This window comes from Streptococcus sp. HF-100 (assembly GCF_015594635.1).
Lineage (GTDB): Bacteria > Bacillota > Bacilli > Lactobacillales > Streptococcaceae > Streptococcus > Streptococcus vaginalis.
Window position 1 is genome coordinate 115344 of the sequence record NZ_JADNQV010000005.1, and the last position, 57671, is coordinate 173014.

At 35.5% G+C, this 57671-nt stretch carries 54 protein-coding genes, 3 tRNA genes and 1 pseudogene (2 of these 58 cut by a window edge); 21 read left to right on the forward strand and 37 right to left on the reverse strand.

The window, feature by feature from the left end; translation table 11 throughout:
- The 3 genes in view from dltB to IYQ23_RS06220 are tightly spaced (at most 33 nt apart) and all read right to left on the reverse strand, a layout consistent with a single transcriptional unit that may run on beyond the window.
- Positions 1-696: the 5' portion of a D-alanyl-lipoteichoic acid biosynthesis protein DltB gene (gene dltB, locus IYQ23_RS06210; protein ID WP_195674394.1), read on the reverse strand. It extends 549 nt beyond the left edge of the window; only the first 696 of its 1245 coding nucleotides appear in the window; it begins with the start codon at positions 694-696; the stop codon falls past the left edge of the window.
- Positions 693-2219, reverse strand: a complete 1527-nt coding sequence (dltA, locus tag IYQ23_RS06215) for a D-alanine--poly(phosphoribitol) ligase subunit DltA (protein WP_229311955.1) — start codon at positions 2217-2219, stop codon at positions 693-695. Before dltA ends, dltB begins: the two co-directional genes overlap by 4 nt.
- A gap of 33 nt (positions 2220-2252) precedes the next feature.
- Positions 2253-2384: a teichoic acid D-Ala incorporation-associated protein DltX gene (locus IYQ23_RS06220; protein WP_021002226.1), complete on the reverse strand. Its 132-nt coding sequence runs from the start codon at positions 2382-2384 to the stop codon at positions 2253-2255.
- A gap of 303 nt (positions 2385-2687) precedes the next feature.
- Here IYQ23_RS06220 and IYQ23_RS06225 point away from each other — a divergent pair, with 303 nt between their 5' ends.
- The 3 genes from IYQ23_RS06225 to IYQ23_RS06235 are packed head-to-tail and all read left to right on the forward strand — an operon-like array spanning position 2688 to position 4623.
- Positions 2688-3014, forward strand: coding sequence for a PadR family transcriptional regulator (locus IYQ23_RS06225; protein WP_195674396.1), 327 nt, complete (start codon positions 2688-2690; stop codon positions 3012-3014).
- Positions 3001-3996: a DUF4097 family beta strand repeat-containing protein gene (locus IYQ23_RS06230; protein WP_195674397.1), complete on the forward strand. Its 996-nt coding sequence runs from the start codon at positions 3001-3003 to the stop codon at positions 3994-3996. Before IYQ23_RS06225 ends, IYQ23_RS06230 begins: the two co-directional genes overlap by 14 nt.
- 9 nt (positions 3997-4005) lie before the next feature.
- Positions 4006-4623, forward strand: coding sequence for an HAD family hydrolase (locus IYQ23_RS06235; protein WP_195674398.1), 618 nt, complete (start codon positions 4006-4008; stop codon positions 4621-4623).
- Between the two features lie 410 nt (positions 4624-5033).
- On the opposite strand, the pseudogene IYQ23_RS06240 reads toward IYQ23_RS06235, so the two are convergent.
- The 3 genes and pseudogenes from IYQ23_RS06240 to IYQ23_RS06250 form a co-directional block, all read right to left on the reverse strand.
- A pseudogene (locus IYQ23_RS06240) lies at positions 5034-5315 on the reverse strand (VTC domain-containing protein); the annotation flags it as partial.
- Between the two features lie 158 nt (positions 5316-5473).
- The gene (locus tag IYQ23_RS06245; RefSeq protein WP_195674399.1) at positions 5474-5866 is read right to left on the reverse strand and encodes a hypothetical protein; all 393 of its coding nucleotides are present in this window, start codon (positions 5864-5866) and stop codon (positions 5474-5476) included.
- Positions 5867-5957: 91 nt separating this feature from the next.
- Positions 5958-6716 (reverse strand): DUF6261 family protein, encoded by a 759-nt coding sequence (locus IYQ23_RS06250; RefSeq protein ID WP_195674400.1) that lies wholly within the window; start codon positions 6714-6716, stop codon positions 5958-5960.
- A gap of 535 nt (positions 6717-7251) precedes the next feature.
- Here IYQ23_RS06250 and IYQ23_RS06255 point away from each other — a divergent pair.
- Together IYQ23_RS06255 and IYQ23_RS06260 are read left to right on the forward strand one after the other, a co-directional pair.
- Positions 7252-8133, forward strand: a complete 882-nt coding sequence (locus IYQ23_RS06255) for a helix-turn-helix domain-containing protein (RefSeq protein WP_195674401.1) — start codon at positions 7252-7254, stop codon at positions 8131-8133.
- A gap of 17 nt (positions 8134-8150) precedes the next feature.
- Entirely contained in the window at positions 8151-8924 is a 774-nt protein-coding gene (locus tag IYQ23_RS06260) for a Cof-type HAD-IIB family hydrolase (RefSeq protein ID WP_195674402.1), read from the forward strand.
- 168 nt (positions 8925-9092) lie between these two features.
- On the opposite strand, the gene IYQ23_RS06265 is transcribed toward IYQ23_RS06260, so the two are convergent.
- Entirely contained in the window at positions 9093-11828 is a 2736-nt protein-coding gene (locus IYQ23_RS06265; protein WP_195674403.1) for a YhgE/Pip domain-containing protein, read from the reverse strand.
- A 174-nt stretch (positions 11829-12002) separates the two neighbouring features.
- Between IYQ23_RS06265 and IYQ23_RS06270 the strand changes: the two genes are divergently transcribed.
- Complete coding sequence (locus IYQ23_RS06270; RefSeq protein ID WP_003037114.1) at positions 12003-12536, forward strand: TetR/AcrR family transcriptional regulator; 534 nt, start codon at positions 12003-12005, stop codon at positions 12534-12536.
- A 113-nt stretch (positions 12537-12649) separates the two neighbouring features.
- Here the strand turns inward: IYQ23_RS06270 and rpsD are convergent, their stop codons facing one another.
- The 9 genes from rpsD to IYQ23_RS06315 form a co-directional block, all read right to left on the reverse strand.
- Entirely contained in the window at positions 12650-13261 is a 612-nt protein-coding gene (gene rpsD / locus IYQ23_RS06275; protein WP_049508343.1) for a 30S ribosomal protein S4, read from the reverse strand.
- Between the two features lie 205 nt (positions 13262-13466).
- The gene (locus IYQ23_RS06280) at positions 13467-14096 is read right to left on the reverse strand and encodes an HAD family hydrolase (protein ID WP_195674404.1); all 630 of its coding nucleotides are present in this window, start codon (positions 14094-14096) and stop codon (positions 13467-13469) included.
- Positions 14097-14153: 57 nt separating this feature from the next.
- Entirely contained in the window at positions 14154-14426 is a 273-nt protein-coding gene (locus tag IYQ23_RS06285; protein WP_003026751.1) for a Veg family protein, read from the reverse strand.
- A 3-nt stretch (positions 14427-14429) separates the two neighbouring features.
- A complete protein-coding gene (dnaB, locus tag IYQ23_RS06290; RefSeq protein ID WP_195674405.1) occupies positions 14430-15782 on the reverse strand; it encodes a replicative DNA helicase in 1353 nt (450 codons plus the stop codon).
- Between the two features lie 31 nt (positions 15783-15813).
- On the reverse strand, positions 15814-16266 hold the full coding sequence (rplI, locus tag IYQ23_RS06295; protein WP_003071606.1) for a 50S ribosomal protein L9: 453 nt from the start codon (positions 16264-16266) through the stop codon (positions 15814-15816).
- The gene (locus tag IYQ23_RS06300) at positions 16263-18239 is read right to left on the reverse strand and encodes a DHH family phosphoesterase (RefSeq protein ID WP_195674406.1); all 1977 of its coding nucleotides are present in this window, start codon (positions 18237-18239) and stop codon (positions 16263-16265) included. The genes rplI and IYQ23_RS06300 overlap by 4 nt, the downstream gene beginning before the upstream one ends.
- Positions 18240-18491: 252 nt before the next feature.
- A complete protein-coding gene (gene mnmG / locus IYQ23_RS06305) occupies positions 18492-20408 on the reverse strand; it encodes a tRNA uridine-5-carboxymethylaminomethyl(34) synthesis enzyme MnmG (RefSeq protein WP_195674407.1) in 1917 nt (638 codons plus the stop codon).
- Positions 20409-20543: 135 nt separating this feature from the next.
- Positions 20544-21665, reverse strand: a complete 1122-nt coding sequence (gene mnmA / locus IYQ23_RS06310) for a tRNA 2-thiouridine(34) synthase MnmA (protein ID WP_195674408.1) — start codon at positions 21663-21665, stop codon at positions 20544-20546.
- 355 nt (positions 21666-22020) lie between these two features.
- The gene (locus IYQ23_RS06315; protein WP_195674409.1) at positions 22021-22548 is read right to left on the reverse strand and encodes a M23 family metallopeptidase; all 528 of its coding nucleotides are present in this window, start codon (positions 22546-22548) and stop codon (positions 22021-22023) included.
- A gap of 258 nt (positions 22549-22806) precedes the next feature.
- On the opposite strand from IYQ23_RS06315, the gene sdaAB reads away from it, so the two are divergent.
- From sdaAB to IYQ23_RS06330, 3 genes are read left to right on the forward strand one after another with little or no spacing between them, the layout of a single operon-like run.
- A complete protein-coding gene (gene sdaAB, locus IYQ23_RS06320) occupies positions 22807-23478 on the forward strand; it encodes an L-serine ammonia-lyase, iron-sulfur-dependent subunit beta (RefSeq protein ID WP_022526738.1) in 672 nt (223 codons plus the stop codon).
- 8 nt (positions 23479-23486) lie between these two features.
- Entirely contained in the window at positions 23487-24359 is an 873-nt protein-coding gene (sdaAA, locus tag IYQ23_RS06325; RefSeq protein ID WP_003031553.1) for an L-serine ammonia-lyase, iron-sulfur-dependent, subunit alpha, read from the forward strand.
- Between the two features lie 52 nt (positions 24360-24411).
- Complete coding sequence (locus IYQ23_RS06330) at positions 24412-25068, forward strand: HAD hydrolase-like protein (RefSeq protein WP_022526737.1); 657 nt, start codon at positions 24412-24414, stop codon at positions 25066-25068.
- A 137-nt stretch (positions 25069-25205) separates the two neighbouring features.
- On the opposite strand, the gene IYQ23_RS06335 is transcribed toward IYQ23_RS06330, so the two are convergent.
- The 8 genes from IYQ23_RS06335 to yfmF form a co-directional block, all read right to left on the reverse strand.
- A complete protein-coding gene (locus IYQ23_RS06335) occupies positions 25206-25826 on the reverse strand; it encodes a LysM peptidoglycan-binding domain-containing protein (RefSeq protein WP_195674410.1) in 621 nt (206 codons plus the stop codon).
- Positions 25827-25982: 156 nt separating this feature from the next.
- Positions 25983-26777, reverse strand: a complete 795-nt coding sequence (locus tag IYQ23_RS06340; RefSeq protein ID WP_126467985.1) for an energy-coupling factor transporter transmembrane component T family protein — start codon at positions 26775-26777, stop codon at positions 25983-25985.
- A complete protein-coding gene (locus IYQ23_RS06345) occupies positions 26770-27609 on the reverse strand; it encodes an energy-coupling factor transporter ATPase (protein ID WP_003026778.1) in 840 nt (279 codons plus the stop codon). The genes IYQ23_RS06340 and IYQ23_RS06345 overlap by 8 nt, the downstream gene beginning before the upstream one ends.
- Positions 27594-28421 carry an energy-coupling factor ABC transporter ATP-binding protein gene (locus IYQ23_RS06350; protein ID WP_003026783.1) on the reverse strand — a complete coding sequence of 276 codons (828 nt, stop codon included), beginning with the start codon at positions 28419-28421 and terminating at the stop codon, positions 27594-27596. The genes IYQ23_RS06345 and IYQ23_RS06350 overlap by 16 nt, the downstream gene beginning before the upstream one ends.
- Before the next feature lies 1 nt (position 28422).
- Positions 28423-28962 carry a CDP-diacylglycerol--glycerol-3-phosphate 3-phosphatidyltransferase gene (pgsA, locus tag IYQ23_RS06355; RefSeq protein WP_003026786.1) on the reverse strand — a complete coding sequence of 180 codons (540 nt, stop codon included), beginning with the start codon at positions 28960-28962 and terminating at the stop codon, positions 28423-28425.
- A 10-nt stretch (positions 28963-28972) separates the two neighbouring features.
- Entirely contained in the window at positions 28973-29794 is an 822-nt protein-coding gene (gene rodZ / locus IYQ23_RS06360; RefSeq protein WP_195673611.1) for a cytoskeleton protein RodZ, read from the reverse strand.
- A 58-nt stretch (positions 29795-29852) separates the two neighbouring features.
- Entirely contained in the window at positions 29853-31148 is a 1296-nt protein-coding gene (yfmH, locus tag IYQ23_RS06365; protein ID WP_195674411.1) for an EF-P 5-aminopentanol modification-associated protein YfmH, read from the reverse strand.
- The gene (yfmF, locus tag IYQ23_RS06370) at positions 31148-32395 is read right to left on the reverse strand and encodes an EF-P 5-aminopentanol modification-associated protein YfmF (RefSeq protein WP_324253124.1); all 1248 of its coding nucleotides are present in this window, start codon (positions 32393-32395) and stop codon (positions 31148-31150) included. Before yfmF ends, yfmH begins: the two co-directional genes overlap by 1 nt.
- A 175-nt stretch (positions 32396-32570) precedes the next feature.
- Here yfmF and yaaA point away from each other — a divergent pair, with 175 nt between their 5' ends.
- On the forward strand, positions 32571-32951 hold the full coding sequence (gene yaaA, locus IYQ23_RS06375; protein WP_106100824.1) for a S4 domain-containing protein YaaA: 381 nt from the start codon (positions 32571-32573) through the stop codon (positions 32949-32951).
- A gap of 1 nt (position 32952) precedes the next feature.
- Positions 32953-34050: a DNA replication/repair protein RecF gene (recF, locus tag IYQ23_RS06380; RefSeq protein WP_106384229.1), complete on the forward strand. Its 1098-nt coding sequence runs from the start codon at positions 32953-32955 to the stop codon at positions 34048-34050.
- Positions 34051-34138: 88 nt separating this feature from the next.
- Here recF and guaB read toward each other — a convergent pair whose 3' ends face one another.
- From guaB to IYQ23_RS06405, 5 genes are all read right to left on the reverse strand, one after another.
- Positions 34139-35620, reverse strand: coding sequence for an IMP dehydrogenase (gene guaB / locus IYQ23_RS06385; RefSeq protein ID WP_195674413.1), 1482 nt, complete (start codon positions 35618-35620; stop codon positions 34139-34141).
- 129 nt (positions 35621-35749) lie between these two features.
- Positions 35750-36775, reverse strand: a complete 1026-nt coding sequence (gene trpS, locus IYQ23_RS06390) for a tryptophan--tRNA ligase (protein WP_106100826.1) — start codon at positions 36773-36775, stop codon at positions 35750-35752.
- 81 nt (positions 36776-36856) lie between these two features.
- The gene (gene galE / locus IYQ23_RS06395) at positions 36857-37852 is read right to left on the reverse strand and encodes a UDP-glucose 4-epimerase GalE (RefSeq protein WP_022526726.1); all 996 of its coding nucleotides are present in this window, start codon (positions 37850-37852) and stop codon (positions 36857-36859) included.
- Between the two features lie 20 nt (positions 37853-37872).
- Positions 37873-38562 (reverse strand): triose-phosphate isomerase, encoded by a 690-nt coding sequence (locus IYQ23_RS06400; protein WP_195674414.1) that lies wholly within the window; start codon positions 38560-38562, stop codon positions 37873-37875.
- Positions 38563-38584: 22 nt separating this feature from the next.
- The gene (locus IYQ23_RS06405; RefSeq protein WP_022526724.1) at positions 38585-39124 is read right to left on the reverse strand and encodes an NAD(P)H-dependent oxidoreductase; all 540 of its coding nucleotides are present in this window, start codon (positions 39122-39124) and stop codon (positions 38585-38587) included.
- A gap of 155 nt (positions 39125-39279) precedes the next feature.
- Between IYQ23_RS06405 and IYQ23_RS06410 the strand changes: the two genes are divergently transcribed.
- Both IYQ23_RS06410 and IYQ23_RS06415 read left to right on the forward strand, forming a co-directional pair.
- On the forward strand, positions 39280-40902 hold the full coding sequence (locus tag IYQ23_RS06410) for an ABC-F family ATP-binding cassette domain-containing protein (protein ID WP_195674415.1): 1623 nt from the start codon (positions 39280-39282) through the stop codon (positions 40900-40902).
- Between the two features lie 66 nt (positions 40903-40968).
- On the forward strand, positions 40969-43545 hold the full coding sequence (locus IYQ23_RS06415; protein ID WP_195674416.1) for a YfhO family protein: 2577 nt from the start codon (positions 40969-40971) through the stop codon (positions 43543-43545).
- Positions 43546-43633: 88 nt separating this feature from the next.
- Here the strand turns inward: IYQ23_RS06415 and IYQ23_RS06420 are convergent.
- From IYQ23_RS06420 to rlmH, 7 genes are all read right to left on the reverse strand, one after another.
- A tRNA-Asn gene (locus IYQ23_RS06420) sits at positions 43634-43707 on the reverse strand.
- A 5-nt stretch (positions 43708-43712) separates the two neighbouring features.
- Positions 43713-43784: transfer RNA gene (locus IYQ23_RS06425), tRNA-Glu, on the reverse strand.
- A gap of 108 nt (positions 43785-43892) precedes the next feature.
- Complete coding sequence (comE, locus tag IYQ23_RS06430) at positions 43893-44642, reverse strand: competence system response regulator transcription factor ComE (RefSeq protein WP_022526721.1); 750 nt, start codon at positions 44640-44642, stop codon at positions 43893-43895.
- Entirely contained in the window at positions 44642-45964 is a 1323-nt protein-coding gene (locus tag IYQ23_RS06435) for a sensor histidine kinase (protein WP_024052477.1), read from the reverse strand. The genes comE and IYQ23_RS06435 overlap by 1 nt, the downstream gene beginning before the upstream one ends.
- A gap of 20 nt (positions 45965-45984) precedes the next feature.
- Positions 45985-46131, reverse strand: a complete 147-nt coding sequence (locus IYQ23_RS06440; RefSeq protein ID WP_003029519.1) for a bacteriocin — start codon at positions 46129-46131, stop codon at positions 45985-45987.
- A gap of 165 nt (positions 46132-46296) precedes the next feature.
- A tRNA-Arg gene (locus tag IYQ23_RS06445) sits at positions 46297-46370 on the reverse strand.
- 42 nt (positions 46371-46412) lie between these two features.
- A complete protein-coding gene (gene rlmH, locus IYQ23_RS06450) occupies positions 46413-46892 on the reverse strand; it encodes a 23S rRNA (pseudouridine(1915)-N(3))-methyltransferase RlmH (protein ID WP_106384236.1) in 480 nt (159 codons plus the stop codon).
- 193 nt (positions 46893-47085) lie between these two features.
- On the opposite strand from rlmH, the gene IYQ23_RS06455 reads away from it, so the two are divergent.
- The 5 genes from IYQ23_RS06455 to IYQ23_RS06475 all read left to right on the forward strand — a co-directional run bounded on the left by IYQ23_RS06455 (position 47086) and on the right by IYQ23_RS06475 (position 52160).
- Positions 47086-48276 (forward strand): S1C family serine protease, encoded by a 1191-nt coding sequence (locus IYQ23_RS06455; RefSeq protein ID WP_003032033.1) that lies wholly within the window; start codon positions 47086-47088, stop codon positions 48274-48276.
- A gap of 54 nt (positions 48277-48330) precedes the next feature.
- Positions 48331-49098, forward strand: a complete 768-nt coding sequence (locus IYQ23_RS06460; RefSeq protein ID WP_037593803.1) for a ParB/RepB/Spo0J family partition protein — start codon at positions 48331-48333, stop codon at positions 49096-49098.
- Positions 49099-49326: 228 nt separating this feature from the next.
- Positions 49327-50670 (forward strand): chromosomal replication initiator protein DnaA, encoded by a 1344-nt coding sequence (dnaA, locus tag IYQ23_RS06465; RefSeq protein ID WP_195674417.1) that lies wholly within the window; start codon positions 49327-49329, stop codon positions 50668-50670.
- Positions 50671-50826: 156 nt separating this feature from the next.
- The gene (gene dnaN, locus IYQ23_RS06470) at positions 50827-51963 is read left to right on the forward strand and encodes a DNA polymerase III subunit beta (protein WP_024052472.1); all 1137 of its coding nucleotides are present in this window, start codon (positions 50827-50829) and stop codon (positions 51961-51963) included.
- The gene (locus tag IYQ23_RS06475) at positions 51963-52160 is read left to right on the forward strand and encodes a DUF951 domain-containing protein (protein ID WP_070812014.1); all 198 of its coding nucleotides are present in this window, start codon (positions 51963-51965) and stop codon (positions 52158-52160) included. Before dnaN ends, IYQ23_RS06475 begins: the two co-directional genes overlap by 1 nt.
- Before the next feature lie 23 nt (positions 52161-52183).
- Here the strand turns inward: IYQ23_RS06475 and IYQ23_RS06480 are convergent, their stop codons facing one another.
- Entirely contained in the window at positions 52184-52684 is a 501-nt protein-coding gene (locus IYQ23_RS06480; RefSeq protein ID WP_195674418.1) for a YehR family lipoprotein, read from the reverse strand.
- Positions 52685-52829: 145 nt separating this feature from the next.
- On the opposite strand from IYQ23_RS06480, the gene ychF reads away from it, so the two are divergent.
- The 3 genes from ychF to mfd all read left to right on the forward strand — a co-directional run.
- Positions 52830-53945, forward strand: a complete 1116-nt coding sequence (ychF, locus tag IYQ23_RS06485; RefSeq protein ID WP_106100836.1) for a redox-regulated ATPase YchF — start codon at positions 52830-52832, stop codon at positions 53943-53945.
- Positions 53946-54017: 72 nt separating this feature from the next.
- A complete protein-coding gene (pth, locus tag IYQ23_RS06490; RefSeq protein ID WP_106100837.1) occupies positions 54018-54587 on the forward strand; it encodes an aminoacyl-tRNA hydrolase in 570 nt (189 codons plus the stop codon).
- On the forward strand, positions 54580-57671 hold the 5' portion of the coding sequence (mfd, locus tag IYQ23_RS06495) for a transcription-repair coupling factor (protein WP_195674419.1). It continues 415 nt past the right edge of the window; 3092 of the gene's 3507 nt are visible here — the first part of the coding sequence; it begins with the start codon at positions 54580-54582; the stop codon falls past the right edge of the window. The genes pth and mfd overlap by 8 nt, the downstream gene beginning before the upstream one ends.

Consider the following 57671-nt stretch of genomic DNA (forward strand, 5'->3'; position numbering starts at 1 on the left):
GTTGAAGATACCACCCATTTGCACTGCATATTGCTTGAGAGGAGGCAAAATCATTGAGCCTAAAATATGTGCAAGAATAAACTTGTATAAGAAACCAAGCATTATGTATTGAACGGATTGCTCCAACATATCTAGCAGTTCATCACGCTCAGGGATATTTTCATAATCTTGATTGAACCGCTTAAAACGATCAATCGGCCCACTTGAAAAAGTTGGCATAAAGAGCATGAAACGTAGAAATTCCCATAAGCTAAAGTCTTTTAGAACACCATCCCGCAGCTCAATAATCATTCCTACTGAACGGAAAGTTAAGTAGGAAATTCCTAAAAAGCCCAAGAGTGATTGATGACCATAAATAGCTGGCGTTACCTTTACAAAGAAAAGCGGTAGGATAGACAAAGCAATGTGCAAATAGAAAATCCATTTGCTATCTCCCGTTTTTCGATAAATTTTATAAGTCCAAACCCAAAGCATTTGCCAAAGAACATAAAACAGTAGCGCATAAATTTGCGTTAACTTTGGTCCAGTCAGCATAAAAATGATAAAAGCAAAGCTGACCAGAGCTTCGTAAATGGGAAATCTTTTTTTGAAGAATAAACCAACAAAGATTGGCAAAACGGCTAAAATGATATAAACAAAATACTGCGGATCCCCGTACGGTTCCAAGTGAGGAAGCTGTCTTATGAAATCCATCATCGGTTGTTGACCTCGCTAATCAAACCTTTAATATCAATCTTACCATTTGGTGTCAATGGCAAGGAATCCCGATAAAGGAATTTGGAAGGCATCATATAAGACATCATAATATCTTGCAAATCTTCCTTGATAGCTTTGGTGATGTCAATCTCACGCTCAAATTGTTCCTTAACTCCGTCCTTCAAGATGACATAGGCTAGAAGGTTTTGTACTTTATGGTCTTTATTGTAACGCGGTACAGCCACAGCTGAGTCAATGTATTTAGACTTATTCAGGTTTTGGGAAACATCTTCTAGTTCAATACGAAAACCGTTGAACTTGATTTGGAAATCCATACGACCGCCATAAAGCAGTAAACCTTCATCTGTCATAGTACCAACATCACCTGTATGATAAGCTGGTAACCCTTCAAACTCAAAAAATGCTTCGGCTGTTTTCTCTGGATTGTTCATATAGCCTTTTGATACAGCTGGTCCAGATATAATGATTTCTCCTTGCTCATCATTCGGCAGTTTGTTTCCGTCTTCATCAATCACAAAAGTTGGAGAATCCGCTTTGGTATAGCCAATCGGCAAGCGTTTCATATTTGTCAGCATGTCATCCGTTATAGCAACAGCAGATAGAGCCACAGTTGCTTCTGTCGGACCGTAAGCATTAATAATACGTGCATTTGGAAAACGATCACGCAATTTTTGAGCTGTTTTAACCGTCAATTCTTCTCCGTCAAAGTAGAAATGCGTAATGCCTGGCATTTTTTCAGCATTGAAATCCTCAGACAGCATCGCCATATCTGCAAAAGACGGTGTTGATGTCCAAATAGCGATTGGCAAGTTCAAAATAGTCTCAAACAGCTGCTTGAAATCTTGCGTAATGGCAGACGGAACTGCAAAAAGTGTTCCTCCAAGTGCCAAGGTTGGCGCCCAGTACATAACCGATAAGTCAAAAGAATAAGGTGGCTGCGCCAACATTTGCGGACGAATTGGAGTCGCAAATTCCTTATCTGTAATCATCCAGTTGGTAAAACTGAGCAAATTATCGTGCGAGATTTGTACTCCTTTCGGCTTTCCAGTCGTTCCTGAGGTGAAAATGATATAGTAATTATCATCGCCTTTAACAGGGTGTACAATTTCGTAAGGATGTTTGGCTGCAAAAGCAGTTTGAACTGCTGCCAAGTCAAAAATTGGTATGTTCACATCTTTCAGCGGAAAGTCATTGATTGCAATGATGAGACTAGGTTGTGCCACTTCCACAATTGCTGTCACACGTTCAAGGGCGGAATGACTATCAATCGGGATATAGGCATGCCCTGACTTCGTTAAGGCTACAAAAGTCGCCAACATGTCGTATTCTTGTCCACCAAAAACTACTACTGGTGATTTCTCAGGAAGCGCAAGGCTGTCAATCTTTGCAGCGAGCGAATCCGAGTTCACTTTCAAATCATGATAAGTATGAACTTCTCCGAGAACATTGTAAACTGGAAAATCTGGTTGAGACTGAGCAAAATACTCAATCGTTTCAATCATGTCGTTAATTACTGAATTGGTCACAGTCTGCTCCTAAAATTCATTATAGATAAAACCACCTTGGCCTTGACCAAGATAATTAAAGAAATAAAGCAACGCTAGAAATATCACAAAATAAAGCAGCGTCTGTCCAAGAAATTTAAAAATTATTTTATGTTTTTTCATCATATTCATCACTTTTGTCTTACTTCTAGATAAGACTTAATATATTTTACCATTTTCTAACGCTATTTTTCAATACAAAACATTCTTTAATTGAGGAATTAAGCTAGAATTAAGGTTTATTTACAACAAACCTAGGGAAATCACAGATGTGCTGTCTCAAAAAACTAGAAAAGAAAATAGTTTTAGACTTACATTTTAAAAATATATAAAAATTTTATATATTTTCTTGACTTTGAAAGTGAAAAGCACTATACTATGTATAGAAAAATTATATATAAAAATATTATACATAGGAGGTGGCTCATGTATTTTCCAACATCTTCTACCCTAATTGAATTTCTCATTCTAGCGATTTTGGAAAGTGAAGATTCCTATGGCTATGAGATTAGCCAAACGATTAAATTGATTGCCAATATCAAGGAATCAACCTTATATCCTATTTTAAAAAAGTTAGAAAAGAATCGTTACTTAACAACTTACTCGCAAGAATATCAAGGTCGAAAACGGAAGTATTACTCCCTTACTCCAGAGGGACGAAAGCAGTTAAACACCCTTAAAAGGGAGTGGGAGTTATATACAGCGACAGTCAACGGTATCATAGAAGGGAGCATTCGCCATGACAAAAACTGACTATTTAGCCGCATTAGAGAACTACTTAAAAACATTGCCAGAAGCAGATTATAAAGAAGCAATGGATTATTTTACGGAATACTTTGAAGAAGCCGGATCTGAAAATGAAGCACAAGTCATTGAGGAGTTGGGAGATCCCAAAGACGCAGCAGAAGAGATTATTCGCTCACTTTCAGCAAATCAAGCAGAAGAAACGTCAACTCGTCCTCAACACCAGTCATCTGCACACAATCACCAATCATATACCGACAATGCTTATATCTTTGAAGACTATGCAACAATCTCTGAATTGCATATTGATGTCACCACGCAAGATATTCTGATTGAGCCTTCACCTGATGATTTTTTCCACATCAAATACTATAATGGAAAAGGCAACAATCAAATCATTTCTACTGTTCAAAACGAAAAGTGGCACATTACAGAAAAAGGCAACACGCATTACAGCGGTTTGGACTGGATTATTAACGTCATGAAAAACGGTTTTGATAATCATCCCATTTGCATTCAAATCCCGAATGGCAAGATTCTTCAATCATTCTCACTTCAAGCAACTTCTGGCGATGTAGCTGTCTCTCATCTTCAAACACAAAAAGGAACGATTGAGCTTTCAAGTGGCGATCTGACTATGCGGCATTGTCATTTGCAACAGACTAATGTTACCCTTATCAGTGGCGATATTCATCTAGCGCATGTCAAATTGACGGATTGTAAGCTGTCTCTTGTGTCAGGGGATTTCGATACGCATTCTTTAGAAATTGCTGGTAAGACTTTCATTCAAACAACTAGCGGAGATGTTACGCTTCATTTGTTGCACCATGATTTTAGCTATGATATTGAAACGGTGCACGGAGACATTTCTATTTCTGATCAGCTCCAGCCAAGCCACCAAATCATTGGCAACACAATCCGTCATAAAGTATCAACTTCTACAAATTCTCTTGCTATCCAAGCTGTCAGTGGAGACATCAATCTTTATTAGAGGTTCAGCATGAAACAGATTGATTGGTTATTCTTTGATGTTGGATCAACTTTGGTAAATGAAGAAAAAGCCTACCAAGATCGGATTGAACAGGCTATTGCAGATACTAATATTTCTTATGTAGCATTTTATCAAACTATGATGCACTATTTTAAGGAAAATAAAAAGGGCGATGCGGAAGCGCTGAAGCATTATGGTCTGAAGCGTCCGTCTTGGAGGTCTGATTTAGAGGTGCTGTATCCTGACTGCAAGCAAGCGCTGAAAACTCTCCACCAACACTACAAGATTGGGATTATTGCTAATCAATTGCCGAATTTACTGGCAAGATTGAGAACATTTGGTATTGATTCTTGGATTAATCTGGTGATTTCCTCTGCCGATGTTGGCTTGGCAAAACCCGATTTCGCTATTTTTGAGTTAGCTTTCCAACAAGCGAACTGTTTGGCTGAACACGCTGTGATGATTGGCGACCGTTTGGACAATGATATTCTTCCGGCTAAACAACTTGGAATGCAAACCATTTGGATCCGACAGGGATTTAGCCACTTGAACCACATAACGAATCCAGCAGAAACACCAGATTGGACTATTGATAATTTGACAGAGATTCTAGAGATTTTAGGCTGAGCATGCAAAAAACTAGAGTTGTTTCGCTCTAGTTTTTTTAACGTTATCAACTTTATTATATCATAAATTTTCCTTTAAAATAGACTTGTTTTTTCTTATTTTTGTGATACATTTAGGTTGAAAAAGGAAAAAGTGAGGTTACTAAACATGAAAAAAAGATTGTTATTTTTCAAGCTATTTGGTTTGTTTGTTCCCCTTTCATTTCTTTATTTATTTGTAGAAATATGCCAATTATACGTGATTTATTATTTCATATATTTTTCTTAGTTTTAATCCTATCACAATGGTTAGCGATTAAAACACTATCACACCTTGACGATTAAGCAAAGGTCAAACGAAAGAGGTTGGGTTCTCCCAGCCTCTTTTGTCTATCATCACCGTCCACCAGAATTGCTACCTTTGCCATTACACACTTTTTTCTTGATTTCTAAAAAGACTTGGCTATCAGCCTGAGGACTGGCATCATAGGTGCGCACGCGCAATTTTTCCTTGAAATAAGGTTTCTCCAAAGACTCCCGAATCATCTGATAGGTTGACGTATCATAGTAGAGGTTGCCAATCGTTGAATAGGCATGCTCATCTTCTGCCATATACGCTTCAAACTCCTGTAGCAAATCTGCCAACGTTTCCTTTGAGATGACGTACTTAGTTTCTATCCGTTGAAATTTATCTTTAAATGTTTTTTTAGCCATGAGATTGCTCTCCTTTGTCGTTCTTTATCTACGTAGTTTACGGGTAAATCCTTAAAAGAAAGCTAAAGAAAACTTAAAGAAAACAAAACACCCCTATTTTATGGAGGTGTTTAATAGATGTCTGTAGAATGAAATAGAAAACAGAAGCTAGCGCAATCTTATTCTTCACTCTTCTCTTCTTTTTCTTTTTTGATAAGAAAACTGAAAATAATCAGAATAGCTGCTACCAGAAAAATCCAGTACAACACATCATGGCTGCTTCTCGGACCAGAGTAGAGGGAACGCGAAAAATAAATCATCAGATACAAGGAAGTTTCATTATAAAATTCCCAGTTAAAGTGATAGCTGTCTACTGGATAGGACCGCTTATGCGAACACTCTGGCACAAAGATCTGCAAGAGCAAAAATGTTCCCAACACAGCAAAATAAATCACATTGAACACGTCTAATTTCGGATAAGGTTCAACAACCAAGGAAAAGAATATCATCATGCTCAACAGATAAAACCGCCACCGAAACCAAAATTCGTTATTAAAATGAAATCTTATCATCCCATCACACTTTCTAATTTTCTGCTCGTTCCTCTTCGCCTTTATCCTACCACTCTGATAGACAAACTTCAAGTAAGATGAAGGAGAAATGTTAGTTGATTTCTGCTACTTTTCCTGCTTCTGCTTTAGGCTCTTTGCCCTTGCGACGGGCAAGGACATCCGCATAGTGCTTGCGGCTGTTGTTGAGCACGGAAAGGAAGGTCGCATAAAAGCTATCGTCTTTGACTTGGTGCAAAATCACTACATAGTCCGCCAACTGTTGGTAAGGCGTCGCCACTTCTTTGCGCAATCGCTTGACATCATAGCTCACTTTTTGCAATTTCTCTTGGGAGCGAGAAGCAAAAAGTTGTTCAAAAGTCGAGTGGCTTTCGGTCAGATTTTCAACGAATTTCCCAAGCGCTAAAGTCCCCACTTGCTCCTTATATGGGGCTGTTTTTAGCTTGTCCAGTAAGCTGACAATGAGGGCTGTTTCTTCCTCGTAATGCTTCTGATGAGCGTCTTTGTATTGGTCAAACAAGCGTTTCAAGCTGGCATAAGCTGCCTTTTCCTCTTCCCGCTTGGCTGCCCGATAAGGTTTCAGCGCATCGCGAAGAGCTTGCAAATCAGCGTCGCGCAATTCGTCAGCCGCACTAATCGAAGCTGACTTTTCACTCGCCCGAATCTGACCGAGAGAGGCTTGATAAGCAGGCAAGGCTGCTTTTATCTTCTTGACGAGAGCGGTAATGACATCCTCATTTTTAAAGTCGAGCGCTTCTTTCTCCACATCGTCTAAAAAACGAGTGATAAACTGCGTGAATTCCGCATGACGGAGACTGCTCACCTGAACATTAACTAACTTTCCTTTTGGCATAAAATCCTTTCCTTATTAAAAAATATTTTTTCTTATCTGACCCTCAGATAAGATGAATGACTTTTCTTTATCCTGTCCGAGGCTCGGACGAAGCAAACTTGTTTCAAGGCAAACCGTCTGACCCTCGGACGAAGCAAACCTGTTTCAAGGCAAGCCGTCTGACCCTCGGACGAAGCAAACCTGTTTCAAGGCAAGCCGTCTGACCCTCGGACGAAGCAAACCTGTTTCAAGGCAAGCCGTCCGACCCTCGGACAAAGCAAACCTGTTTTAAGGCAAGTCGTCCGACCCTCGGACGAATGAAAAATCATCTCATTTAGTATAACATGAATGGGAAATTATAGGAAATTTTCTGAAAAAGAGGATTAACCACTTTCGAAACAGTTTGAACACACAGTCCTTAATGGAACGCAGAAGCAGAAAAGGTATTTTTCTTCATCACTTTTTCTCCTTTCATCTATATGATATAATATGATGAAAAGGCATTCACAAAATGCCCACTATTTTCACATTTCATATTTTACACAAGGAGTCGCCTATGCGTTGGGATATTGGCACAGTTTACAAGACGATTCGAAAAGCAAAGGGAATCACCCAGCAAGAGATTTGCGGAGATTGGATTTCTCGCTCCAATCTTTCCAAGTTTGAAAGCAACCAATCCGTTCCCAGCTATGAAACCATGGAATTTCTGCTCCACCAGATTGACATGAGCTTTGGGGAATTTGAATATATTTGTGATTATTATCATTCAAATCACAGAATGAAGATCATCTTACAATTTAAAAATTATTTGTCTGTCGTTGAAACAGAACAATTATTGGATTTAACCAAACAGTGTGAAGACTACTTGAAAGCTCATCATGATATTCCCATTAGCAATATTTTGCGTATGGCAAATATACTAATTGAAATTAGAAAAAATAAAATCAGTAGTCAAGCACAAGTTTTAGCCCAACAGTTATGGACAGATTTAGAAAAACGAGATACTTTTTATGAAAGTGACTTAAATTTACTAAGTGTTATTCTTTACTTCTTCCCACTAGAAACCATTCAAAATATAACGGAAAAAATCTTAGCCAGTCTCAACAAGTATAAGCATTACAAAGAAATTCACAGTACGCAATTCTCCATTTTAGCCAACCTTTCGACCATCTACCTTTACAATAACCGCCTTGACGATTGCCAGCGTATCACCGAGATGATCTTACCGCTCGCCAAGCAAACAAAACGATACGACAAGCTCGGCTTTGCTCAGGTTCGCCTGGGTATTTGCCAAGGAGACGACGCCCTTATCCAGAAGGGGCTCCAGTTGCTTGAGCTGACAGAAGAAATGACCTTGCTCGAAAACTTGAAAGAAGAAGTCAAACAGCATCGTACTTCCCCTTTCTCTCATGTTTCACGTGGAACTTCAGCACCTTAAAGGAGACAGAGAAGCAAATGACTTACAACGGATTTGTATTTTTTGATATTGACGGCACCTTGGTTGATAGCCAAGGACAAGTCCCAGCAGACAACAAAACAGCCATTGCTCAACTACGAGCCAACGGCTTTCTGCCTATTATCTGTACGGGGCGCGGGCGCGGAGAAATGGGGACAGTTCTGGAAGACGCTGGGATTCATTCTGCCATTTTGCTAAACGGAATGGAAATTCTCCATGAGAGGCAATTCCTGTTTGAAGGACGGATTGCACAAACCAGCATTCTCAAACTCCTGCAATTGGCAAAAGAAAATAAGCACGGCCTCGGTTTTTATTCACAAGGAGAAATGCGTGTGACAGCACTCAGTTCAACTGTTCAGCAGAATTTCCGTTATTTCCATCAAGACCTGCCCCAAGTTGGACCGACCATTTACCAAAACCAGCCTTGTCAGATGTTGCTCATTTTTAGTGAAGATCCCGAAAAAGACACTCAGTACCAAACAGAAGTCCCTGAACTGCACTTTTTCCGTAACAGCCCTTACTCGATAGACATCACGCCGAACGGTTGTAATAAAGGCTCTGGAATTCAGCACCTACTGACCTTATTAGCAGACGAAGCACCAACTTACGCATTCGGAGACGGACTCAATGACCTATCAATGTTTGAAAGAGTGGATTATTCAATTGCAATGGGCAATAGCCAAACAGCCGTCAAAGAAGCAGCCACTTTCATCACGCGCTCTAATGATGAAAATGGCATTCCACATGCCCTTGCCCATTTCGGTTTGATTTAAAAAGGGTGGGACAAACATCGATATTTCGTAAAAAAACGATGTTGTCATCCACCCCGCAGGTTGAATTTCATTCTAGAAATAAACGAGTCTGGAACACTGTTTATACATCATCTTCCCCGATTTCATTTTCCTGTGGGTGATTATGTTAGTGTCCCAGCCTCTTTTTGATTAAACTAATTCTCTTTTATTTGGATTGTAAACCAAGAAACCAAGACCAACAAAGAGCAGCAGAACGATTGTCATGAAGGCAACTTGTCCGCCGACTTGCCCTGTCATCGAAATCGTTTGACGCAAAGCCGAAACAGAATAGCTCATTGGCAACCAAGGATTGACATCTTGGAAAATCTTATCCGTCAATGGCAGTGGGTAAGTACCCGCACTAGAGGCGAGTTGTAGCAACAACAAGATTAAGGAAATGAAAGCACCAAGCTTGGTGTCCCACGTTACCAGAGCCGTCACCACAGCCATGAAGCACATGCTGGTCAAAAGAATGATACCAAGCGTTGTCCATTCGTGGTTGGCGGTTAAGCCAATCATATGTACCGCACCATACACCAACAAACCTGCTAAGAGAGAAATAACGCCATTGACTTGAATACGTGCTTTCAGCCATTCCATACGTGTCTCAGGTTTCTTACCAGAGGGCAACGTGTTAAAAATGATATTGGTTGAAATAGCCGCTACAAAGAGTGCCACAGAAATCATGTATGGTGCCATCCCGATACCATTTTTACCAACGTGGTCTTTATCTATTTTCTTCGTTGTTAATGGATTTGCGAGAGCTTTAGCATTGGCTTTATTGGTTGTCACCATAGATAATTGATTTTTGGCATCTGTCAAACCTGCTGTCAAGCTGTCCGCACCCGACACAAGTGTCCCCAGATTAGACGTGATAGTTGAGCTGCCGTCTGCCAGCTTCGTAGAACCATCTGCTATTTTACCAGCACCATCAGACAGTTTGTCTGCCCCTGACACGAGTGTAGCAGAATTGTTCACTAATTGACTAGCTCCGTCTGCTAATTTTGCCAAGCCGGCATCAATTTGACCATTATTAGCCGCCAATTGATTAGCTCCGGAATTGATTTTTGCCATACCAGATGTCAATTGACTGTTTTTACCAGCCAAGGTCTTAGAACCTGAACTGATTTTCGCCATACCAGATGTCAATTGGTCGCTATTGCCAGATAAGGTATTAGCTCCTGCTGTTATCTGCGCAACCCCATTGGTGTAGTCGGTTACACCTTTTGCCAATTGACCAGCACCTGCTGCTAAGCTCGTTTGCAATTGATCAATACCTGCTGCTACTTGATTAGCACCCGCAGTTGATTGTTGCAAAGCTGCAAGGATTTTTGCTTGGGATTGTTGTGCGCTCGTTTGAAGCTCTGAAAGCGCACCTTTCGCTTGTCCGATGACAGCGATGTTTTGTTGATTAGAAGATTGCTCTGGCAAGTTCGCCACTTGTGCCTTGAGCGCTTGAATATTTGTCAACATGTTTGCCGCAGCTGTAGCGGTTTGACTTGGAGCTTGTGAAATCGCAGCATTGATTTCTGATTGCTCACTAGCACTTAACTTTTGATAAGCAGCTGTAGCAGCCACGTTAGTTGCAATCGTAGTCTTGTCTGTCGTCGCACTATTGGCAAGCGTGTTCGCAGCCGTTTCCATATCGCTTAAAGCAGTCGTCATGCTTGCTTTAGCGGCTGACAAGTCTGATCCAGTTGAAAGAGCGGTTTGCACAGCAGTTAAACCTGCTTGCAAATCCTGTAGCTTTTGAACTTGTTCAGCAGTCATGCCAGATTGTTGAACAGTTGTCATTAACGTATTCAGACCCGTAGCTAATTGATGCGCGCCGCTTGATAATTTTTGAATTTCTCCATTAGAAGCGGTCAATTGATTGACTCCAGCCAATAAATTTTGCGATTGAGCATTTAACTGATTCGCACCGCCTGCAAGATTTGCTACACCATTGGCATACGCATTTAAACCATCTGATAATTCTCCTGAACCGTCAGCCAATTGACCAACAGCACTTGTGTACCCCATCAGACCTTTTGACAACGTATCTGAACCAGAAGCCAATTGACCGACAGCATTTGTATAGTCCGTCAGACCTTTTGATAACGTATCTGAACCAGAAGCTAATTGACCAACACCTGAGGTATAAGCTGAAAGACGTGTTGATAGCGTACCAATTCCGTCTGACAGCTGACGCACCCCAAGCGTATAGGTTCCCAAACCTGTCGTCAATGTATTAGCGCCGTCTGCAAACGTTATGCTAGAGCTAGATAAAGTATTCAAATTATCTGTCAAAGTTTGACTACCGTCTTTTAATTGTTGAGCACCAGAAGCGAGTTGCCCACTACCAGAAGCAGCTGTTGTCATGCCTTTCCTCAAGCTATTCATACTCTTGAAGAGAGACGTCGTGTATGTATTTGTCACATTGTTAGCGACAGTTTGTTGAAGCCGCGTCATAGCCGAATCACTCATCTTGCTGGCAATAAAGCTGTGCCCGCTAGACGTTTGATAATCAATCTGCATCTTTTGTGGTTTATTATCCAGAATACTAGCAGCCTTTTGAGATAAATCACTTGGAAGCGTGATAATCATATAATAATCACCTTTCTCCAAGCCCTTCTTAGCCTTTCCTTCAGATACAAAATGAAAGTCCAAAGCATCATTCTTTTTAAGACTTTTCACCATATCATCACCAACGGATAAGGTGTTGTTGTTAAATGTCGCACGTTGGTCTTTATTCACAACCGCTACTGGCAATTCTGAAACTTTACCATAAGGATTCCACATGGAGCTCAAAAAGATCACATTATAAAGAGCAGGAATCAAGGAAACACCAATCATGACAATAATGAAGAGTGGTTTTTTAAAAATTGCTTTCCATTCGTTGAACATTTTTTCTCCTCTATCTTAGACACTCTGTATAAAAATTTTATTTTTTGAAATATTTTTATACAGAGTGTCTAAATATTTGATATAATAGATTATACAGTTTCTGAAATTTTTCACAAGAGAAAAAATTAAATTTTAGACACGTTGTATAAATTTGTTCAAAAGAGGAAAGACAATATGGCAGAAAGTAACAAGCGCCAAAAAACAAAAATGATTATTGAAAATGCGATGGTAGAGCTACTGGAACACGAATCATTCGACCAGATTAGTACTGTCAAGTTGACCAAGACTGCCGGCATTAGTCGCAGTAGTTTTTACACGCATTATAAAGATAAATATGACATGATTGAGCATTATCAGCAAAAACTTTTTCATAAATTAGAATACATTTTTGATAAGTATGCCCAAGATAAGCGCAATGCCATTATAGAAGTTTTTGATTTTCTCACACGCGAATCTCTCCTTTCTGCCTTATTGACAGAAAACGGAACCAAAGAAATCCAAACTTTTTTACGCCATAAATTCCAAATTATGCTAGCCGAAGACCTACAAGATCGCTTCAGTAGCAAATTGCTGAGTCAAGTAGAAAAAGAGTACAGCTATGTTTATCTCACAAATGCCTTTTTCGGTGTCTGTCAAATGTGGATTTCCAGAGGAAAAAAAGAAAGCCCCGAACAAATGGCAGATTTCCTTTTAAAAATGCTGTATTAGAATATTTCTTATACCTTGCCCTAGTAGCACCCACAAGCTCTCTAGGGCTTTTCTTCGTAATCTTTACAACAAAAAAGAAGCTGGGGAAATCCCAACTTCTGATAATCCATCAATTAAAGTTGTTTGTTATAGTATTCAACGACAAGCGCTTCGTTGATTTCTGGGTTGATTTCATCGCGTTCTGGAAGGCGAGTCAATGAACCTTCTAATTTTTCAGCATCAAATGATACAAATGCTGGACGTCCAAGAGTTGCTTCAACCGCTTCAAGAATTGCAGATACTTTAAGTGATTTTTCACGAACTGAAATCACTTGACCAACAGATACACGGTAGCTAGGAATATCTACACGTTTTCCGTCAACAAGGATATGACCGTGGTTTACGAATTGACGAGCTTGACGACGAGTAGTTGCAAGTCCAAGACGATAAACAACGTTATCCAAACGACGTTCCAAAAGAAGCATGAAGTTAAAACCAAGGATTCCGCCTTTGATTTTAGTTGCTTGTACGAACAAGTTACGGAATTGTTTTTCACCTACACCGTAAGTAAAACGAAGTTTTTGTTTTTCAGCCAATTGCAAACCGTATTCTGACAATTTGCTACGGTTGTTTGGTCCATGTTGACCTGGTACGTAGTTACGACGTGCCAATTCTTTCCCTGTACCTGTAAGTGAAAGGCCCAAACGACGAGCTTGTTTCCAAGATGGTCCTGTATAACGTGACATAAACATGTCCTCCTGTAAAAATAATAATTTGAGGAAATAGTCACTTAGAAAGCCCTGATTCGTGCAGAACATTTTCGCCTAAACAGCCAAGGCTACTTTTATAGCTAATATTCTGTTGACGAGCTTCATGCCCTCCTGCTGCTATTTCACACAAAAGCCATTATATCAAAAAAAATCCTATCTGTAAAGACGGATTTTTACCAGATTATTTCTTTCTATGAAAATAACCTTTCTTCTTCAACAATTCCTCTATCGCAATTATATTTTGCTGTTCAGATGTTGCTAAAATAGTTTCAAATCCTAGACTTTTAGCAGCATCTAAATTTATCTGTAAATCATCTATAAATACACATTGATTAGCGTGCAATGCATATTGAGTTAGTAACTTTTGATAGATGCTTTTATCTGGCTTTGCAAACCCTACTTCGTAAGAAAGGATTTTCCCAGTCAAAACTTTCGTCATCGGTAATAAACCTGCATTTTCAACTGCATAAAATATCTCACTTGTAGTAGACAAAATATAAATGCCATATCCCAGCTGAGCCCATTCAAAAATTTTCTCTTGTAGCTGATGATAAACATCCACTGTCTCATACCAATGAGTAAAAATGGCTTCAACAGTAGCAGAGTAAGAACTATCTAGCAATGTTTGAGCCGCCTGAATGGCTGATTTCAAAGTTAATTGTCCAGTATCTGTCTGAGCCCAAAGTCCCGAATCAAAAATAGCAGCCTCGACGCGCTTACGGTCTTCTTCTTTTACAAAAGCAGCTAAAATCTTAGCAGGGTTCCATTCAATTAAAACATTGCCAAAATCAAAAACTAGATTTTTAATCATTTTTCACTCCAGCCACATCAATCAAAGCAGTTTTTCGCCATTAAAACCTATTTATTCTTAATCCAAATAACGAATGAGATTTTTCTCTGTTAAAATATCTGAATAAGTATAAGATTCGACATAAGTGTTTTCAATCTCACCTGGTTGACCTCCATTACTTGTATATTCAACGATAAACAAAGAAGGATAAACTTCAATCAAGCGCCCTTGCTTATTTTTTTGACGTTTACGGCCATTTTCAAGAGTCATTTCTACCATTTTGCCCTCATGGGCTTTGATTTCTTCTTTAATTTTTCTCATTTTTGCAACATCTGTAAATGCATCACTCATTGTTTATTCCTCTCTCCTAGAAATACTTGAAAACTTATTGTATTCTTTTTGGAAAATCAATTCTACCGTACCACGTGCACCGCTACGGTTCTTTTCGATAATCACTTCGACTTTGTTGTTTGGAATCCCTTCAGTTTCTTCACCGCCCCGTTCATAATAGTCATCACGGTAAAGAAAAGCTACAATATCTGCATCCTGCTCAATTGAACCAGACTCACGAATATCTGACAGAATAGGCCGTTTATCCTGACGTTGTTCCACACTACGCGAAAGCTGGCTCAACGCAATGACTGGTACTTTCAGCTCTTTTGCTAAAATCTTTAATTGACGAGAAATTTCAGAAACTTCCTGCTGACGATTTTCTCGACCAGTCCCCGTAATCAACTGCAAATAGTCAATTAAAATCAAGCCCAGATTTCCTGTTTCTTGTGCTAATTTTCGAGCACGTGAACGAATCTCTGTAATCCGAATTCCTGGTGTATCGTCAATATAAATACTAGCTTCTGCTAGATTTCCTTGTGCAATTGCATACTTCCTCCATTCCTCCTCCGTCAATTGCCCTGTACGGATTGAATGCGATTCAATTAACCCCTCTGCTGCCAGCATTCGGTCTACTAGGCTTTCTGCCCCCATTTCTAAAGAAAAGATAGCGACTGTTTTATCTAGCTTTGTTCCAATATTTTGAGCAATATTGAGAGCAAAAGCTGTTTTACCAACCGCTGGACGAGCTGCCACGATGATTAACTCTTCTTCATGCAAACCCGTAGTCATGTGATCTAAGTCTTGATAACCTGTCGCAATCCCTGTAATATCAGAAGTTTGCTGAGACCGCGTTTCCAAGCTGCCAAAGTTAAGATTCAAAATCTCTTTAATATTTTTAAAGCCGCTTCGACTAGCATTTTCACTAACATCAATCAACGCTTTTTCAGCCCCAGCAATGATTTCATCTGCAGGACTAGAGCCATCATAAGCTAGATTGATAGAGTCTGTCAGCCGCGCAATCAACCGGCGCAAAACAGCTTTTTCTGCTACAATCTTAGCATAATATTCAGCATTGGCAGAAGTCGGTACTGAGTTGACCACTTCAACCAAGTAAGACAAGCCACCGATATTTTGCAAATCACCCTGACTGTCTAAAATATTACGAACAGTTGTCGCATCAATGGCATCGCCTCGATCTGCCAAGTCAATCATCGCTTTAAAAATTAACCGATTGGCATATTTAAAGAAGTCAGTTGGCTCGATATATTCACGAACAAACACCAGCTTACTTTCATCAATAAAAATCGCACCTAAAACAGATTGCTCTGCTAAAATATCCTGCGGTTGTGCTCGCAATTCATCAATATCTGCCATAAGACCTCCTCTCTCAAAAAATATTCTTCAATTAACCTTCTTTTACACGTAAGTTAATCACACTAGTCACATCTTGATAAATTTTCACTGGCACATCAATCAAGCCAACAGAACGAATAGGATTCTTGACTTGAATCAATCGTTTATCAATCTTAATTCCAAATTGCTTTTGTAATTCTTCAGCAATTTTTTTATTGGTAATAGAACCAAAAGTACGTCCATCTGGTCCTACTTTTTCAGTAAATTCAACAATTGTATTTTCTGCTTCCAGCTTTTCCTTAATGGCTTGCGCTTCAGCTAGCATTTCAGCGTGTGCTTTTTCTTCTGATTTTTGTTTTCCGCGAAGTTCGCCGATAGCTGCTGCAGTCGCCTCTTTGGCAAGATTTTTCTTAATCAGAAAATTCTGTGCATAGCCAGTAGGCACTTCTTTAATTTCACCTTTTTTTCCTTTACCTTTTACATCTGCTAAAAAGATTACTTTCATTCTTCTAACTCCTTATCTTTTAGTACTTCACGAACAATAATTTCATTTAAGCTATGAACCACCTGAGCAATTGTCTGGTCAGGAATTTGCGCTGCTGCTAAATTGAAATGACCGCCTCCACCCAGTTCTTCCATGATACGTTGGACATTGATTTTACTACGACTACGAGCAGATATCGAAATACTGTTTTGCTTATTTTTACTAACGACAAAGCTAGCTTCAATCCCTGACATAGCTAACATAGCATCTGCTGCTTTACTGATAACAACTGTATCATAGCATTTTTCTTCTACACCTGTCGCAACGAGTACATTCGGCAAAATTTTCTTACCATTCAAAATCAGCTCATTCACTTCACGGTACTCATCAAAGTCTGTGGCAGAAATATCTTGAATGGCTACGCTATCACTTCCACGCGTGCGCAAATAGCTCGCTACATCAAACGTTCGACTGGTTACACGAGAAGAAAACTTCTTCGTATCCAGCATAATCCCAGCCATCAACACACTAGCCTGCATTTTACTCAAGCGTTTTGTCTTAGAATTTTGGAATTGAATCAACTCTGTTACCAATTCACAGGCACTACTTGCTCCACTTTCGATATAAGTGATAACAGCATTTTCCGGAAAATCTTGATCTCTTCTGTGGTGATCAATGACAATAATTTGGTTAAACAAATTATAAAACTCTTTTGATAAGGTCAGAGCTGTTTTTGAATGATCCACCATAATCAACAGAGAACGATTGGTCACCATTGTCATCGCATCAGCGACCGAAAGAAGGTTGGTCTCCCCTTCATCCTGCAGCCTGCGAACTGCTCGCTCAATATCCGCAGCCATTTGATGAGGATCATAAACAGCATAGGTCTGATCAATAATATTACTAGCAAATACTTGCATTCCCACAGCAGAACCAAGCGCATCCATATCCAAATTTTTGTGTCCAACTACAAAAACTTGGTCCACACTTTTAATCTTATCCGAAACAGCGGTCATCATAGCTCGCGTGCGAGTACGTGTCCGTTTCACCGATGCAGCTGAGCCACCACCAAAGTAAACAGGATTCTTTGACTCATCATTTTCTTTGACAACAGCCTGATCACCACCACGAACTTCAGCAAGATTCAAGTTTAAGAGAGCCACTTTACCAATCTGCTCATGATTACTATCACCATAAGAGAAGCCCATACTCAATGTGAGAGGAATTTCCCGCTTTTTAGCTTCTTCCCTAAACTGATCAATAACTGCAAACTTATTTTGCATTAACCGATCTAGCACCGTGTAATCCGTAAAAATATAGAAACGATCCATTCCCACACGACGAGAAAACATGGCATATTTTTCTGCAAATTCAGAGACAAAATTTGCGATAAAGCTATTAATGTGGCTAATATCTGAATCTGAGACAACATCCTCTAAATCATCATAATTATCGACTGAAATAATACCAATAACTGGCCTTGTCGTTACTAATTCTGAAGTAGCCTCATACTCACTAGAAGCATCAAAAAAGTAAAACACACTTGAAGCATGATCTAAGTAGACCGAATATTTTGTATCCCCAATTGTTGCATACGATCCAGCACCCTCAGATGGTGTTTTGGTAATTTTTTGCAACAAGTCCACATCAAATTCACCGTCTTCATTGGTAAGAATCAACTCTGCGTAAGGATTAAACCATTCTACATTTCCAGATGTTTGATCAACTTTTACAACACCAACCGGCATTCTTTCAAGCAATGATGCCAAACTATTTTCTGCTTGATCATTCACATACTGGATTTGTTCCACTTCATCAATTTCATAACTTTTTTGTTGGTAAATCAATAGAAAAATCAAAAGAGCAAGCACCAAAAAAAGCGCAGATAACATCAGAATGCTGCTACCAAAAACTCGTAATAAAATAGCTAAAATTCCAAAGGAAATAACGCCCATAATTACAAAATGAATTGGAATAAAACGAAATTTTTTCATCACAAACCTCTTAACCGCCATTTTACCACAAAAGCTCTAAAAAAGCGAGTTTTCCCTTATTAAAACAAGCCAAATAATACTGTCAAACATTAGAAAAAATTAAATCTTCCTGCATCTCTTTGCTCACTTTACAAAACAGAATATCTGATTTTCCCATTAAATTAGCTTTATTTCTCTGGTAGTTTACAGCTTTGTCAAGTATTATTGACGAAAAAACACTTGCTCAGAAATGTGAACAAGCATCTTCATCATTTATTTTTTTGCTTTTTCTTGATTTTTTGAGATACTTCGTGATTTACCTTCCAAATAAACCATCAAAATCGAAATATCCGCTGGATTGACACCTGAAATCCGACTAGCTTGACCAATTGTTTCTGGGTTTATTTTCTTGAATTTCTGACGAGCTTCTGTCGCAATTGAATCAATATCATCCCAGTCAATGTTTTCTGGTATCCGTTTTTCTTCCATTCGTTTCATCTTCTCAACCTGATCCAACGCCTTAGAAATATAGCCTTCATATTTGACTTCAGTCTCAATCAATTCGATTATCTTTTCATCTAAATCTTCAGCTGCTGAACCGACAAACTTGACAACATCTTGATATGAAACTTCTGGCCGACGCAAAAATTCTTTCGCTGTAACTGCGTCTGTCAATGGTTTAAAGCCTAATTTTTCAACCATTTCATTCGTTTCTTTAATTGGCTTTAATTTAATAGTGCTCAAGCGCTTCATTTCAGTTTCATATTGATTCTTCTTAATTTCAAAACGCAGCCAGCGCTCATCATCAACCAATCCTACCCTGCGTCCAATTTCAGTCAATCGCATATCTGCATTGTCGTGTCGTAAAATGAGACGATATTCAGCACGGCTTGTCAAAAGACGATACGGCTCCACCGTTCCCTTGGTGACCAAGTCATCAATCATGACCCCAATGTAACCATCACTGCGTTTCAAAATCAGTTCTGGCTTTCCTTGAACTTTCAGAGCTGCATTGATTCCTGCGATAATGCCCTGTCCCGCTGCTTCTTCATAACCAGATGTCCCATTCGTTTGCCCAGCTGTAAACAAACCTGAGATTTTCTTAGTTTCTAGAGTAGCGCGCAGCTGATGTGGCATAATCATATCATATTCAATCGCATAGCCAGTTCGCATCAATTCAGCATTTTCAAGTCCCTTAATAGAATGCACTAAGTCTTTTTGAACATCTTCTGGCAAACTCGTTGACAATCCCTGAATATAAACTTCTTCCGTATCTCGACCTTCTGGCTCCAAGAAAAGTTGGTGGCGCTCTTTATCTGCAAAACGAACAATTTTGTCTTCAATTGACGGGCAGTAACGTGGTCCTACACCTTTCACCATTCCTGAAAACATTGGTGCACGGTAAAGGTTGTTTTGAATAATTTCATGACTTCTTCCATTAGTATAAGTTAGCCAGCAAGGAATCTGATCTTTGAGATAATCCTCATCATGAGAAGTATAGGAAAAGTGGTTCGCTTTTTCGTCTCCAGGCTGAATATCCGTCTCTTCATAATTAATAGAAGAAGCTTTCACACGCGGAGGAGTTCCTGTTTTAAAACGCCCAATTTCAAACCCTAAATCACGTAAATTGTCTGCTAAATTAATTGCAGCTAAACTATGATTAGGACCAGAAGAATACTTCAAATCTCCAATAATAATTTCTCCACGCAGAGCTGTACCGGTTGTTACGACAACTGCCTTTGCCGCAAACTCTTGGTGCGTGGCTGTTTTCACACCAACGACTTTCCCGTTCTCAACTAGAATCTCATCTATAATAGTTTGACGCAAAGTGAGATTCTCTTGATGTTGAACCGTCTTGCGCATTTCTTTAGAATAAAGTTCCTTATCTGCTTGCGCACGAAGAGCACGAACTGCTGGACCTTTCCCAGTATTGAGCATCTTCATTTGAATATAAGTTTTATCTATATTCTTAGCCATCTCTCCACCTAGAGCATCCACTTCACGTACAACGATTCCCTTGGCAGATCCTCCAATAGAAGGATTACAAGGCATAAAAGCTAGCATTTCAATATTGATTGTCGCAAGTAGGACTTTACAGCCCATTCGACTGGCTGCTAACGAAGCCTCAACACCTGCATGCCCAGCACCAATTACGACAATATCATAACTTTCAGTAAAATTGTGTGTCATCTTTTCTTTCCTTATTTTTTCACCAAAAAAGTCAAACCTCTAGAAGTGCAGGACAAAAAGCCTGCAACATCCATGAGCTTTGACCATCATAGTTATTGCTATATCCATTTTAGCAGATTGCTAAAAAATGTCAATCTAAATATACTGTTGAAGCTTACCATCTTTATAGGCATTGTCAATCAAGCCACCACCAAGACACTCTTCTTCATCATAAAATACAACGGCTTGTCCAGGTGTAATAGCACGTTGAGGTTCTGCAAAGTTGACAATTGCCTTGTCAACCTTTACAGTTACTGTAACCTTAGAATCTGGCTGACGATAACGAAACTTAGCTGTACATTCCATAGTAAACTCAGCTGGCATTTCTCTTGTAAAATGTACTTGGCTAGCGTCAAGACTCGTTGACATCAAGTTGTCATGGTAAAAACCTTGACCAACATAAAGAATATTTTGACTAAGATCCTTACCCACTACAAACCAAGGTTCATTATCTCCTCCATGCTGACCACCAATGCCAAGGCCACCACGCTGACCAATTGTATAATACATCAAACCAGCATGCTCACCCATATCTCGACCATCAACTGTCATCATGCGACCAGGTTGAGCTGGTAAATAATTTCCCAAAAATTCTTTAAAGTTTTTCTCACCAATAAAGCAGATGCCGGTTGAATCTTTTTTCTTAGCAGTAGCCAATCCTGCTTTCTCTGCAATAGCTCGAACTTCAGACTTTTCTAAATGTCCCAACGGAAACATCGTTTTTTGCAGCTGCTCTTGTGATAACTGACTAAGGAAATAAGTCTGATCTTTGCCATTATCCACTCCTCGCAGCATATGAACAATTCCGTCTTCATCGCGCTTTACACGCGCATAGTGACCTGTTGCCACATAGTCCGCTCCCAATGTCATAGCATAGTCCAAAAAAGCTTTAAACTTAATTTCTTTGTTGCACATGACATCTGGATTCGGGGTTCTACCAGCTCGATATTCAGCTAAGAAATATTCAAAAACGCGATCCCAATACTCTTTTTCAAAGTTGACAGAGTAGTAAGGAATTCCAATCTGATCGGCCACAGCTGCTACGTCTTTATAGTCCTCTGTAGCTGTACAGACCCCATTTTCGTCTGTGTCGTCCCAATTTTTCATGAAAATGCCGATCACGTCATAGCCCTGCTCCTTTAACAAAAGAGCCGTAACTGACGAATCCACACCCCCGCTCATACCAACAACGACACGAATCTTAGATTTATCACTCATCGTGTTCTCCCATCTTTTCGTTATTTCACGATTGAAGGTCGTGTTTTGCTTTCAACGATTGAAGGTCGCTTAGAGCAAGGTTTATTATAACACGAAATAACCTTAAGAACAAATTTCAATAACCAGATAGCAATAACTTTACACTGCTGTAAACTAAAAATTCAGTGGATGAACTATTAAATCAGTGAATGAAACAATAGAGATCCTATCAAAAGGCCGAATCTAGTGAACGACTTTGTAGCTTCTATCTATAATCTGAAAATGGTACTTTTAGCTGTAAACTACTATATTAAAGCCTTACTCTCATAAAAAGGTTGAGACATTTTGTCCCAACCTCAATCATTTTTTGTATTCATCAATACCAGCCATTTGCTAACCAGAAAATCTTAGCAGCTGACCAAGAACCATAACGACCTGCTACATAAGCGTCTGCTACTTTTTCTTGATTCTCTGCTGACAAGTCACCATTTAAATATGATAAACTCAATTGGTAACGACCATAATATTGTCCATTTTGGGCTGTATAACTGCCACTTGATTCTTTTTGCGCAATCCATTCTTTTGCAGCTGCATCTTCAGCACTCAGACCAGATGTGGTAGTTGCAGAATTACTTGACTCCGCAGTTGTAGTGCTTGTAGCAGTATCATCTAACTCCAATACCTGCCCAACACTAATCAGATGAATATTGCTAATTTTATTCTTCTGAGCAATTTTATCAACTGTTGTATTATGTGATGCAGCAATAGCTGAAAGTGTATCTCCAGATTTTACTGTATAACTATCTGCGTTTGCAAGTGTAGGAAGAAAGAACAGCGCTGTTGCTGCTAAGCTCATTAAACCTACTTTTGTTTTTTTATTTGTGTTATTTAAATTCAATATCATTTAAATTCTCCTTTTCTGTGATAAAACTATCATATACCTTAATTATTACTATTGTTTTTTCCTTTCATTAAAAATATTACAAACAAATTGAAGAGAGACTAAAATCCATCCTATATTTATTTGCTTTAAGGTTACTATAAGAAAAGTGACCTCAAAGGAAGTTTAGAATTTACGTCACATTCATCTTATTAGCTAAAAAGGCAGAAAAATATACTGAACTTTGATATAATGAAGATAATGAATTTATAAGGAGTTACGATGAACTCACTAAAATTTCAATCTGTTTTTGATATTATTGGTCCTGTTATGATTGGTCCATCTAGTAGTCATACAGCAGGTGCTGTTCGTATTGGAAAAATTGTTTCATCAATTTTTGATGACGAGCCAACAGAAGTTGAATTCCAACTATTTAATTCTTTTGCGAAAACTTATCGTGGACATGGTACGGACTTGGCTCTTGTAGCTGGGATTCTCGGAATGGATACAGATAACCCTGATATTCCCAATAGCCTAGAAATTGCCCATAAAAGAGGGATTAAAATTGTCTGGACGATTCAAAAAGATAGCAATGCTCCACACCCAAATACAGCTAAAATCACCATTAAAAATGAGCAAAAAGCGATTAGTGTTACTGGTATTTCCATTGGTGGTGGAAATATTCAAGTGACTGAATTAAATGGTTTTTCTGTTTCGCTCAGCATGAATACCCCGACAATTATTATCGTCCATCAGGATGTTCCTGGAATGATTGCTCATGTTACTGAAGCACTTTCTCGTTATAACATCAATATCGCACAGATGAATGTCACAAGAGAAAAAGCAGGTGAAAAAGCTATTATGATCATTGAAATTGACAGTCGCAGCTGTGAAGGAGCTATTGAGGAAATCAGGAAAATTCCTAAACTTCATAATGTCAATTTCTTTAAATAGGAGAGTTTATGTTTTATTCAATCAAAGAATTAGTGGAGCAAGCAGATTTAGACTTTCAGGGTAGTGTTGCCGAACTGATGATTGCTACTGAATACGAACTGACAGGTCGTGAACGAGATGAAGTCTTACGCTTGATGACTAGAAATCTAGAAGTTATGAAAGCTTCTGTCGTTATGGGATTAGATGAAAGTAAATCTCGGAGTGGTTTAACAGGTGGCGATGCAGCCAAACTCCACAAATATATTCAATCAGGAAAAGCTCTTTCGGACTATACTGTCTTAACGGCAGCAAAAAATGCTATTGCTGTCAATGAATACAATGCTAAAATGGGGTTGGTCTGTGCAACACCAACAGCAGGAAGTGCTGGTTGTTTACCCGCTGTCCTTACATCTGCTATCGAAAAATTAAATCTTACTGAAAAACAACAACTAGACTTTTTATTAACAGCTGGAGCTTTCGGTCTAGTCATCGCTAATAATGCTTCTATTTCAGGAGCTGAAGGTGGCTGTCAAGCAGAAGTTGGATCAGCGTCAGCCATGAGTGCAGCAGCTCTTGTTTTAGCAGCAGGTGGTACCCCATTTCAAGCTAGCCAAGCAATTTGTTTTGTGATTAAGAATATGCTTGGATTAATCTGTGACCCCGTTGCAGGTCTAGTAGAAGTTCCCTGTGTCAAACGAAATGCTATGGGAGCTAGCTACGCTTTCATTGCCGCTGATATAGCTTTGGCAGGTATTGAATCAAAAATTCCCGTTGACGAAGTAGTTGACGCTATGTATCAAGTTGGAGCAAGTATGCCGACTGCCTTTCGTGAGACTGCTGAAGGTGGATTGGCAGCTACACCTACTGGTCGTAGATTATCCAAAGAAATTTTTGGAGAATAACTTTCTACACAAAAGGAAAAAGTTTACAGCCCTGTAAACATGAATTTAGACTATGCAAAATTTTAAATATATTTTTTTCGACTTAGATGGAACACTTGTTGACAGTTCTGTAGGAATCAAGAATGCTTTCCAATACGCATTCACTTCACTAAATATCAAAGCTCCTGATAGCAAAGAGCTGGATACTTTCATTGGACCACCTTTAGAAGTTAGTTTCGCTTCTGTAGTGCCAGAGACCAATGTCAATCAAGCTATTGCTTTCTTTAGAGAATACTATAAAAATAACGGTGTTTTTGAAGCTCAACTTTACAAGGGTATAAAAGAACTGTTGTTAGAATTAGAACATTCGGATTACCATGTCTATATTACTACTAGTAAAAATGAACCAATGGCCCATAAAATGGCACAATACCTAGAAATTGATAAACATTTCAATGGTATCTTCGGCTCTCTTCCAAATTCTTATCATAAAGCAGATGTTATAACTCGTGCTTTAAATAATTCTCATGCTAATCTTGAACAATCTATCATTGTTGGGGATACAAAATTTGATATAATTGGTGGAAAATCAGTCGGAATTGCTACTTTAGGAGTTCTGTGGGGATTTGGAAACAAGAAAGAATTAACTGACAATGAGGCAGATTTTATCTCAGATTCGCCTCAGAAAATTTTAACAGCTTTGGTAAATAATACTTTACATGAATTGTAAACCATATTTACAATATACAATCAAAGATTCTAAAACAAACAACTATGTTTGCTAAGTCAATCACCCATAGAAAAAGACGAATCATTTTTTACTCAATGGTTCGTCTTTTTGTTTACTCATTTATCATAAAATTTTGCTTAATAGTTCCAAGCTGAAAGACCTTGAGCATTATAAGCACGGTAAGCAGCTTGAATCTGATCATCTACTGTTGCTGTTGAACCCCAACCTGGCATAGTTTGGAAAAGACCACTAGCTCCTGATGGGTTATAAGCATTTACTTGTCCGTTTGACTCGCGAGCAATAATATGCTCCCAAGTTGATGCTGGGACACCTGTCAATTCTGCCATACGAGCAGCCGCATAAGATCCCGTAGCACCAGCAGTATTTCCATTAGGAAGAACAACATTTGAAGAAGTATTTGCTGTAGCTGGTTGCGAATAAGTAGTAGAAGCAGCAGGTGCGTTATATGTCACATCTTCATAAGTTACAGCTTCTTCTGTTGTAGTTTCTGTTGAAACTTCTGAATTTTTCTCTTCATCAAGTTCTAAAATTTGCCCAACTTTAATCAAGTCAGGATTTTCAATTCTATTGAGCTCAACAATTTTTTCAACTGATGTATTTTTTTCTTTAGCGATTTCTGATAAAGTATCACCTGATTTAACAGTATAAGATTCAGCACTTGCAATAGCTCCTGTTGCAAAAAAAGCAACTGCCGTAAAAAGTCCTGATAAAGTCCATTTCATTGATTTTGTATTCATGTATATATCAATTTCTCCTTTTTTCGTATAATACTATATTACACATAAAATATTACTATAATCTTATAATTGTATTACAAAGATTACAGAAATATTGATTTTATACGCAAAAAACGCCCTTCAAGACGTTTTTTAGCTAACAATAATATAAGTTTTTTAACTTTTTAAGAAAGACAACATCAAACCTAAGGCAAACATAATAAAAATAGAAAAGGTATCTGCTTTTTTCCATCTCAACTGCCGATAACGACTTCTTCCTACACCACCTTGATAGCCTCTCGCTTCCATAGCAGTCGCCAAAGCATCCGCACGCTTAAAGCTAGAAGCAAATAACGGAATTAAAATAGGGATAATTGATTTTACTTTTTGAACAATATTTCCTTCACCAAAATCAACCCCACGCGCCCTTTGAGCATTCATAATCCGTGTCGTATCATCCATCAAAGTAGGAACGAAACGTAAACTCATTGATAACATCAACCCTATTTCATGAACGGGCACTTTTAATGCTGCTAAAGGCTGCAATAATGATTCAACTGCGTCTGCCAAACTAAGTGGCATTGTTGTTAAAGTTAATAGGGTAGAAAAAATAATAATCAAAAGAAAACGACTAAAAATGATACCCGCCTGAGCCAGACCTACTTCAGTAATTCTAATAAAGCCAAATTGAAATAAAGTCGTGCCACCAGATGTAAAAAATAGTTGGAATAAAGTGGTAAAAGCAATCAAAAAGACCATAGATCTTAATCCTTTAAGGAAAAAACCTAAAGGAATTTTGGAAAGTCCAACTAATAACATTGTAAAGACGAATAATAGTCCATTGGTTACAATATTATTTGCCAAAAAGATAATTAAAATAAAGAGAAACATTGACAAAAGTTTGCTGCGAGGATCTAGTCGATGAATGATTGAATTTCCAGAAACATATCGCCCTAAAATCATACTATCCATGTAGTAACTCCTTAAATTCTTTTATGGTGATAGGTAAATACGGAAGAGTTAGCCCTCTATTTTTTAATTCTTGTGCAAATTTTGTAATTTTGGGAACTCCTAGTTGAATACTTTCCATAAATGCTACAGCTTGAAAAACTTGCCGAGGCTCTCCGCTTTTGACTAACCTTCCTTTTTCCATCACATAGACCGTATCTGCAAAATTAGCGACATCATCCATCAAATGCGTTACCAAAACAATGGTCATTCCTGTTTCATGTAATCGTTTAAATAAACTCATCAATTCTTTTCGTCCAGCAGGATCTAAACCCGCTGTTGGCTCATCCAATACAAGAATATTTGGTTCCATGGCTAGAATACCAGCTATGGCTACTCGACGCATTTGTCCACCAGACAGTTCAAATGGGCTACGTTCAAATAATTCTTCTGAAATTCCAACAAGAGTTAACTTTTCACGTGCTACACGTTCAGCGTCTTCCTTTGATACTCCAAAATTTTGTGGACCAAAAGCAACATCTTTTAAAACGGTCTCATCAAAAATCTGACTTTCAGCAAACTGAAAAACTAGACCTACCTTTTTACGTACTTGTTTAATATCCTTGTTTATAGATGTCGAAGTAATTTTGACATCATCAATCACGACACTTCCTTCAGTTGGCACTAGAAGCCCATTCAGCAATTGTAAAATAGTTGATTTTCCACTACCTGTATGACCAACCAAAGCAGTATATGAGCCATCCTTTATTTCTAAATTGACTTCAAAAAGGGCAGGACTCTCAAAAGGAGTGCCTGCTTGATAAGTATAACTTACATTTTCTAAAGTGATTCCCATAAATAATCCTGCAATTCTTTTTCTGTTAAATAGCGCTCTGGCAATTGAAAGCCTGAGTCCAGCAAAGTTGCTTTTACTTGATTTGTAAAAGGTTCATCTAAACCTAAATCTTCTAAATCCACTCGTGAGAAAAGCTCACTTGGTGTACTAGTTGACTCTACTTGTCCTTCTTTCATCACCAAAACTCGGTCACTAAGAGCTACTTCATCCAAATCATGCGTGATAGAAATAACAGTCATACCATGTCGATCTTTAATTTTTTTAACTGTCTGAATCAACTCTAAACGCCCTTCTGGGTCCAACATACTAGTTGCTTCATCTAAAATAATGATGTCAGGACGCAAAGCAACCACACCAGCAATAGCCACGCGCTGCTTTTGTCCACCAGAAAGCCTTGCAGGTTCACGTTCTTTAAAATCTTGCATTCCAACAATGTCTAATGCTTCTTGAACTCTGTCAAACATCGTTTGGTAACCCATCCCTTGATTTTCCAAACCAAAGGCAACATCATCCTCAACAGTCGCCCCTACAAATTGATTATCTGGATTTTGAAAAACCATCCCAATATGCCGGCGCTTTTCCCATACATTTTCAAGAGTTAATTTATCTCCATCAATGATAATCTCGCCACTTTCTGCTTCCAACAAGCCATCTATTAAACGAATCGTCGTAGACTTGCCACTGCCATTATGCCCCACAATAGACAGCCACTCTCCTTGTTTCACGTGAAACGTCACATCTTTAAGGATATAACTATCTACATGATTATCGTATTTATACTTTAAATGCTGAACTTCAATGATATTTTTCATATTATCTAAATGTGTCTTTAAAGAGATAAGCACTTCCTTTGAAGTAATCATAACCTGAATAAATCGTAAAAATCAATGCAATATATAGCAAAACTTGTCCTAGCAGTGTCCAGTGCAATAACAGAAAAATAATGGAAAACATCTGCGTAAATGTTTTTATTTTCCCAGGCATAGCTGCTGCTAAAACTGTTCCTCCAGTTTCAACCAACAATAGCCGCAAACCTGTCACAGCTAACTCTCGACAAATGATAACCGCAACCACCCAAGCAGGTGCCATATTCATTTCAATCAACATAATAAAAGCTGACATGACCAATAACTTATCTGCCATCGGATCAGCAAATTTCCCAAAATTTGTTACAACCTTCCATTTACGAGCCAAATATCCATCCAAATAATCTGTAATGCTGGCTACTGCAAAAATAATCGCTGCAAAGACATGTATTCCAACAGAGTGGCCCAAGGATAGTACTAAAATAAAAATTGGAATTAAAGCAATCCGCAAAAGAGTTAAAGCATTGGGAATATTTTCTTTTTTCATTTTCTTTTCCTTAACTATTTATTATAAGTGTAATTGTACCTGTCAAACTTGTCAAGCCTGACGTATCAATCTGTTGATTATCAATTGTAATGGTCACACCTTGAACCACACCAAGAGTAATTGTTGAAGCGGTCCCTGGAGAGATTGTAGTTGACACACTTTGATTCTCAGGACTTAATGTTGCACCACCTTCTAAGTCTGTACCTGTAACACTTACCCAACTAGTTGTATCACTAACAGATAGTTTTAAATTGACAGGGCCAGTTGCACCTGTCAAGGTTGCTGTCAAGTTGTTACCATTTCCTGATACAATCAAATTTGTCTTTGAACTGCTAGAAGATTCACTAGAAGTTGCCTCACTAGTCGAACTAGAAGAAGTGGTTGTCTGTTTGTTTACAACACTATAACTTGATGAAGGAGTGGTTGTTAATGAGTTATGGTGAACGTATGTCCAAACATAATAACTAACAAAAGATAAAATAGCTAATGCAAGAATCGTCAGATAAAATAATGGTAAAAAAGAAGTTCGTTGTTTTTTTGTTCTTCGACTTCTAAAATTCTCTTCCTCATCAACATCCACTTCATCATAAGTAATCATGCTTCCTTCTTCATAAGCATCAAGAATAATTTGCTCATCTAAATCAACAGCCCAAGCATATTTTCTTAGAAAAGAACGAGCATAGAAGGGACTGGGAAGACGATCAAAATCATCAGCTTCCATAGCTTCCAGTAGCTCTAACTGAATATCTGTTTTCTTTTGTAAATCTTCCAAGCTCATTCCTTGATTAATACGAGCTAACCTCAGGACTTCACCGATTGTTTTCTTTCTCATACACACTAGCCTTCTTTCTATTAAACACTATTTTACCAAATTTCACCAAAATATGAAATCATTTTGGAAAAATAGTGAAATCAATCATTTCACAAGAATCAATAAAATGATGTCCTATTTCAATCACATCAACTAAACTGATTGTCTGTAATATTTTTGGTAAATCAAATAGATTATCCCCTTCTGAAAAGGTTTCGTATTGAGTGGCAATATATTCTAATGAATTCAGTCCATGTAAAAAATCACCAAACATTTCACTTTTTATAATATCAAGATGCTCTTCTGTTACATCAGGGTCTTTTTCAAAATCACGAATCGCAGAACGAAATTGGTGAGACAGAGCAACTGGCTCACTAGTATCCATTGTTAACATCACAAAGTGAAAATCTTTTTCTACTTCAACTTCTAACGATAATGAGTTGTCTATTTTTCCAGCCTCATAAAGCGTTTGAAATCTTTTAGATGTCCAACCAAACATCATTGCAAATAGCAGTTTTAAAGCAGTCTTATAACGAAATAAATCGGTTCCCGCTAACGATTGACTCCCACGTAACCCGATTGCAAGTTTAGAACTTGCCACTTCCATTCGAACACTCCCAGTAGAAATAACAGGATTTAACGCAAGGGGAAAACGTCTAATCAAACTTTCTTCATCAATTCCCTTCAAAGATTCGTGTTGTTCCTGAATAACAGCAATGGTCTTTTCTAAGTCAAAATTACCAATCAGCAGTAAACTCATATTAGATGGATGATAAAAGGTTTCAAAGTTTTCATCCAAATCCTCAACGGTTATTTCTGTAACTGATTCAATGCTTCCTGCGATATCTTCTGCCAATGGAGTGTCTGGATAAAGATTTGCTAAAGTGTGAAAAAACAGGCAATAATCTGGATTGTCTTTGTACATATCAATTTCTTGCTGGATAATTCCCTGTTCACGTTGAACGGATTTTTCTGTGAAATAAGCATTTTCTAGTAAACTTTGCAACAATCTCACATTTTCTAAAACATTGTCCGTCGCCGAAAAAAGATAACTGGTCTTAGTAAAACTTGTAAAGGCATTGCTCTCAGCGCCTAATTCAACAAACTGTTGTAAAAAATCTTGACCATTTTCATCCTCAAATAATTTATGTTCCAAAAAATGTGCAACTCCTGCAGGGTATTGAACAGCTTGATTAGAACCACGTGGAATAAAAGAAGTATCAATTGAGCCAAAATTTGCTGTCATAATCCCATAAGTTTCATTAAAATCTCGTTTGGGTAAAAGAAATACTTTTAGACCATTTCGTAAAGTAGTCTGATAGACTGCTTCTCCAACTGCTGGATAATCCTTCCTCTCCATTTTTAAAGTTTGCATTATTTTCCTTCCATAAAATAAATCGCTTGTAGCCTGAGTTGTGTTGCAGCAACAATGATATCTTCTCGGCTGATTGCTTCTAAAGCATTTAACCAAACAGCAATTGGCATAAATGTTTTCTGCAAAACAGATGCCATATAAGCTTGTTCTATCAACGTATTTTGCCTATCTAAAGAAAGGAGCATCGCATTTCGTAGCATTTTTTTGGTCTGATTTAACGCCTCATCAGTAAAATGTCCGTTTTTTAAATCTGCAATTTGTCGATAAATTAAACTCACTGTTTTTGTTCGATTTTTCCTATCAATTCCAGCATAAATACGCATCATACCCGAAAAAATATCAATACTACTTGAAATTGTATAAGCTAGACCCTCTTTTTCTCGAACATTAACAAATAATTTTGAATGAGCAAAGCCACCTAAAAGTCCGTTTAATACAATAAGAGGGATATGAGTCTTATCACCATATTGAGTAGAAAAATGATATCCTAATTCAACAATAGATTGATGAGCATCTTTTCGCTCCAATGATTCTTTTAAAACATTCGAAAATTCTTGATGATAATGCAGTTGTAAACTAAGTTGACGAGGATGTAAACCAAAGGTTTTCATATATTCACAGACTTCAATCTCATTAAAATCACCCATAAAAAAGATATCAATTTTATCATTTTGAAGCATTTTTTGAAAAATAGCAAAACTACTTTCTGGTGTTTCCTTGTCAACTAAGTCTGGCGTAGCTAAACGAGGAGTTTGCATTTCCTTTTCTGTATAAAATAATTTATTCAGCTCTTGATGTGCGTGATAAAAATGATCTTCACTTTCAGCTTTTAAATCATTGAGTACATTCGTTTTTTCAATTTCAAAAACAGCCTGATTAAAAGCTCCTTCATTCGCTAAAGGTTTTAACAAGCTATCTTTTAAAAAATCAAGTATCTCTCCTGTTAGTGTATTTTTTCGACTTAAAAACGCATCGCTAACAAAAGAGATATTCAAATCCACGTAATGTATTAGTCCTCTGCGTGATAATCCCGTTGAAAAGTTGGCACCATAAAGAGTTGCTAATCGTTCACGAAAAATCTGCGAAGTTGGATAGGCTTCATTAGCTGTTTCAAGCATACTTGCAACCAGCACGCGCCCCGCTATCGTATCCGTAGACATCGGAGCTGAAAACCTCATTTTTATTCGATTCGTTTTAAATTTTTTGGATGTTATAAAATGGAGATCTACTCCAGAAACCAGCTCCATAGTGTCCCTCATGTTCTTTTAATATTGACTTCTATTATATCACGAAACGATTCCTAATTTCTCCTTCAAGCTTTATTCTTTCAACTTAAAACGTTTTCTTAATGGTGTGATTGTGATAATTCTAATATCATCTTTTCATCTAATTATGATATAATGGCAAAGATCGAGGTGAATTATGAAATATAAATTATTTGATGACTACATCACTCTACAAGCTTTATTAAAAGAAGTCGGAATCATTCAAAGTGGTGGTGCTATTAAAAGTTTTCTTCAAGAAAATCAAGTTTATTTTAATGGAGAGCTCGAAACTCGCCGCGGAAAGAAAATTCACATTGGCGATACTATTACTCTTCCAAATCAAAAATTAGAAATACTGCTGACTGCACCAAATGAAAAGGACAGGGGGGAGCATGAAAAAGAACTTTTAGAAAAAAGACGAGTTGCCACCCTTGTAAAAGAAATGAACAAAAATATCAAAAAAAGTAAATCAACAACAGTAAATCAAAAAGCCAATAAATCTAATAAAAAAGCTCCTATCCGCTTCCCAGGTATTTAATATGTGGTTAAAAAACTTACAAATTCAACATTTTCGTAATTATGAAGCAACTGAAATAGATTTTCATTCTGGTCTCAATATTTTTCTGGGTCAAAATGCTCAAGGAAAAACAAATATCTTGGAAGCTATCTATTTTCTTGCATTGACAAGAAGTCATCGAACTCGTTCAGACAAAGATTTAATTTATTTCTCCAAAGATACCCTGAAAATATCTGGACAACTTGTCAAGCAAACTGGAAATATTTCTTTGGAAATTGACTTGACACCTAAAGGAAGAATTACAAAAGTTAATCATCTAAAACAAAGCAAACTATCTGATTATGTTGGAAATATGAATGTTGTTTTATTTGCTCCAGAAGATTTACAGTTGATTAAAGGAGCTCCAGCCCTTAGACGAAAATTTATTGATATAGAATTGGGGCAAATTAAACCAATCTATTTATCTGATTTATCACATTACCACCATGTCTTAAAACAAAGAAATACTTATTTAAAAACAGCCAAAACGATAGATGAGACTTTTTTAACTGTCTTGGATGATCAGTTAGTAGAGTTTGGTTGTCGTGTTATGCAGCATCGGATAGAATTTCTCAAAAAATTAGAGCACTTTGGCCAACAAAAACATTTGGAACTCTCAAGTCATTTAGAAAACTTAACCATTAAGTACTGCTCTTCTGTTCCACTTTCAGATTCCAATAAGTTAAAAGAATCTTTCCAAATTGCATTAAAGCAAAGCCGTAGTAGAGATTTATTTAAAAAAAATACTGGAGTTGGTCCCCATCGAGATGATATTGCTTTTTATATCAATGACATGAATGCCAATTTTGGTAGTCAAGGACAACATCGAAGCGTGGTTTTATCTCTCAAACTGGCAGAAATTGAGCTCATGGAAACTGTTACTAAAGAAAAACCAATTCTTCTACTTGACGATGTTATGAGTGAACTTGACAATAGTCGTCAACTTAATTTACTTGAAACTATTTCTCAAAATATCCAAACATTTATGACAACAACAACTCTAGAACATCTACAAAACATGCCTTCTAATATTAAAATTTTCTCAATTCATGAAGGACATTTAACTGAAGACAAGGTATAAACTAGATATTAACACGCTTTACACGTTTGTAAAGTATGTTAATTATAAAAGCTCTGCATTATCTACTGCAGAGCTTTTATAATAGATCTTATTGTACAGAATAGTTTGGAGCTTCATTCGTAATTTGAACATCATGAGGGTGGCTTTCTTTCAAACCAGCTCCACTCATTTCAATAAATTGAGCTTTGTCATATAGCTCTTGGAGATTGGCTGCTCCACAATATCCCATACCAGAACGAACTCCCCCAATCATTTGGAAAACGATATCTGCTGCTGCACCTTTATAAGCTACACGACCTTCAATTCCTTCCGGTACCAATTTATTTGCTTCATTAACACAACCTTGGAAATAACGATCGCTTGACCCTTTCTTCATAGCTGCAATCGAACCCATTCCGCGATAAGTTTTAAACTTACGACCCTGGAAAATTTCCGTTTCACCTGGCGCCTCATCTGTACCAGCAAACATTGAACCGAGCATGACCGCATTTCCTCCCGCAGCCAGTGCCTTCACAATATCTCCTGAATACTGAATACCTCCGTCTGCAATAATTGTTTTCCCATATTCACGCGCAACTTGTGCAGCATCATAAATTGCCGTCACTTGAGGTACACCAACTCCAGCAATGACACGAGTGGTACAAATTGACCCTGGACCGATTCCGACTTTCACAACATCAACTCCAGCATCGTATAACGCACGTGCACCTTCTGCAGTAGCAATATTTCCTGCAATCAACGTTCGTTCTGGAAAATGTTCACGAATCTCAGCAATCTTCCGAAGTACTCCCGCTGAATGTCCATGTGCTGTATCAATGACAATAGCATCTGCACCTGCTTCAAATAAAGCTTCTGCACGCTCAAATGTATCAGAAGTAACTCCTACTGCACCAGCAACCAAAAGACGACCATATTCATCTTTAGCTGCATTTGGAAATTCAATTACTTTTTCAATATCTTTAATTGTAATCAGACCAGATAAACGACCGTAGTCATCAACCAATGGCAATTTTTCAATACGATGCTCATGAAGTATCCGCTCTGCCGTTTCAAGGTCTGTCCCAACAGGAGCAGTTACTAGATTTTTACTCGTCATATGCGCTGAAATAGGTTGATTATAATCCGTAATAAATCGCATATCACGATTCGTAATAATCCCAACTAATTTGCGGTTTTCAAGCGTTTCAACAACAGGAACACCACTGATACGATAACGTTCCATCAACTCTTCTGCATCTGATACCGTATGAGTCGGAGTCAAGAAGAATGGATCAATGATAACTCCATTTTCTGATCGTTTCACTTTCCGAATTTCATCTGCTTGTTGCTCAATAGACATATTTTTGTGGATAACACCAAGACCTCCAGCACGAGCAATAGCAATGGCCATTTTACTTTCTGTAACAGTATCCATTGCTGCCGTGATAATTGGAATATTGAGTGTTAAATTTTTAGCCAATTTTGTTTGTAAATTCGCATCATTTGGCAAAACATGACTCTCTGCAGGAATGAGTAATACATCATCAAAAGTAAAACCTTTTTTCAAAAATTTAGTGTCCCAGTTAGACATCCACAATTCCTCTTTTCTTTATTGATTGAGCACAGCTCGTATTTATTGTTAATATGATACCATTCTATCTGTATTTGTCAATCACTATTATCTAAAAAACCATCACTTTTAGTGACAGTCTTTCTTAATTTATTTGAAATAATTAATTCCCATAGCAGATTTTACATCAGAAAGAGTTTGACTAGCTACTTGACGTGCTTTTTCGCTACCTTTTTGTAGCATAGTGTAGACTGCTCCCATATCTTTCGAAAATTCAACACGACGTTCACGAATCGGTCCTAACTCGCGCTCTAAAATTTCTAATAAATAGCGTTTTGTTTTCACATCTCCCAGTCCGCCTCGTTGATAGTGTTCCTTCATGGCTGTAATTTCTCGCGCATCTTCTGGACGACCAAACACATCTAAATAATGGAAAACCATATTGCCTTCTATTTTACCAGGATCTTCAATCTTGATATGGTCAGGATCAGTATACATGCTCATCACTTTCTTTTGTAGAGTATCCATATCATCAGATAAATAAATACCATTATTTAAAGATTTAGACATTTTTGCATTTCCGTCAAGCCCCGGCAAACGTCCTGCTGCTTCATTTTGAGGATAAATGCCCTCAGGTTCTACTAAGACATCACAATTATAAGTATAGTTAAAAGAACGTACAATTTCACGAGTTTGTTCAATCATTGGTTTTTGATCATTTCCTACTGGAATATAATTCGCTTTAAAGGCAGTAATATCTGCTGCTTGTGCAATTGGATAAACTAAAAAACCAGTTGGAATGCTTTCACCGAATCCCTTTTGAGCAATTTCTGACTTGACAGTTGGGTTACGTTCCAAACGCGCTAATGACACCAAATTCATATAATACATTGACAATTCTGACAACTCAGGAATTTGACTTTGAATAAAAATGGTTGTCTTTTCAGGATCTAATCCAGCAGCTAAATAGTCTAATGCTACATTTCCAATTGACTCTACAATTGTCTTAGGATCCTTAGCATGATCTGTCAAGGCTTGCTGATCAGCTAAAAATACAAATAATTCATATTTTCCTTCATCTTGTAATAAAACACGATTTCGCAAACTTCCTACATAATGACCAATATGTAATTTTCCTGTTGGACGATCTCCTGTTAAAATAATAGGTTTTGACATCACATTCTCCTTGAATTTTCTTGATAATATTATACCATTTTCAAGAAAAATGTGTAGAAACTATTTCTATACTTCTTAAAATTATTCGACAATGGAATTACCAGCTTTCACACGCCATCTATAATCAGAGAAAATAATATCTTTCAAAGAATAAGTTGCTTGCCAATTTAAAAATTCTTTTGCTTTAGAGGCATTTGCTAACACACTTGCTGGATCACCAGAACGACGCGCCACAATTTCATGAGGAATTTTTTGCTGTAAAATTTGCTCTGCAGTATTGTAAATTTCCTTGACAGTATAACCTTGTTCTGTTCCTAAATTGAAAATCTGTGAAGTTGACGAATCTGTAAACAAATAATCAAATCCCTTTACATGTGCCTGCGCTAAATCTAAAACATGAATATAATCACGAATGCATGAGCCATCTCGCGTTTCATAATCATCGCCATAAATTTTTAAAGCATCATTTTGTCCAAGAGCCGTTTTATTAATATTAGGGATGATATGTGTCGGTTTTTTAACTCTCAAACCATTTGAAGCATCCATAGCAGCGCCAGCAACATTAAAATACCGAAAAATGACATATTTCCAACTATAGCGGTTGGCCATCCAATAAATCATGCGTTCTCCCATCAGTTTTGTCTCTGCATAAGGATTTACTGGATTTAATAGCGTATCTTCATTTGCAGGTTTATCCATACAATTATTGCCATAAACTGAAGCTGTAGAAGAAAATATAATTTTATCAATTCCTACTTCTGATAATACTTTTAACACCTGATTCATACCTGCTACATTTGCCGAAAAATATTTACTGGGATTTTCAATACTTTCACTAACGACTATTTCACCCGCACAATGTAGCACAGCATCAATTTTATAAGATTGTAAATAAGCTTTTAATGCAGACTCATCATAAACATCCAGTTCTTTAAAGCGTGCTCTTACATCCACCGCTTCCCTAACACCTGATGCTAGATTATCCAAAACATGTACATCATAACCAGCATCTAAAAGCGCCTTTACAGTATGAGAGCCAATGTATCCAGCTCCTCCTGTCACTAAAATTGATTTCATTTTTTCTCCCTCTTATCTTTTTACATCAATACAAGAGTATCTTTTAGTAAGTATTGGTGTGTTTCAACCAAGCTTTCAATTCTATCTCCAATAAGAATCCCATCAAATCCAATAGTTAAAATCTGTTCAATATCTTCACGGTTTACACCACCACCAAAAATCAACTGATATGTAAACCCAAACTTTACACTTAAATTATCCAAATAATCTTTTAAATCTTGAAAACTTTCTTCAACATCTGTAAAGGAATAATCTTTTTTTCCTTTTAATGTTGCACTCAATATTTCGTAAGCTACAATAATATGTTTATCCTGAAGATCTAGATCATCTAAATATGTTGCGCATTCAAAAATAGGATTTTCATGATTTCCTACACAAATAATAGGAATAATATCTTTCTGTAAAGCATTGTCAATCTTTGAGCGAATCATTCTTGTTGTTTCATTTAAATACTTTTGCCTTTCTAAATGACCTACAAAAGCATAATTTATATTGTAATGTTTTAAATGTTGAGGCGATAAATCACCTACATTTCTTCCTTTAATTGACAAATTTTGAACTGCAATGTCAAAATGATATACATTATAATCCGGTATGATAGGATCAATAATCAATTGATGATGTTTGCTCATTGGTTGATTGAACTTCTCTAACAATTCTAATTGTTGCTTGATTGACATCTGATTTTTAAAATTAAAAACAACTAACACTCTACGCCCCCCTTTACACTATTTACAACTCTTTTAAAAAATAATCTTCTATTGTCTGTTTATAAAATTTAAATTGAGGATTTTTCACAACATTATGAAAAGATAGTGTTTTTCTTTTCTTTAAACCACAAAATTCCATGGTCTTATGGAATGAAATCAAAACATCATCTACATTTTTTCCATCAAAAAATGCAGCCGGATTATTAAAAACTTCTTCTGGGGCATTCCAAGTTGTGGATAAGATATATTCTTTATTTTTCATTAAACCACCTTGTCCATAAGTATCTGCAAATGAATAAAATTGACTATATTCAAAGACTTCATCCATATATAATTTCAACTTCCCAGGTACATTAAACCAATAAATAGGAAATTGAAAAATAATCAAATCTGCCCACAAAAACTTATTTCTCTCGTCTATTACATTATAGTCCTCAACTGACGATAATTGCACATCATGATTGTGACGTAATTTATCCAACATAATATTATACAAACTAAAATTTAATTCTCCTTTACAAAACTCATGTTTTTGATAACCATTTACCAATAAAATTTTCATTTTCTCCTCCTAAAAATATTCTAAATTCATTATAAATTTTTGAAATTTCTCTTACTTATCAATATTCTAAAATGTCATATTTTATCCCCGAATCATTTGAAAAAAGTCAAATTTTCTAGTAAAATGAAACTAATTACAGAATTAGGAGAAAAATATTGCTTACAGTATCAGATGTATCACTACGCTTTAGTGATCGAAAATTATTTGATGATGTGAATATCAAATTTACAAAAGGAAATACTTATGGTTTAATTGGTGCTAATGGTGCAGGAAAATCAACGTTTTTAAAAATCCTAGCTGGAGATATCGAACCAACTACTGGAAATATTTCACTCGGACCAGACGAACGTCTCTCAGTCCTTCGGCAAAATCACTTTGATTATGAAGAAGAACGAGTGATTGATGTAGTTATCATGGGAAATGAGCATCTTTATAACATTATGAAAGAAAAAGATGCCATTTACATGAAACCTGATTTTTCTGATGAAGACGGTGTCCGAGCAGCTGAATTAGAAGCTGAATTTGCTGAGTTAGGTGGTTGGGAGGCCGAAAGTGAAACCTCTCAACTCCTCCAGAACTTGAATATCCCAGAAAATCTCCACTATCAAAATATGAGCGAATTATCAAACGGAGATAAAGTGAAAGTTCTCCTTGCAAAAGCTCTATTTGGTAAACCAGATGTTCTATTACTAGACGAACCAACAAACGGTCTTGATATTCAATCCATCTCTTGGCTAGAAGATTTTTTGATTGATTTTGAAAACACCGTTATCGTTGTATCTCACGACCGTCACTTCCTCAATAAAGTATGTACACACATGGCTGATTTGGACTTCGGTAAAATCAAACTCTATGTTGGTAACTATGATTTCTGGAAAGAATCTAGTGAGTTAGCTGCTAAACTCTTAGCAGATCGTAATGCTAAAGCTGAAGAAAAAATCAAGCAACTGCAAGAATTTGTTGCTCGCTTCTCTGCTAATGCTTCAAAATCTAAGCAAGCAACTTCTCGTAAAAAAATGCTTGACAAAATTGAACTAGAAGAGATTGTCCCATCAAGCCGTAAATACCCATTTATTAATTTCAAAGCAGAACGCGAAATTGGAAATGACCTCTTGACAGTTGAGAATCTTTCTGTCAAGATTGACGGTGAAGTCATCCTTGACAATATCAGTTTTATCTTGCGTCCAGGAGACAAAACAGCCTTGATTGGACAAAATGATATCCAAACAACAGCATTAATCAGAGCTATCATGGGAGATATAGACTACGAAGGAACTGTCAAGTGGGGTGTTACAACTAGTCAATCTTATCTACCAAAAGACAACAGCAAAGATTTTGCCAGCGATGAATCTATTCTTGACTGGCTCCGTCAATTTGCAAGTAAAGAAGAAGATGACAACACCTTCCTTCGAGGCTTCCTAGGTCGTATGCTTTTCTCTGGCGATGAGGTTAACAAGTCTGTCAATGTCTTGTCAGGTGGTGAAAAGGTTCGTGTCATGCTTTCAAAACTTATGCTTCTCAAATCAAACGTTTTGGTACTAGATGATCCAACCAACCACTTAGACTTAGAATCTATTTCTAGCCTAAATGACGGTCTGAAAAACTTTAAAGAATCTATTATTTTTGCTAGCCACGATCATGAATTTATCCAGACACTTGCTAATCATATTATTGTTCTTTCTAAAAATGGTGTCATTGATCGTATTGACGAAACCTATGATGAATTTTTAGAAAATCAAGAAGTACAAGAAAAAGTCAATAGTCTTTGGAAAGATTAAACTTTTCAAAAAATAGGAGCTGATGAAAGATTCAGTTCCTTAAATTTTAGTATTTTACGATAGCTTATGAAAAAAATCAAAAAACTCTTCAAAAATTATTATTTGATAGCCTTTTTTATTCCATTTTTGATTCTGTTTATAACTTACCTTATAAATGGAATCTATTGGAAAAGTGACACTTCTCCGCTATTAGGAGACGGATTTCATCAATATGTTATTTTTGATGTCACTTTAAGGAATATTTTGCATGGTACAGATAACATCTTTTATACGTTTACAAGTGGACTCGGTTTGAACTTTTATGCCTTATCTAGCTATTATCTAGGGAGTTTTTTATCACCTTTAGTTTATTTTTTCAATCTAAAAAATATGCCAGATGAAGTATACTTATTTACTTTGATAAAGTTTGGTTTGATGGGATTAACTTGTTTCATCAGTATTAAAGGTATCTTTAAAAAAATTTCTCCTTATCTTATATTAATACTGTCAACTTCCTACGCTCTAATGAGTTTTGCAGTTAGTCAACTTGAAATAAAAACTTGGCTAGATGTCTTCATTATTATTCCACTTATTTTACTTGGTTTACATCAGTTGATTACTCAAAAAAGACGTGTTCTTTACTTTATAGCTTTGTCAATTCTTTTTATTCAAAATTATTATTTTGGGTATATGATGGCAGTCTTTCTTGTATTGTGGTTCTTTGTTCAAACTTCATGGAACTTTAAAATTAGGATTAAATCTTTCATAGACTTTACAGTTGTGTCAATTTTAGCTGGTATAACTAGCCTCATCATGATTCTGCCAACCTTTCTAGATTTAAAAACTCATGGTGAAAAATTAACAAAAGTGACAACCTTACTGACTGAAAAAAGCTGGTATTTAGATATTTTTGCCAAAAACTTTGTTGGATCTTTTGACACAACTAAATATGGCTCTATTCCAATGATTTATGTTGGGCTTATTCCATTATTACTAGCGATTCTCTTCTTCACTTTAAAGTCTATTAAGTTTCACGTGAAACTTTCCTATGTTATTTTAATTATATTCTTAGTAGCTAGTTTTTACTTACAGCCTTTGGATCTGCTCTGGCAAGGTATGCACGCGCCAAATATGTTCCTACATCGTTACTCTTGGACTTTTTCTACTGTCATTATTTTCTTAGCGGCTGAAAGCTTGGAGCGTCTAAAAGAAATTAAATTCACAAACATTCTAGCCAGTTTTTCTATCTTAGGACTTGGTTTTATTGCTACTTTTATTTTTAAGAAGCATTATAAATTTTTAGGTTCTGTTAATTTCATCTTAACGTTAGAATTTTTAGTCGCTTATCTTTTAATTTCTTGGGCTTATGCAAAAAAATATATTTCTGTTAAAATATTTACTGTTTCTACTTTATTATTTGTTTGCTTTGAACTAAGTTTAAATAGTTTTTATCAAATGGAAGGAATTGCAAAAGAATGGGTCTTTGCAAGTAGAAATGCTTATGAACAAGATTTAACAGCTATTGATTTACTCGTCAACTACAGTAAAAAGAAAAATTCCAATTTCTTTAGAACTGAAAAATTAGCTATTCAAACCGGAAATGACAGTATGAAATACAATTATAATGGTATCTCTCAATTTTCTTCTGTTCGCAATATTGCAGCTAGTTCTATTCTTGATAAATTAGGTTTTAAATCATCTGGAACTAATTTAAACTTACGTTATCAAAACAATAGTATCCTTATGGATAGCTTATTGGGTGTAAAATATAATATTTCAACAAACAATCCTCAAAAATATGGTTTTACTTCCATTAAAACGAAAGATAATTTAACACTTTATGAAAATAAAAATGCTAATTCACTAGCATTTTTAACAAATTCAATTTACAGAGATGTAAAGTTTAATCACTTAACATTAGATAATCAAACTCGTTTTCTCAATCAGCTTTCTGGATTAAATTTAAAATACTATCACAGATTACCTCCTACAAGTAATCATAATGTTAAGCAAGTTGGAAATAGAATAGCTGCAGAAGTAGATAAAGAAAGTTATGACTCTTTTGCCAGCATCACTTACACTTTAGAAGTTCCAGCAAATAGTCAAGTTTATTTAACTCTGCCAAACTTAACTTTCTCAAATGATAACCAAAAATCAGTTGACATAACTGTAAATAACAATCAAAAAATGCATTATGGTACCAACAATGTCTTTCCATTTTTTAATCTTGGTTATTTTAAGCAAAAACAAATCATAACCGTTAAAATATCTTTCCCAGATAATTCAAAAGTTTCATTTGATAGTCCTGAATTTTATAAGCTTGACACCAGTCATTTTCAACAAGCGATAAACAAGATTCAACGACAAAAAGTATCTGTGACAACAAAACATAATACAATAACAGCACATTATCAAGCTCAACGAGATAGTTCTTTATTCTTCACAATTCCTTATGATAAAGGTTGGACTGCCACACAAAACGGAAAATCAATTAAAATTTCAAGAGCACAAAATGGCTTTATGAAAATTGATGTCAAAAAAGGCGCAGGAAAAATAAAACTGACATTTATCCCAAATGGTCTTAAAGAAGGTAGTACAGCATTTTTATCTGGAATCGCGTTATTTATAATTTACAATAAGATACGTAAGAAAAAATCGTTATAATTGAAAAACCAAACTGCACAAGAAAACAGTTTGGTTTTTATTATATTTTTACAATGTAAAAAAAGCATTCCTAAAGAATGCTTAGTAGCTCCGGCAGTAGGACTCGAACCTACGACATCATGATTAACAGTCATGCGCTACTACCAACTGAGCTATGCCGGATGATATAGTCCGTACGGGATTCGAACCCGTGTTACCGCCGTGAAAAGGCGGTGTCTTAACCCCTTGACCAACGGACCATATATGTTCTTTCACAGAACATATACTATTATACCAGTTTGGAGAACTTTGTCAATAGTTTTTATTTAAAAATTTAACTATATTTGCTATTTCATTATCTATTCTATTTATCCTTTTAATTCCTCTAAAATAGCTTTTAATTTTCCAATTTTCATTCGAGTAATCGGACAACGATGATCTTCATAAAAAATTATTTCTCGCATTTTTTTGTCATAACCTTTGATGTTTCCAATATTGACTAGGTAGGATTTATGAGGTGAAAAGAAACGTCTTGTTTCTTTATCTTTTTCTTGAATATCTGCAATAGTGCCATAGAATTCTTTAAAAAAGTTTTTACCGACAATTCTTAATTTATGAGAAGAGCCTGTCGTTTCAATATATAAAATGTCATTAAAAGGCATTCTAACCTCTCCGCCACGAAAGCTATATTCAAAATAATCCACCATATCTTTATTTTCAATCAATGTCGCTTTTGTATACTCAATGCTGTCTTTTATATGTTTTTTAAAAGCAACATCACTCAAATTTTTATCAACAAAATCCAGTGCAGATACCTTATATTTGAAGGTCATAGTGGCAAATTCTGATTTCGTTGTAACAAAAACAATAATGGCATACGGATTGTGATGACGTATAAATTTTGCTATTTCTAAACCTTTTGTTTCCTCTCCTTTGATATCAATATCTAAAAAATATAATTGATTTACTTCATCGTTTTCAATATATTCTTTAAATTCCCTTACTTTTCCAGTTACTTTAACTTTTATCGTAATTCCCATTTCTTTTGCAATCTCTGCCAAAGTTGTTTCCATTCTTACTTGATGTGTAATTTCATCTTCTAATACTAATACTTTCATTATAAACCTTCTTTCCTTACTCTTATTACTTGTGTAAAATATTCATCCTCAATTTTAGTATCGAGGATAATTCCTTCATAGTTGTTAATAATTTCTTTGATATTGCTTAAGCCTAAACCACGTCCTTCACCCTTTGTTGAAAAATCAGTTTGGTAAATCTCTTCTAAATCTAGCGGTCGTTTCTTACGTGAATTTTGAATAACTAAGATTGTTTCTGTATCTAAATCCACCAAAGAAACATTCATCGTTTTTTGATAACTTTCTGCTGCTCCTTCTATGGCATTATTCAAAAGGACGCTTGTCATTCTAACCAAATCTAACAATTTAATCGGCAAGGGTTTGACAAAATCTTTTACTTCAAATGTTAATTCTATATTATAGTCACGCGTCTTAAATAAGGTTTGTGTCATAACACTTCTAAGTGCTGAATCTCCAACATTATTTAAATCAAAATACGTATATTTATCTGAACGAAGTTGTAAATTAGCATTTACTAGCACTTCCTGATAAATTCGCTCTACTTCTTTTATATCTCCTGTATGAATGGCTGATTGGAAGCTTGCCAACATTCCTCCATAATCATGACGAAAACCTCGAATTTCATTATACAGACTCACTATTTCATCTGTATATTTTTGTAATTGTAGTTGTTCTCGTTCTTTTTGTTTAATTTGTTCTTCTTTTTCATACTTTTCGCGAATAGATTGTAAGTAGAATAAAGTTGACATAAACATTAAAAAGCAAATTGTAGCAATCATACTAGAAAAACTATTTAAATTTTTCATATTACTAAGCCAATGCGATAAATTTAATAAAAAATGAATAAATAAGAGATAAAAGTTTAACTGCAAAATATTCTCTTTGAAATCCGCCTTTTTAAAATATTTAAAATTAAACTTAAAATAATCAATTGCTTTTAAAATAAAAATTAAAGAAATAATATTGATAAAAATATAGAACAATCCCCAGTATCTATCAACAAACTTATCACCTGTAACAGAAGAAATAATGACTGAAAAGAAGGTTTCAGAACTTGACACAGCTAAAGATAAAAATAGTGCTAAAAATACAGAAAGATGTCTTCTAACTTTTTTTACTTTAAAAAAATATAAATAAAAAAATAATGGTTGAATAAAAAACATCATATATCTAATGGAATAATGTATTAAAGTAGTTAAATCAGTTGAAAATACAATTCCTAAACACAACAAAGTAAAGTGAATATTCACTTTATTCACTCTACTTATTTTCTTATAGCAATATACAACAGAAACAGCTTCTATAATTGAGAAAATAATCCAATGTACAAATTCTATTTTCACAATATTATTCTCCTAAATAATTATTTACCAAAAAGTTTTGAAAAATCAAATCCCATTCTGATTCGACTATCCCCACCAATGATTTTATCTAACTGCTCATCATTCAGTTCTTTAAATTCTACAACTTCCTTTTTTACTACCTCTTTTTTAGCAAACAACTTTTTCATAATTTCTCCTTAATGTTTATTTTTTGTAAGAAATCTTACAAGGTAATTATACAAAATCTTCATAAATAAATTGAAAAAAACTCTAAACGATACATTTTTACATCTCAAAAGACTTCTTTATCCAGTTATAGAAAAAGGCACGCTTTCCCGTGCCCTTTTCTTATATGATCCCAGCAGGATTCGAACCTGCGACCGTTCGCTTAGAAGGCGAATGCTCTATCCAGCTGAGCTATGAGACCAATGCTCTATCATTTTAACAAAAAAAGCCTATGACGTCAAGATTACTTATGATAGGGACTTCCTTGTTGAATCATAAACGATCGATAAATTTGTTCTACTAAAACTAATCGCATTAACTGATGAGGAAGTGTCAATTTTCCAAAACTCATCAGCAAATTAGCTCTTTTTTTGACAGCAGTAGACAAACCAAGACTCCCGCCAATTACAAAAGTAATATCCGAAAATCCACGAACAGTCACATCGCTTAATCTCTTACTGAATTCTTCTGATGGAAATTGTTGCCCTTCAATAGCTAAAACAATCACAAATTCTTTATCATTAATTTTCGATAAGATACGATTTCCTTCTTTATCAAGAATTTGCTGATTTTCTAAGTGACTTGCCTTATCAGGTATTTTTTCATCTGGAAGTTCAATCATATCAAATTTAGTAAAGCGCCCTAAACGTTTTACATACTCTGCTATTCCATCTTTAAGGTATTTTTCTTTTAATTTTCCAACAGTTACAAGTTTTATTTTCATATTTCTATTCTACCATATCCACAATTATTTCACACCTTATTCACAGGATAAAAAATTAAATTGCCTTATAAATGACTTAGAAAATCACAGATTTTAAAAGTTATCCACAATTTGTGGAAAAGATAAAACATTTAAGCTATAATTAAGTTAAATTCTTTATACTTTCAGTAATTGAAATAACTAGGAGGAAGATATGAAAAACTCTTCAAATTTCACAAAAAAATTGTTATTGCTTTTCATGGTCTTAGCTATAGGTTTTATCGGTGGTTTACTTGGAAACTTAACTTCATCTAAATTATCAACAAATAGCTCTACAACGACTAAAGTTAATCAAGTTACTACTGCTTATAAAAATACAAATTCCACAACACAAGCTGTGAGTAAAGTGAAAGATGCTGTGGTATCCGTTATTACCTATGCTAATAATAATTCACAAAACAGCGTGTTTGGAAATGATGATTCAAATAATAACAATGATAATTCTCAACAAGTAGCTAGCGAAGGATCTGGGGTTATTTATAAAAAAGATGGAAAATACGCTTACTTAGTAACCAATACTCACGTTATCAGTGGTGCTAAAAAAGTTGACATTCGTTTAGCAGATGGTAATAAAGTTCCTGGAGAAATTGTAGGGTCAGATACTTATTCTGATATCTCCGTTGTTCGAATTAGTGCTGATAAAGTAAAATCAGTTGCTGAATTTGGAGATTCTAGTAAATTGACGGTTGGTGAGACAGCTATTGCGATTGGAAGTCCGCTCGGATCAAATTACGCTAACACTGTGACGCAAGGAATTATTTCTAGTTTAAATCGTAATGTTTCTTTAAAATCTGAAGACGGACAAACGATTTCAACACAAGCTATTCAAACAGACACAGCTATTAACCCAGGGAACTCTGGTGGACCACTTGTGAATATCCAAGGACAAGTAATTGGTATTACTTCAAGTAAAATAGCTAGCAACGGCGGAACTTCGGTTGAAGGATTAGGATTTGCTATTCCATCTAATGATGTTATAAACATTATTAACCAGTTAGAAGCAAATGGAACTGTTACACGACCAGCTCTAGGAATCCAAATGATTGACATCACTAATCTGTCTAGTTCAGATCTATCACGCTTAAAACTTCCATCAAAAATAACTAGTGGAGTTGTCGTACGTTCAGCTCAATCTGGAATGCCAGCTGAAGGAAAACTTCAAAAATATGATGTGATTACAAAAGTAGATGATAAAGAAATTTCTTCAACAAGTGATTTACAATCCGCTTTATACAAACATTCAATTGGTGACAACATAAAAATCACTTTCTATCGTGATGGAAAAGAAACTACTACTACCATTAAGCTTACAAAATCTACAAAAGATTTAGATTCAAATAATTGACACTTTATTAACACATCTTTACAGAATTGTAAAGGTGTGTTATTCTATATAAACATGGAAAAATATCAATATATCACACTTAATGACATCCAAACAAATCCTTATCAACCAAGAAAAGAATTTTCAGAAGAAAAAATTGCTGAACTTGCTAGTTCTATAAAAGAACATGGGATTATTCAGCCCATCATTGTACGAAAATCTCCAATAATTGGTTATGAATTGCTAGCTGGTGAAAGGCGTTTTAGAGCTGCTAAATTAGCAGGCTTAACAAATATACCAGCTATTATAAAAGAAGTAACAGATGATGAAATGATGAAGCAAGCCATCATTGAAAATTTACAACGAGAAGATTTAAATCCTATAGAAGAAGCACAATCTTATCAATATTTGATTGACAAAGGGTTGACACATAAAGAAATCGCTCTAACTATGGGAAAATCACGTCCTTATATTACAAATTCCGTCCGGTTATTAAATTTACCTCTCAATATTATCGAAGCGATAAAAGAAGGAAATATTTCTCAGGGACACGCTCGTCTGCTCATTAATCTCTCAGAAAAAGAGCAAAATCAGTGGTTTGATAAAATCTTATCTCAAAGCCTTTCAGTTCGACAGTTAGAAAAACAATTGCATTCCCAACAGACAAAAACTGTAACAAAAAATAAACATCATCTCTTCCTCAAAGAGGAAGAAAAAAGATTAAAAAAGATATTTGGTACAGAGATTTCTCTTCAATTTTCTGAACAATCTCAATCAGGAAAAATTTGTATTCATTTTTCAAACCTAGAGGAATATCAAAGAATTATTGACGGCTTTAAATAAGGCTGTTATTTTTATTCTTTCAAGTCACAGAGTTATCCACTCTTATTTTATAAGAAAAACTTAATAAATCACAGAAAAACTCCTTTATTCACAATCTGTGGAAAACTTTAAAGAACAATGTGAATTTATTTCCACAGATTGTGGAAAACTTTTGCGTTTTATGTTAAAATAACTTCTATGGATAATTAAATATAACGAAGAATTTATTAGCAAGGAAGGAGGTTTTTTATGTCACAAGAAGCTAATTTTTGGGCGCGTGTTTTAGAATTGGCTCAAAAACAAATCAAAAAAAATACATATGATTATTTTGTTTCAGGAGCTCGGTTAATGAAATTTGAAAATTTTCAAGCTACTGTACTTCTTGACAGTCCTGTCAAACAATTATTTTGGGATCAAAATTTAGCAGATGTCATCATTACTGCAGGTTTTGAAATTTATAACGACCAAATTACCGTACACTATATCTTTCAAGAGGAAAATGATGAAGTTACTCAATCAACAAATACAAATCATTCAGTAGGTAAACCAAGTCTTCCTCCTGTTGAAACTGGGTTAAAAGCAAAATATACATTTGATAATTTTGTTCAAGGTGATGGAAATGTTTGGGCTCTATCGGCGGCACTCGCTGTTTCTGAAAATTTAGCAACAACTTATAATCCATTGTTTATCTATGGTGGACCAGGATTAGGAAAAACCCATTTACTAAATGCAATTGGAAATCAAATTTTAGAAAATATTCCTGATGCTAGAGTGAAATACATTCCTGCTGAGACTTTTATCAACGACTTTTTAGAACATCTTCGATTAGGAGAAATGGAAAGTTTTAAGAGAACTTATCGCAGCCTTGATCTCTTATTGATTGATGACATTCAATCTTTAGGAGGAAAAAAAGTTTCTACTCAAGAAGAATTTTTCAATACCTTTAATGCTTTGCACGGAGATAATAAACAAATTGTTTTAACAAGTGACCGAAGTCCTGATCATCTGGATAATCTTGAAGAACGTTTAGTCACGCGCTTCAAATGGGGATTAACTCAAAACATTACTCCACCTGATTTTGAAACAAGAATCGCTATTTTACGCAATAAGATAGAAGGTTTAGATTACATTTTTCCAAATGATACCTTAGAATATCTAGCAGGTCAATTTGATTCAAATGTGCGAGATTTAGAAGGTGCTCTAAATGATATTTCTCTTATGGCTAGAGTAAAAAATCTGAAAGAAATTACAATTGACGCTGCTGCTGAAGCTATTCGAGCTCGAAAACAAGATGCAAGTCAAATTTTAGTTATTCCAATTGATAAAATCCAAACAGAAGTTGGAAATTTCTATGGCGTTAGCGTTAAAGAAATGAAAGGCAGTCGTCGGGTTCAAAATATTGTCCTTGCTAGACAAGTAGCTATGTATTTGGCCCGTGAATTAACCGATAATAGTCTTCCAAAAATTGGAAGAGAATTTGGCGGTAAAGATCATACAACGGTCATACATGCTCATGGGAAAATTAAAACAATGCTCGAAACGGATGATAATCTTCGATTAGAAATAGAAAACATAAAAAATAAAATCAGATAACTGTGGATAATTGCAGAAAAAATGTTAAAGTTATTCACAATTTATAAACAGGTCTGTTTTTGTGTTCTATCGCTGATTAGGAAACTTTTCCACAAGTTTCACACAAACTACTATTACTATTAACTTAATAATCATAAAATAATAAAAGGAGTATCTATGATTAACTTTTCAATCAATAAAAATTTATTTTTACAAGCTTTAAATATAACCAAACGCGCTATTAGTCTTAAAAATGCTATTCCAATTCTTTCTACAGTAAAAATTGATGTTACAAATGAAGGAATTACATTAATTGGTTCAAATGGACAAATCTCTATTGAAAATTTTATTTCAATTAAAAACGAAAATGCAGGACTTTTAGTGACCTCTTCAGGCTCCATTTTGCTTGAAGCAACTTTTTTCATCAATGTTGTATCAAGTCTTCCTGATGTTACACTTGATTTTAAAGAAATTGAGCAAAAGCAAATTGTTTTAACTAGTGGTAAATCAGAAATTACCTTAAAAGGAAAAGATGCAGATCAATACCCTCGTATTCAAGAAATTTCAGCAAGTAATCCTTTGATGCTTGAAACAAGTGTTCTTAAAAATATTATTAACGAGACAGCTTTTGCAGCTAGTACACAAGAAAGTCGTCCGATTTTAACGGGGGTTCATTTTGTTTTAACAGAAAATAAAAATTTAAAGACGGTTGCAACAGACTCTCATCGGATGAGCCAAAAGAAGATTGTCTTAGAAAAAAATGGGGATAATTTTGATGTTGTTATTCCTAGTCGTTCTCTACGCGAATTTTCAGCTGTTTTTACGGATGATATTGAAACAGTAGAGATTTACTTCACAAATAATCAATTGCTTTTTAGAAGTGAAAATATTAGCTTCTACACTCGGCTGTTAGAGGGAAATTATCCTGATACCGACCGTTTAATTCCAACAGAATTTACTAGTATCGTAACATTTGATAAAAATAATCTTCGTTATGCGATGGAACGTGCACGTCTTCTTTCAAATGCGACTCAAAATGGAACAGTTAAATTAGAAATTATAAATGGTGTAGTTAGTGCACATGTGAACTCTCCTGAAGTTGGACGTGTGAATGAAGAAATTGATACTGAAAGTATTTCAGGTCAAGATTTAACCATCAGTTTTAATCCAACTTATTTAATTGATTCATTGAAAGCTATTAATAGTGAAAAAGTTACAATCAGCTTTATTTCAGCTGTTCGTCCATTTACTTTGATACCAAGCGATGACACAGAAAACTTTATTCAATTGATTACGCCAGTGAGAACAAACTAATGTATGATGTAGGAAATTTTGTTGAAATGAAAAAACCACATGCTTGTACGATTAAATCTACAGGCAAAAAAGCAAATCGTTGGGAAATTATTCGAGTGGGTGCGGATATTAAAATTCGCTGTACAAATTGCCAACATATCGTGATGATGAGCCGATATAATTTTGAACGAAAACTAAAAAAAGTGCTAGGAAATTGATTTCTTAGCACTTTTTCATGATCTTATTTTAATTTTTCAAATTTACCGTCTGTAATTTCTTTAAAACCTTTACTTGTTAAGAGTTCTTTACTAGCTTTCATACTAATTTTTTTAGATTTTCTTGTATTCTTATCTGTATACATTCCAGGCAAGGTTGCTAATTTATCAAAGTCTACTTTATTAAAGTTAATTTCTACAGTTTCCTTAACTCCCTTTTCTTCATAAGTGACTTTTTCTTTAATTCCCTTAATATTTTGATACATTTGAGAAGCTTTATCAATTCTGTCTTTAACATCTTCTTTTTTAGTAGCTCCTAAGGTTTTATAAGACCAAAATGAATCAGTAGTTTGTTTTGTGACAATATCTCCTTTATAATAATAAGTTAATCGTAAGTCATATTGTAAACTTTGATCAATTCTTTGAAATGACATCTTTTTTTCCTGAGACCCGCATGCAATGAGAGTGATGAGTGAAAAAACTGCAACAATACTAACCAATAATTGTTTTAAATATCTTTTTTTCATGGCATTACCTCCTATACCTCAATAAAATTATAATATTTTAATTGGGAAAATACAACATTTTTCAAAAATGATGAAGTTATAAGTCAAATAGTGGTAAATATGATATAATGGTTTATTGAATTGAAAAGGTGAAAGGAAGAGCGAAATGGCTTTAACAGCAGGAATTGTAGGATTACCTAATGTTGGAAAATCTACTTTATTTAATGCAATTACAAAGGCAGGAGCAGAGGCAGCTAACTACCCCTTTGCGACGATTGATCCTAATGTTGGACGGGTAGAAGTTCCAGATGCTCGTTTGGATAAATTAACAGAACTTATCAAACCACAGAAAAAAGTGCCAACAACTTTTGAGTTTACAGATATTGCAGGAATTGTGAAAGGTGCTTCAAAAGGAGAAGGTCTTGGAAATAAATTTTTGGCTAACATTCGTGAAGTTGATGCCATTGTTCATGTGGTTCGGGCTTTTGATGATGAAAATGTTATGCGGGAACAAGGACGTGAGTCAAATTTTGTTGACCCAATTGCTGATATTGAAACGATTAATCTTGAGCTGATTTTAGCAGATTTAGAAAGTATCAACAAACGCTATGCACGTGTGGAAAAAGTTGCTCGAACCCAAAAAGATAAAGATTCAGTAGCTGAATTTCATGTTTTGCAAAAAATTAAACCAGTTTTAGAAAATGGTTTATCAGCGCGTACCATTGAATTTGATGAAGAAGAACAAAAAATTGTCAAAAAATTATTTTTATTGACTACAAAACCAGTGCTTTATGTTGCGAATGTTGGTGAAGACGAGGTAGCAGATCCGGATAATATTGAGTATGTTCAACAAATTCGCGAGTTTGCAGCAACTGAAAATGCAGAGGTAGTTGTTATATCTGCGCGTGCTGAAGAAGAAATTTCTGAGCTAGATGATGAAGATAAAGTTGAATTTCTTGAAGCAATGGGCTTGAATGAATCTGGGGTTGACAAATTAACCAGAGCAGCTTATCATTTATTAGGACTTGGAACTTATTTTACAGCAGGAGAAAAGGAAGTTCGAGCTTGGACATTTAGACGTGGCATGAAAGCACCACAAGCAGCTGGAATTATTCACTCAGACTTTGAAAAAGGCTTCATCCGTGCTGTAACCATGTCTTATGATGATTTAGTGAAATATGGCAGTGAAAAAGCAGTCAAAGAAGCAGGACGACTGCGTGAAGAAGGAAAAGAATATATCGTTCAAGATGGCGATATTATGGAATTTAGATTTAATGTGTAAAGCATTGTAAATTAAATATAAACAAGGTTGGAAAAACTTTTCCAGCCCTTTTGGTCTTTTTAGAGGTAAAAAATGGTAAAGATGATTGTAGGATTAGGAAATCCTGGAGAAAAATATTTTGAAACAAGACATAATGTCGGATTTATGCTCGTTGACAAAATGTGTAAAGAACAAAGTTTAAAGTTTACAACTGATAAAATTTTTCAAGCAGAGATAGCTTCCACATTTTTTAATAGTGAGAAAGTGTATTTTGTCAAACCAACGACCTTTATGAATGAAAGTGGAAAGGCTGTTCATGCCCTTTTATCTTATTATGGTCTAGATATTGAAGATTTAGTAGTTATTTATGATGATTTGGATATGGAAGTAGGAAAAATACGACTTAGAGCAAAAGGATCTGCTGGTGGTCACAATGGCATCAAATCAATTATCAAACATATAGGAACCCAAGAATTTAAACGAATTAAAATTGGTATTGGTCGTCCCGAAAATAATATAACCATTATTCACCATGTGTTAGGAAAATTTTCAAAAGGAGACTATGCTATAATTTTAAATACACTTGACAAAGTTGACGGTGCTGTAAATTATTATTTACAGTCTAATAATTTTGAACAAACAATGCAACAATACAATGGATAAAAAGATGGATATTATTGAGTTATTTAATCAAAATAAACAGATAGCTGATTGGCAAAGAAATCTAAATAAATCAACTCGGCAGTTATTAATGGGTTTGTCATCTTCAACTAAGGCTATTACAATGGCCTCTTGTGTAGAAGAGAATCACAAAATTTTGATTTTAACGTCTACTTATAGTGAAGCAGAAAGACTTTCTAGTGATCTGATTGGCTTGGTGGGAGAAGAGAGGGTCTATACATTTCTTGCAGATGATACTCCGTTAGCTGAGTTTGTTTTTTCTTCTCAAGAAAAGATTTTTTCTCGTTTGGAAGCTCTAGATTTTTTATTAGATTCTCAACAATCAGGATTTTTGATAGTTAATGTGGCAGCTAGTCAACTATTTTTACCCAATCCTGTTAATTTCAATTCAGCTTATATTGATTTAAAAATAGGGCAAGAATATGAGTTGAAAGATTTGATTTCTCAATTGCTAAATTCAGGTTATAAGCAAGTATCACAAGTATTGAAACAAGGGGAGTTTAGTCTTCGTGGTGATATTTTAGATATTTTTGAGCGCTCTAGTCAAATGCCTTTTCGGGTTGAATTTTTTGGTGATGAAGTTGATGGTATTCGTCTATTTAATCCTGAAAATCAAATTTCTATTCAAAATGTAGAACATGTGCATATTCATCCTGCTACAGATATCATATTTACTAAAGCAGATTATAAAAGTGCACAGAAAAAAATAGAAAATCTTATAGAAAAAACTGTAGATTCAACTTCAAAATCTTATTTAGAGGAGATTTTAGCTAGTACAAAAGAACAAATTCAACATGCTGATATTAGAAAATTATTATCTTATTTTTATCAAAATGAATGGACAATTTTTGATTATCTTCCAAAATATAGCCCAATTTTCTTTGATGATTTTCAAAAAATTATGAATAGACATGCTCAGTTTCAATTAGAAGCAGCAAATTTATTGACAGAAGATTTACAAACTAGTAAAGCTATTGCAAATCAATCTTATTTTGCAGATGTTTATTCAATATTTAGAAAGTATAAACCAGCTACCTTCTTTTCCAATTTTCATAAAGGACTGGGAAATTTAAAATTTGATTCTCTTTATCAATTTAATCAGTATCCTATGCAGGAATTTTTTAGTCAATTCCTGCTTTTGAAAGAAGAAATCAGTCGCTATAAAAAATCTAACTATACAGTTATTTTACAATCAAATTCTTTATTATCTTTACAAAGTTTACATAAAACTTTACAAGAGTATGAAATTTCACTTGATTATGTCAATGATACTAAAATTCATGAACATGCTGTTCAATTAGTAGAAGGGCATTTAGTTCAAGGGTTTAATTTTGTAGATGAAAAAATTGTTTTGATTACAGAGTATGAAATTCTGCAAAAAAAAGTAAAACGAAAAGTTCGTAGACAGAATATTTCTAATGCTGAACGTTTGAAAAATTATAATGAGCTGGAAAAAGGAGATTATGTTGTTCATAACGTTCATGGAATCGGTCGATATTTAGGGATTGAAACGATTGAAATTTCAGGAATTCATCGTGATTATCTTACCATTCAGTATCAAAATGCAGATCGTATTTCTATTCCTGTTGATCAGATTCAGCTTCTTTCTAAATATGTTGCGAGTGATGGTAAAGCGCCTAAAATCAATAAATTAAATGATGGACGTTTTCAAAAAACTAAACAGAGAGTACAACATCAAGTCGAAGATATTGCTGAGGATTTAATCAAACTTTACGCAGAGAGAAGTCAATTAAAGGGATTTGCGTTTTCTAGTGATGATTCTTATCAGCAAGAATTTGATAATGATTTTCCTTATGTAGAAACAGAAGATCAGTTGCGCTCTATAAAAGAAGTAAAAAAAGACATGGAAAGTGATCATCCTATGGATCGTCTTTTAGTTGGAGATGTTGGTTTTGGAAAGACGGAAGTAGCTATGAGAGCTGCCTTTAAAGCAGTAAATGATCATAAACAAGTAGCAATTTTAGTTCCCACTACGGTTTTGGCTCAACAGCACTATACGAACTTTAAGGAACGTTTTAACGATTTTCCTATCAATATTGAAGTATTAAGTCGCTTTAAAAGTAAATCAGAACAAAAAATAATTTTAGAAAAACTAAAAAAAGGGCAGGTGGATATTATTATTGGAACGCATCGTCTCCTGTCAAAAGATGTTAAATTTTCTGATTTGGGACTCATTGTTATTGATGAGGAACAACGCTTTGGAGTTAAGCATAAAGAAAAATTAAAAGAGTTGAAAACGAAAGTTGATGTTTTAACTTTGACGGCGACCCCTATTCCTCGTACACTCCATATGTCTATGTTAGGAATACGTGATTTATCAGTTATTGAAACTCCTCCAACAAATCGCTACCCAGTTCAAACTTATGTTTTAGAAAATAATGCAACAGTTATTCGAGATGCAGTTTTAAGAGAAATGGATCGAGGAGGACAGGTTTACTATCTTTACAATAAAGTTGACACAATGGAGCGAAAAGTTTCAGAATTGAAAGAATTGATTCCAGAAGCTTCTATTGGATATGTACATGGCCAAATGAGTGAAATTCTTCTTGAAAATACTTTACTTGATTTTATCAATGGGGAATATGATATTTTGGTGACAACGACTATTATTGAAACTGGTGTTGATATTCCTAATGTTAATACTCTTTTTATTGAAAATGCAGATTACATGGGACTGTCAACTTTATATCAATTGCGAGGGCGTGTTGGTCGTAGCAATCGTATTGCTTATGCCTATCTCATGTATCGTCCTGACAAGGTTTTGACAGAAATTTCTGAAAAACGTTTGGAAACTATAAAAGGATTTACAGAATTAGGCTCTGGTTTTAAAATTGCTATGCGAGATTTATCTATTCGTGGTGCTGGAAATATTTTAGGAAGCTCACAATCTGGTTTTATTGATTCTGTTGGATTTGAGATGTATTCTCAATTATTAGAAGAGGCTATTGCTAAAAAACAAGGTACAGAAAAAAGAAGGCAAAAAGGAAATGCTGAAATTAATTTGCAGATTGATGCCTATCTTCCTAGCAATTATATTGCTGATGA

Excerpts from the sequence above, each read along its gene's own strand:
- dltA (WP_229311955.1), bottom strand. The coding sequence starts at position 2,219 with ATGATTGAAACGATTGAGTATTTTGCTCAGTCTCAACCAGATTTTCCA.
- IYQ23_RS06220 (WP_021002226.1), bottom strand. The coding sequence starts at position 2,384 with ATGAAAAAACATAAAATAATTTTTAAATTTCTTGGACAGACGCTGCTT.
- IYQ23_RS06225 (WP_195674396.1), top strand. The coding sequence starts at position 2,688 with ATGTATTTTCCAACATCTTCTACCCTAATTGAATTTCTCATTCTAGCG.
- IYQ23_RS06230 (WP_195674397.1), top strand. The coding sequence starts at position 3,001 with ATGACAAAAACTGACTATTTAGCCGCATTAGAGAACTACTTAAAAACA.
- IYQ23_RS06235 (WP_195674398.1), top strand. The coding sequence starts at position 4,006 with ATGAAACAGATTGATTGGTTATTCTTTGATGTTGGATCAACTTTGGTA.
- IYQ23_RS06245 (WP_195674399.1), bottom strand. The coding sequence starts at position 5,866 with ATGATAAGATTTCATTTTAATAACGAATTTTGGTTTCGGTGGCGGTTT.
- IYQ23_RS06250 (WP_195674400.1), bottom strand. The coding sequence starts at position 6,716 with ATGCCAAAAGGAAAGTTAGTTAATGTTCAGGTGAGCAGTCTCCGTCAT.
- IYQ23_RS06255 (WP_195674401.1), top strand. The coding sequence starts at position 7,252 with ATGCGTTGGGATATTGGCACAGTTTACAAGACGATTCGAAAAGCAAAG.
- IYQ23_RS06260 (WP_195674402.1), top strand. The coding sequence starts at position 8,151 with ATGACTTACAACGGATTTGTATTTTTTGATATTGACGGCACCTTGGTT.
- IYQ23_RS06265 (WP_195674403.1), bottom strand. The coding sequence starts at position 11,828 with ATGTTCAACGAATGGAAAGCAATTTTTAAAAAACCACTCTTCATTATT.
- IYQ23_RS06270 (WP_003037114.1), top strand. The coding sequence starts at position 12,003 with ATGGCAGAAAGTAACAAGCGCCAAAAAACAAAAATGATTATTGAAAAT.
- rpsD (WP_049508343.1), bottom strand. The coding sequence starts at position 13,261 with ATGTCACGTTATACAGGACCATCTTGGAAACAAGCTCGTCGTTTGGGC.
- IYQ23_RS06280 (WP_195674404.1), bottom strand. The coding sequence starts at position 14,096 with ATGATTAAAAATCTAGTTTTTGATTTTGGCAATGTTTTAATTGAATGG.
- IYQ23_RS06285 (WP_003026751.1), bottom strand. The coding sequence starts at position 14,426 with ATGAGTGATGCATTTACAGATGTTGCAAAAATGAGAAAAATTAAAGAA.
- dnaB (WP_195674405.1), bottom strand. The coding sequence starts at position 15,782 with ATGGCAGATATTGATGAATTGCGAGCACAACCGCAGGATATTTTAGCA.
- rplI (WP_003071606.1), bottom strand. The coding sequence starts at position 16,266 with ATGAAAGTAATCTTTTTAGCAGATGTAAAAGGTAAAGGAAAAAAAGGT.
- IYQ23_RS06300 (WP_195674406.1), bottom strand. The coding sequence starts at position 18,239 with ATGAAAAAATTTCGTTTTATTCCAATTCATTTTGTAATTATGGGCGTT.
- mnmG (WP_195674407.1), bottom strand. The coding sequence starts at position 20,408 with ATGACACACAATTTTACTGAAAGTTATGATATTGTCGTAATTGGTGCT.
- mnmA (WP_195674408.1), bottom strand. The coding sequence starts at position 21,665 with ATGAGTGATAAATCTAAGATTCGTGTCGTTGTTGGTATGAGCGGGGGT.
- IYQ23_RS06315 (WP_195674409.1), bottom strand. The coding sequence starts at position 22,548 with ATGATATTGAATTTAAATAACACAAATAAAAAAACAAAAGTAGGTTTA.
- sdaAB (WP_022526738.1), top strand. The coding sequence starts at position 22,807 with ATGAACTCACTAAAATTTCAATCTGTTTTTGATATTATTGGTCCTGTT.
- sdaAA (WP_003031553.1), top strand. The coding sequence starts at position 23,487 with ATGTTTTATTCAATCAAAGAATTAGTGGAGCAAGCAGATTTAGACTTT.
- IYQ23_RS06330 (WP_022526737.1), top strand. The coding sequence starts at position 24,412 with ATGCAAAATTTTAAATATATTTTTTTCGACTTAGATGGAACACTTGTT.
- IYQ23_RS06335 (WP_195674410.1), bottom strand. The coding sequence starts at position 25,826 with ATGAATACAAAATCAATGAAATGGACTTTATCAGGACTTTTTACGGCA.
- IYQ23_RS06340 (WP_126467985.1), bottom strand. The coding sequence starts at position 26,777 with ATGGATAGTATGATTTTAGGGCGATATGTTTCTGGAAATTCAATCATT.
- IYQ23_RS06345 (WP_003026778.1), bottom strand. The coding sequence starts at position 27,609 with ATGGGAATCACTTTAGAAAATGTAAGTTATACTTATCAAGCAGGCACT.
- IYQ23_RS06350 (WP_003026783.1), bottom strand. The coding sequence starts at position 28,421 with ATGAAAAATATCATTGAAGTTCAGCATTTAAAGTATAAATACGATAAT.
- pgsA (WP_003026786.1), bottom strand. The coding sequence starts at position 28,962 with ATGAAAAAAGAAAATATTCCCAATGCTTTAACTCTTTTGCGGATTGCT.
- rodZ (WP_195673611.1), bottom strand. The coding sequence starts at position 29,794 with ATGAGAAAGAAAACAATCGGTGAAGTCCTGAGGTTAGCTCGTATTAAT.
- yfmH (WP_195674411.1), bottom strand. The coding sequence starts at position 31,148 with ATGCAAACTTTAAAAATGGAGAGGAAGGATTATCCAGCAGTTGGAGAA.
- yfmF (WP_324253124.1), bottom strand. The coding sequence starts at position 32,395 with ATGGAGCTGGTTTCTGGAGTAGATCTCCATTTTATAACATCCAAAAAA.
- yaaA (WP_106100824.1), top strand. The coding sequence starts at position 32,571 with ATGAAATATAAATTATTTGATGACTACATCACTCTACAAGCTTTATTA.
- recF (WP_106384229.1), top strand. The coding sequence starts at position 32,953 with ATGTGGTTAAAAAACTTACAAATTCAACATTTTCGTAATTATGAAGCA.
- guaB (WP_195674413.1), bottom strand. The coding sequence starts at position 35,620 with ATGTCTAACTGGGACACTAAATTTTTGAAAAAAGGTTTTACTTTTGAT.
- trpS (WP_106100826.1), bottom strand. The coding sequence starts at position 36,775 with ATGTCAAAACCTATTATTTTAACAGGAGATCGTCCAACAGGAAAATTA.
- galE (WP_022526726.1), bottom strand. The coding sequence starts at position 37,852 with ATGAAATCAATTTTAGTGACAGGAGGAGCTGGATACATTGGCTCTCAT.
- IYQ23_RS06405 (WP_022526724.1), bottom strand. The coding sequence starts at position 39,124 with ATGAAAATTTTATTGGTAAATGGTTATCAAAAACATGAGTTTTGTAAA.
- IYQ23_RS06415 (WP_195674416.1), top strand. The coding sequence starts at position 40,969 with ATGAAAAAAATCAAAAAACTCTTCAAAAATTATTATTTGATAGCCTTT.
- comE (WP_022526721.1), bottom strand. The coding sequence starts at position 44,642 with ATGAAAGTATTAGTATTAGAAGATGAAATTACACATCAAGTAAGAATG.
- IYQ23_RS06440 (WP_003029519.1), bottom strand. The coding sequence starts at position 46,131 with ATGAAAAAGTTGTTTGCTAAAAAAGAGGTAGTAAAAAAGGAAGTTGTA.
- rlmH (WP_106384236.1), bottom strand. The coding sequence starts at position 46,892 with ATGAAAATAAAACTTGTAACTGTTGGAAAATTAAAAGAAAAATACCTT.
- IYQ23_RS06455 (WP_003032033.1), top strand. The coding sequence starts at position 47,086 with ATGAAAAACTCTTCAAATTTCACAAAAAAATTGTTATTGCTTTTCATG.
- IYQ23_RS06460 (WP_037593803.1), top strand. The coding sequence starts at position 48,331 with ATGGAAAAATATCAATATATCACACTTAATGACATCCAAACAAATCCT.
- dnaA (WP_195674417.1), top strand. The coding sequence starts at position 49,327 with ATGTCACAAGAAGCTAATTTTTGGGCGCGTGTTTTAGAATTGGCTCAA.
- dnaN (WP_024052472.1), top strand. The coding sequence starts at position 50,827 with ATGATTAACTTTTCAATCAATAAAAATTTATTTTTACAAGCTTTAAAT.
- IYQ23_RS06475 (WP_070812014.1), top strand. The coding sequence starts at position 51,963 with ATGTATGATGTAGGAAATTTTGTTGAAATGAAAAAACCACATGCTTGT.
- IYQ23_RS06480 (WP_195674418.1), bottom strand. The coding sequence starts at position 52,684 with ATGAAAAAAAGATATTTAAAACAATTATTGGTTAGTATTGTTGCAGTT.
- ychF (WP_106100836.1), top strand. The coding sequence starts at position 52,830 with ATGGCTTTAACAGCAGGAATTGTAGGATTACCTAATGTTGGAAAATCT.
- pth (WP_106100837.1), top strand. The coding sequence starts at position 54,018 with ATGGTAAAGATGATTGTAGGATTAGGAAATCCTGGAGAAAAATATTTT.